General features: G+C 56.9%; 43 protein-coding genes and 8 pseudogenes (1 of these 51 running past the window's edge). 29 read left to right on the top strand and 22 right to left on the bottom strand.

What is annotated here, in order from left to right; genetic code table 11:
- The 5 genes and pseudogenes from AC04SH_RS30745 to AC04SH_RS30725 form a co-directional block, all read left to right on the top strand.
- A protein-coding gene (locus tag AC04SH_RS30745; protein ID WP_488481509.1) for a DUF4403 family protein crosses the window boundary here: on the top strand, positions 1-162 show its 3' portion. It extends 1,506 nt beyond the left edge of the window; only the last 162 of its 1,668 coding nucleotides appear in the window; its start codon lies off the left edge, out of view; its stop codon occupies positions 160-162.
- A 48-nt stretch (positions 163-210) separates the two neighbouring features.
- Positions 211-864 carry a hypothetical protein gene (locus AC04SH_RS30740; RefSeq protein WP_488481508.1) on the top strand — a complete coding sequence of 218 codons (654 nt, stop codon included), beginning with the start codon at positions 211-213 and terminating at the stop codon, positions 862-864.
- Positions 865-1,160: 296 nt separating this feature from the next.
- Positions 1,161-1,325, top strand: a pseudogene (locus AC04SH_RS30735) (ATP-binding cassette domain-containing protein); the annotation flags it as partial.
- A gap of 312 nt (positions 1,326-1,637) precedes the next feature.
- Positions 1,638-4,286, top strand: coding sequence for an AMP-binding protein (locus AC04SH_RS30730; protein WP_488481507.1), 2,649 nt, complete (start codon positions 1,638-1,640; stop codon positions 4,284-4,286).
- 43 nt (positions 4,287-4,329) lie between these two features.
- Positions 4,330-5,172 carry an aspartyl/asparaginyl beta-hydroxylase domain-containing protein gene (locus AC04SH_RS30725; RefSeq protein ID WP_488481506.1) on the top strand — a complete coding sequence of 281 codons (843 nt, stop codon included), beginning with the start codon at positions 4,330-4,332 and terminating at the stop codon, positions 5,170-5,172.
- 320 nt (positions 5,173-5,492) lie between these two features.
- Here the strand turns inward: AC04SH_RS30725 and AC04SH_RS30720 are convergent, their stop codons facing one another.
- Together AC04SH_RS30720 and AC04SH_RS30715 are read right to left on the bottom strand one after the other, a co-directional pair.
- On the bottom strand, positions 5,493-5,726 hold the full coding sequence (locus tag AC04SH_RS30720; RefSeq protein ID WP_488481505.1) for a hypothetical protein: 234 nt from the start codon (positions 5,724-5,726) through the stop codon (positions 5,493-5,495).
- Between the two features lie 552 nt (positions 5,727-6,278).
- Positions 6,279-7,532 (bottom strand): NAD(P)/FAD-dependent oxidoreductase, encoded by a 1,254-nt coding sequence (locus AC04SH_RS30715; RefSeq protein WP_488481504.1) that lies wholly within the window; start codon positions 7,530-7,532, stop codon positions 6,279-6,281.
- A gap of 148 nt (positions 7,533-7,680) precedes the next feature.
- Here AC04SH_RS30715 and AC04SH_RS30710 point away from each other — a divergent pair, with 148 nt between their 5' ends.
- From AC04SH_RS30710 to AC04SH_RS30690, 5 genes and pseudogenes are all read left to right on the top strand, one after another.
- Positions 7,681-8,697: a dipeptidase gene (locus AC04SH_RS30710; protein ID WP_488481503.1), complete on the top strand. Its 1,017-nt coding sequence runs from the start codon at positions 7,681-7,683 to the stop codon at positions 8,695-8,697.
- A 70-nt stretch (positions 8,698-8,767) separates the two neighbouring features.
- Positions 8,768-10,478 (top strand): annotated as a pseudogene (locus AC04SH_RS30705) (ABC transporter ATP-binding protein).
- Between the two features lie 36 nt (positions 10,479-10,514).
- Positions 10,515-12,110: an ABC transporter substrate-binding protein gene (locus AC04SH_RS30700; RefSeq protein WP_488577723.1), complete on the top strand. Its 1,596-nt coding sequence runs from the start codon at positions 10,515-10,517 to the stop codon at positions 12,108-12,110.
- Between the two features lie 29 nt (positions 12,111-12,139).
- On the top strand, positions 12,140-13,084 hold the full coding sequence (locus tag AC04SH_RS30695) for an ABC transporter permease (protein ID WP_488481501.1): 945 nt from the start codon (positions 12,140-12,142) through the stop codon (positions 13,082-13,084).
- Positions 13,085-13,097: 13 nt separating this feature from the next.
- A complete protein-coding gene (locus tag AC04SH_RS30690) occupies positions 13,098-13,940 on the top strand; it encodes an ABC transporter permease (RefSeq protein WP_488481500.1) in 843 nt (280 codons plus the stop codon).
- A gap of 45 nt (positions 13,941-13,985) precedes the next feature.
- Here the strand turns inward: AC04SH_RS30690 and AC04SH_RS30685 are convergent, their stop codons facing one another.
- Entirely contained in the window at positions 13,986-14,693 is a 708-nt protein-coding gene (locus AC04SH_RS30685; protein WP_488481499.1) for a GntR family transcriptional regulator, read from the bottom strand.
- Between the two features lie 163 nt (positions 14,694-14,856).
- On the opposite strand from AC04SH_RS30685, the gene AC04SH_RS30680 reads away from it, so the two are divergent.
- From AC04SH_RS30680 to AC04SH_RS30630, 11 genes and pseudogenes are all read left to right on the top strand, one after another.
- Positions 14,857-15,765, top strand: a complete 909-nt coding sequence (locus AC04SH_RS30680) for a dihydrodipicolinate synthase family protein (RefSeq protein WP_488481498.1) — start codon at positions 14,857-14,859, stop codon at positions 15,763-15,765.
- 232 nt (positions 15,766-15,997) lie between these two features.
- Positions 15,998-17,623, top strand: coding sequence for a M81 family metallopeptidase (locus AC04SH_RS30675; RefSeq protein WP_488577722.1), 1,626 nt, complete (start codon positions 15,998-16,000; stop codon positions 17,621-17,623).
- 656 nt (positions 17,624-18,279) lie between these two features.
- Positions 18,280-18,518 (top strand): annotated as a pseudogene (locus AC04SH_RS30670) (IS256 family transposase); the annotation flags it as partial.
- Positions 18,519-18,677: 159 nt separating this feature from the next.
- Positions 18,678-19,901, top strand: a complete 1,224-nt coding sequence (locus tag AC04SH_RS30665; protein ID WP_488577721.1) for an ATP-grasp domain-containing protein — start codon at positions 18,678-18,680, stop codon at positions 19,899-19,901.
- A 209-nt stretch (positions 19,902-20,110) separates the two neighbouring features.
- Positions 20,111-20,917: a glutamate 5-kinase gene (gene proB, locus AC04SH_RS30660; protein WP_488481495.1), complete on the top strand. Its 807-nt coding sequence runs from the start codon at positions 20,111-20,113 to the stop codon at positions 20,915-20,917.
- Between the two features lie 225 nt (positions 20,918-21,142).
- Positions 21,143-21,796: a GntR family transcriptional regulator gene (locus AC04SH_RS30655; RefSeq protein WP_488481494.1), complete on the top strand. Its 654-nt coding sequence runs from the start codon at positions 21,143-21,145 to the stop codon at positions 21,794-21,796.
- A gap of 814 nt (positions 21,797-22,610) precedes the next feature.
- On the top strand, positions 22,611-22,826 hold the full coding sequence (locus AC04SH_RS30650) for a helix-turn-helix domain-containing protein (RefSeq protein ID WP_488481493.1): 216 nt from the start codon (positions 22,611-22,613) through the stop codon (positions 22,824-22,826).
- Between the two features lie 429 nt (positions 22,827-23,255).
- Positions 23,256-24,164, top strand: a complete 909-nt coding sequence (locus tag AC04SH_RS30645) for a LysR substrate-binding domain-containing protein (protein ID WP_488481492.1) — start codon at positions 23,256-23,258, stop codon at positions 24,162-24,164.
- 163 nt (positions 24,165-24,327) lie between these two features.
- On the top strand, positions 24,328-25,743 hold the full coding sequence (locus AC04SH_RS30640) for an amidase (protein WP_488481491.1): 1,416 nt from the start codon (positions 24,328-24,330) through the stop codon (positions 25,741-25,743).
- A 73-nt stretch (positions 25,744-25,816) separates the two neighbouring features.
- On the top strand, positions 25,817-27,004 hold the full coding sequence (locus tag AC04SH_RS30635) for a M24 family metallopeptidase (RefSeq protein WP_488481490.1): 1,188 nt from the start codon (positions 25,817-25,819) through the stop codon (positions 27,002-27,004).
- A gap of 39 nt (positions 27,005-27,043) precedes the next feature.
- Positions 27,044-27,508, top strand: coding sequence for a class II aldolase/adducin family protein (locus AC04SH_RS30630; protein WP_488481489.1), 465 nt, complete (start codon positions 27,044-27,046; stop codon positions 27,506-27,508).
- An 82-nt stretch (positions 27,509-27,590) separates the two neighbouring features.
- Here the strand turns inward: AC04SH_RS30630 and AC04SH_RS30625 are convergent.
- From AC04SH_RS30625 to ehuB, 12 genes and pseudogenes are all read right to left on the bottom strand, one after another.
- A pseudogene (locus AC04SH_RS30625) lies at positions 27,591-27,877 on the bottom strand (acetoacetate--CoA ligase); the annotation flags it as partial.
- Positions 27,878-28,055: 178 nt separating this feature from the next.
- Positions 28,056-28,784, bottom strand: a pseudogene (gene istB / locus AC04SH_RS30620) (IS21-like element helper ATPase IstB).
- Positions 28,717-30,283: pseudogene (gene istA, locus AC04SH_RS30615) on the bottom strand (IS21 family transposase). The pseudogenes istB and istA overlap by 68 nt, the downstream one beginning before the upstream one ends.
- 269 nt (positions 30,284-30,552) lie before the next feature.
- Positions 30,553-30,878: pseudogene (locus AC04SH_RS30610) on the bottom strand (Lrp/AsnC family transcriptional regulator); the annotation flags it as partial.
- Positions 30,879-31,036: 158 nt separating this feature from the next.
- Positions 31,037-32,065, bottom strand: coding sequence for an NAD(P)-dependent oxidoreductase (locus tag AC04SH_RS30605; RefSeq protein WP_488481488.1), 1,029 nt, complete (start codon positions 32,063-32,065; stop codon positions 31,037-31,039).
- A 50-nt stretch (positions 32,066-32,115) separates the two neighbouring features.
- Positions 32,116-32,874 carry a maleate cis-trans isomerase family protein gene (locus AC04SH_RS30600; protein WP_488481487.1) on the bottom strand — a complete coding sequence of 253 codons (759 nt, stop codon included), beginning with the start codon at positions 32,872-32,874 and terminating at the stop codon, positions 32,116-32,118.
- Positions 32,871-34,103, bottom strand: coding sequence for a M20 metallopeptidase family protein (locus AC04SH_RS30595; protein ID WP_488481486.1), 1,233 nt, complete (start codon positions 34,101-34,103; stop codon positions 32,871-32,873). The genes AC04SH_RS30600 and AC04SH_RS30595 overlap by 4 nt, the downstream gene beginning before the upstream one ends.
- On the bottom strand, positions 34,100-35,284 hold the full coding sequence (locus tag AC04SH_RS30590) for a M24 family metallopeptidase (protein ID WP_488481485.1): 1,185 nt from the start codon (positions 35,282-35,284) through the stop codon (positions 34,100-34,102). The genes AC04SH_RS30595 and AC04SH_RS30590 overlap by 4 nt, the downstream gene beginning before the upstream one ends.
- Before the next feature lie 23 nt (positions 35,285-35,307).
- Positions 35,308-35,967 (bottom strand): ectoine/hydroxyectoine ABC transporter permease subunit EhuD, encoded by a 660-nt coding sequence (gene ehuD, locus AC04SH_RS30585; protein WP_488481484.1) that lies wholly within the window; start codon positions 35,965-35,967, stop codon positions 35,308-35,310.
- 8 nt (positions 35,968-35,975) lie between these two features.
- The gene (ehuC, locus tag AC04SH_RS30580) at positions 35,976-36,623 is read right to left on the bottom strand and encodes an ectoine/hydroxyectoine ABC transporter permease subunit EhuC (protein ID WP_488481522.1); all 648 of its coding nucleotides are present in this window, start codon (positions 36,621-36,623) and stop codon (positions 35,976-35,978) included.
- Positions 36,624-36,674: 51 nt separating this feature from the next.
- The gene (gene ehuA, locus AC04SH_RS30575) at positions 36,675-37,490 is read right to left on the bottom strand and encodes an ectoine/hydroxyectoine ABC transporter ATP-binding protein EhuA (protein ID WP_488481483.1); all 816 of its coding nucleotides are present in this window, start codon (positions 37,488-37,490) and stop codon (positions 36,675-36,677) included.
- A gap of 70 nt (positions 37,491-37,560) precedes the next feature.
- Positions 37,561-38,424, bottom strand: a complete 864-nt coding sequence (gene ehuB / locus AC04SH_RS30570; RefSeq protein WP_488481482.1) for an ectoine/hydroxyectoine ABC transporter substrate-binding protein EhuB — start codon at positions 38,422-38,424, stop codon at positions 37,561-37,563.
- Positions 38,425-38,739: 315 nt separating this feature from the next.
- Between ehuB and ehuR the strand changes: the two genes are divergently transcribed.
- The 4 genes from ehuR to AC04SH_RS30550 all read left to right on the top strand — a co-directional run bounded on the left by ehuR (position 38,740) and on the right by AC04SH_RS30550 (position 45,272).
- Positions 38,740-40,119, top strand: coding sequence for a MocR-like ectoine utilization transcription factor EhuR (gene ehuR / locus AC04SH_RS30565; protein WP_488481481.1), 1,380 nt, complete (start codon positions 38,740-38,742; stop codon positions 40,117-40,119).
- An 880-nt stretch (positions 40,120-40,999) separates the two neighbouring features.
- Entirely contained in the window at positions 41,000-42,181 is a 1,182-nt protein-coding gene (locus AC04SH_RS30560) for a M24 family metallopeptidase (protein ID WP_488481480.1), read from the top strand.
- A 628-nt stretch (positions 42,182-42,809) separates the two neighbouring features.
- Complete coding sequence (locus AC04SH_RS30555; protein WP_488481479.1) at positions 42,810-44,102, top strand: LLM class flavin-dependent oxidoreductase; 1,293 nt, start codon at positions 42,810-42,812, stop codon at positions 44,100-44,102.
- A 204-nt stretch (positions 44,103-44,306) separates the two neighbouring features.
- Positions 44,307-45,272 carry a D-2-hydroxyacid dehydrogenase gene (locus AC04SH_RS30550; RefSeq protein ID WP_488577720.1) on the top strand — a complete coding sequence of 322 codons (966 nt, stop codon included), beginning with the start codon at positions 44,307-44,309 and terminating at the stop codon, positions 45,270-45,272.
- A 617-nt stretch (positions 45,273-45,889) separates the two neighbouring features.
- Here AC04SH_RS30550 and AC04SH_RS30545 read toward each other — a convergent pair.
- The 4 genes from AC04SH_RS30545 to AC04SH_RS30530 form a co-directional block, all read right to left on the bottom strand.
- Positions 45,890-46,600, bottom strand: coding sequence for a hypothetical protein (locus tag AC04SH_RS30545; protein ID WP_488481477.1), 711 nt, complete (start codon positions 46,598-46,600; stop codon positions 45,890-45,892).
- Positions 46,601-46,982: 382 nt separating this feature from the next.
- Entirely contained in the window at positions 46,983-48,290 is a 1,308-nt protein-coding gene (gene ectB / locus AC04SH_RS30540; protein WP_488481476.1) for a diaminobutyrate--2-oxoglutarate transaminase, read from the bottom strand.
- 876 nt (positions 48,291-49,166) lie between these two features.
- Positions 49,167-50,666 (bottom strand): NAD-dependent succinate-semialdehyde dehydrogenase, encoded by a 1,500-nt coding sequence (locus tag AC04SH_RS30535; protein WP_488481475.1) that lies wholly within the window; start codon positions 50,664-50,666, stop codon positions 49,167-49,169.
- Positions 50,667-50,802: 136 nt separating this feature from the next.
- Positions 50,803-51,294 (bottom strand): Lrp/AsnC family transcriptional regulator, encoded by a 492-nt coding sequence (locus AC04SH_RS30530; protein WP_488481474.1) that lies wholly within the window; start codon positions 51,292-51,294, stop codon positions 50,803-50,805.
- An 804-nt stretch (positions 51,295-52,098) separates the two neighbouring features.
- Between AC04SH_RS30530 and AC04SH_RS30525 the strand changes: the two genes are divergently transcribed.
- Entirely contained in the window at positions 52,099-52,770 is a 672-nt protein-coding gene (locus AC04SH_RS30525; RefSeq protein ID WP_488481473.1) for an amino acid kinase family protein, read from the top strand.
- 539 nt (positions 52,771-53,309) lie between these two features.
- Positions 53,310-53,606 (top strand): protein-tyrosine phosphatase family protein, encoded by a 297-nt coding sequence (locus AC04SH_RS30520; RefSeq protein ID WP_488481472.1) that lies wholly within the window; start codon positions 53,310-53,312, stop codon positions 53,604-53,606.
- On the opposite strand, the gene AC04SH_RS30515 is transcribed toward AC04SH_RS30520, so the two are convergent.
- The 3 genes from AC04SH_RS30515 to AC04SH_RS30505 all read right to left on the bottom strand — a co-directional run bounded on the left by AC04SH_RS30515 (position 53,572) and on the right by AC04SH_RS30505 (position 55,403).
- On the bottom strand, positions 53,572-54,075 hold the full coding sequence (locus tag AC04SH_RS30515; protein WP_488481471.1) for a HEPN domain-containing protein: 504 nt from the start codon (positions 54,073-54,075) through the stop codon (positions 53,572-53,574). The genes AC04SH_RS30520 and AC04SH_RS30515 overlap by 35 nt on opposite strands.
- 711 nt (positions 54,076-54,786) lie before the next feature.
- Positions 54,787-55,005: a hypothetical protein gene (locus tag AC04SH_RS30510; protein ID WP_488481470.1), complete on the bottom strand. Its 219-nt coding sequence runs from the start codon at positions 55,003-55,005 to the stop codon at positions 54,787-54,789.
- Positions 55,006-55,016: 11 nt separating this feature from the next.
- Complete coding sequence (locus AC04SH_RS30505; RefSeq protein ID WP_488481469.1) at positions 55,017-55,403, bottom strand: hypothetical protein; 387 nt, start codon at positions 55,401-55,403, stop codon at positions 55,017-55,019.
- A gap of 1,025 nt (positions 55,404-56,428) precedes the next feature.
- Between AC04SH_RS30505 and AC04SH_RS30500 the strand changes: the two are divergent.
- Positions 56,429-57,068: pseudogene (locus tag AC04SH_RS30500) on the top strand (class I SAM-dependent methyltransferase); the annotation flags it as partial.
- A 160-nt stretch (positions 57,069-57,228) separates the two neighbouring features.
- On the top strand, positions 57,229-57,671 hold a 443-nt coding region (locus tag AC04SH_RS30495; RefSeq protein ID WP_488481468.1), incomplete at its 3' end, for a DUF6946 family protein.

The following is a 57,671-nucleotide window of genomic DNA, read 5'->3' as shown; positions in this document are numbered from 1 at the left end:
AAGGCCGTTCACAATACCAATGTTCCGGGATTGAAGATTTCCGCTGACACTCCGTCGATCGAACTCCTCGACATCACCGTCGGGCCAAAAAATCTGATTGCCAGTGCCCGGCTCAAAATGAATTTCGATATCGCGCTATCAGCTGATTCAGTAGGTCAGTAGCCCGCCTGCCATATGAGCCGTGACCACCCATACGAACAAGAGGTGCAAATGACGCAATCGCAGCTTAGCAAGGTTTGGTTTGTGGTCGGTGCGCTCCTTCTCTACTACGCCCTGAATTCTTGGGTGGTAGCGCAAGGCGGGGAAGAGATATTCGGTGCAAAGCTGGTCATGAAGGCGAGGGTGCCTGCAGTAATGACCGCAATCCCGATATGTTCGATTTTGCTCGCACTAACCTCACTCGTTGGACGCGTCTATGCCCTACGCGGCGGCCCGCACTGGCATGCGCGGATACCGGTTGTCGGCTTCGACGCAATCGAGACGGGCTCGCGAGAGGGTCGTATATATCAAGCTGTGATGGTTGTGGTCTTCTCCGTGCTGCCCGCGATCGCGCTGGTCTATTTCTGGTGTACGTTTATGTCCGCGACGGTAATGCTGAACGACGGCAAGAAGGACCCAGGCGCCAGCCTTTGGGATTGGTCGCAGCTGCGGACGCTGAACGATCCCGCTCGTGTCTGCACTGAATTTCACAAGGAACTGGCCGATCCGTGTATCGGTAATGCGGCCGTGCTGCCGGGCCTTGAGCCAACAATCTTTGGCGCGCTAACCCTGGCGGGCATTATTGCGCTCGCGCTGCACTGGCGTGCCGTGCCGGGGGGGGGCCAACGGCATGAGGCCCCACCGATAACGGCCCGCGGCAGGTAAGCGTCAGGCGAAATGCGACTGCCAGTCAGTTGCTGGCGTTCGGTACAAGCCATCCGCTACTAAGCGACGCGCCCAACCTACGCGCGAGCACGGCATCGGCATTAGGCAGTTGCCGCCACTGCGCACCGCTCCCGCCAATCACATCATAGCCTTGAAGTAACGGCGGTTGTCTTGCGCACGGCGGCAGCCCCTTTCGCTTCGGTCGCGCGAGCGCGGCAGGTCAACATTGATCGGTCGCTCCGAGCCGTCTTTCCCCTTTGGCAGATCAGCACTCTGTCGGCGAAGTGCGCCGTCACCTCAGCCCCCGCCTTGGGCACGAGTTCTCCGGTGGCCAGCGCCAGCGCATCTGCATCGCGCGCGCGCTCGCGCTTGAGCCGCAGCTCATTGTGGCAGACGAGGCCGTCTCGGCGCTCGATGTTTCGGTGAAGGCGCAAGTCGTCAACCTGATGCTGGATCTGCAGGGGTACCTGGTCGCGGAATCCTGACCGAAAGGGTCGGAAAACGTCGGTAATCCGACAACTGCTGTCGGGTACATCGAGGTCGCGACACGACAGCACTAGACCCGATGTCCTGCTGTACACCATTCAAGCCATTGAATGATTTGCGGATAATTTGTTCTGAGGCTCTCTCGACGCAGTTGGCACGATTGTTGAAGCTCCCAAGTCGCGACGCTCGACAAAATGAGATCGGCCACGCTCCCGCCGCCTGCCGCCCGGGCCTCTTCACCGCCAAGCGTCTCACCTAAACCGCAGACCGGTTGACGGAAAACTGCAATGGAGATGTCTACGATGCAGACTCTAATGCCGACGCTGTCCGGTCGGCGCCGGCCGTTACGTTTTGGCGACGACAACATATGCGATGTTATCGCCAAAACTTTGGAGAAATTTGCGTCCAACACGGCTGTGCGTACGAACGAGAGCGGCGACGTGAGCTATCGGGAGTTGGGCATGTCCGCGTCCAATCTTATGGGGCGCTTCGAGGCCATCGGCATCCGCCCTGGTGATGCGGTTATTGTCAAGCTCCCTCGATCTGTTGATCTTGTCACGGTCATTCTTGCTACCCAAATGCTGGGCGTTGCCTTCGTGCCCGTTGATCCCTCGGATTCCGACCACCGGTTGGACCAAATAATCCGCAACACGAACGCCAAAGCGATCGCTAGTTCGGATCCAAGGGGTTCGATACGCCTCGAGCGTCTTCCGACACGCGGAGGCATTAATCCGGCGTTCTCGGACATAGCCTATATTATGCACACCTCCGGGAGCACGGGGATCCCGAAAGGGGTACCGGTCTCCCAGGCAGCTCTCCTGAATTTGGTCGATTGGTATATCGACATGATCGATTTCTCAGAGGGCACCAGCATTTCGCAACTTACGCGACCAGCATTCGATGTTTCAATCCCGGAGTTCTTCGTACCCTTTGCGACCGGGGGCACAATTGTCTTGCCGACTACGCAACTGCAAGCACAGATCATTCAGACGATTGAGTTCCTGGCTCAAAGCGGCACGAACATCCTTCAGATGGTTCCAACACTGCTGCGACGCTTCCTTGGAACTCTTGAACGTCTCCCTTATGTGGCGGAGCGGTTCACGAGTCTCAAATATGTGGTCTGCAATGGTGAATCCTTGCCGGACTCGGTTAGGCGGCGATTTTACTCGATCCTTCCCAACGCTACGCTCGTAAACAGCTACGGTCCAACCGAGTGCTGTGTTGCCGTTAGCTACCACTATTGTCGTCGTGGCGAAGTAGAGCTCCCCATGTTCATCGGCAAACCGGCATGCAACGTCGATTTCTATATCCTTGACGAAAGCAACTCCAACGTTGGCTTTGAAGTCGATGGCGAACTCTGGGTGGGAGGCGTGCAAACGTCCCAACGCTACGTGGCGGACGAAGCACAGTCGAACCTTCGCTTCGTGCCATTCTTGACGGCTAACGGTAAACAAGTGCTGTACCGCACTGGGGACTATGTCGTGGCATCGGAAGAAAATGGATTGCGGTTTCTCGGAAGAAACGACGATCAGATAAAGTATCGAGGAACCCGACTGGAGAAAGGGGAGATTACCAGCGTCATTGATAAGACGCGCCTGTGCACGGATTCGGCGGTAGTTGTGGTGGATAAAGACGACGACAACGGACAAGATCTGGTCTGCATGGTGACGCCCGCGGACGCCGACGTGGTGAAAGTTCATCGGCGACTGTCGGATGTCCTGCCGAATGATCGTGTTCCGAGGGTCGTTGTCCCTCTTGTCGGGCTTCCTTTCACTGCCAATGGAAAACTCGACCAGCGGGCCCTTGAGAGAATTGCCAAAGAGGCGCTCAGGGCGAACATGCACCATCCCACACCTCAGACGGAACATTCGGCGGGGTCGCCGTTAGATCACTTGCTGGAAGCGGTACACGCCGCCAAGGGAAGATGGGTATTCCCCAGCCTAACAGCTCGGGAGTGCGACATAGATTCACTGAACTTCCTCGATATCCAACTCAAGTTGGCCGAAGCGGGCCTCATGTTTGGCGAGGACGTCTATAAAGAGCAAGACCTGTCGCTGGGGGAGTGGGCAAAGCGAATTCAACCGGTGGATCGCAGCGATTCTCAGGCGAGCACCACAGGCAAAAGCGGACAGGGTGCCGAATTTAGGGACGAGTTGGCGCAAATTGTTGAATACATTGAAAGTCAGGCCCCCAGCACGATTGTACTGCATTCATCCCTTGTAGCTTTAAGGAATGTGACTGCCAAGGAGGTAACGACCATTCTTCTTGAAGGGATAGAGCGCGTCTCCGCGTCGTCTACCGTTATTCTCCCTGCGTTCACTTTGAGCTACTGCAGTACGCAGCGTTTTCATTGGTCGGAGAGCAAGTCCGAAGCGGGCGTTTTGGCAGATATTGTGATGCGAGAGCTTCCTGCTGGCCGCACCAAACATCCCGCTTATTCGATGGTCGTGACCGGCCCGAGAACGCAGGAATTATGCAAAGCCGATTGGTGGAAATGCAGTCCGTTCGGTGACGACTCGATTTTTGGATTGATCAGCCGGCTCGGAGGCTTTGTCATGGGTCTCGGTACATCGGTTGCTACCCATGTGCACCGCTGCGAACTGTTGGCGCATGTGCCGTACATGAAGACGACCGATATCGAGGGTATCGTTGATTTCGGGACGGGGCAGCTTAACGCCTCATCACCGATCTATGTTCGCGATGTCGTGGGTAGGCCCGAGTATAGTTTTCTTGCGCGTGATGTCGCTCGCGACGATCATGAATTGAAGGGTGTCATGCGTGACTTCGCGCTGGGTGGAACCTACGCAAGACTCGTCAACGTGAAAGACATGGAGTCCATATTGGTCCGCGCCATGCGCAAGGAGCCATATGGTTTCCTTAGGGAAGAAGGCAGGAACGAAGCAAAACGCGCATATCCCATAGAGGAAGTCGCATAGAGAGCTGTCTAACTTGTTAGTGAGCTAATTCGGAGGCTAGAAAATGACAACGCGGATATTGGGTGTGGTCCAGCTCGACCAAAGGCGACTGGCAGACGATTTGGCCGTCTTGGCAAAGTCCAAGTTCTCGAGCGAATATTCGGATTTCGCGTGCGGGCGGTGGGAATTTTGCATGCTCCGCAATCGGTCGGGGCAGCAGGAGGAGCAGAGAGTGGTCGTCCACGAGACCCCAGCGGTGGCAACACCTCTGGGCCAATCGTTACCCTATCTCAATGAATTGTTGGAAAATCACTTTGATAGGGACTCTATACGTTACGCGCGGATCATCCGCATATCAGAAAACGCATGTATAATACCTCACCGCGATTACTTGGAGCTAGACGGGAAATTTGCCAGAGTGCACCTAGTTCTAGATACGAATGAGAGGTGTGCCAATACAGAAGAGAATCGTATATTCCACATGGGACTTGGTGAAATCTGGTTTCTTGACGCAAGCCTGCCGCATAGTGCGGGATGTTTCTCATCAACGCCACGGTTACATCTTGTGGTCGACATCGAGGGGACTCGTCTCGTGGATGAAATTGCACGCAATGTCCAACAGCCATCGGCAAGGAATGCTGTTGTCGATACCCGCAAGGAGTGGACCAATGAAGCGCTCGAGTCCGTTCTGGGATTTTCTGAGGTTATCAGCGAGGCCAATTATCGAGAGATCGTCGCGATTCTGGCGAAGCTCCACTTTTTCTACAAAGTTCACTGCGAGGATATGTATGGCTGGCTGACGGAAATCTGTCGACGTCGTGGCGACCCGGCACTCCTAGAAAAGGCCAACTCGCTCGAGCGATTTTATCTCATTGATCGTGCTGCTGGCGAAGTCATGACATATTGATCGGTGTGATTGAGTTAGCCCATCCTAGGCCAATGGTTCGTTTTCCCCAGAGAAGCATTCTATTCGTCAATAATGCGCACTTCTCAAAAGCATGGCCTTTGCGACCCTGAACGAATCATTTGGTGTTTTGTCAGGAAACCCGAGGAGGCGATTGGGCGTGACTCTGCATTACAAGTCTATCCTGGAGCCGGCCGGAGCGGTTTCGCCACCCGAATCGAGGAGGAGCGTTATCGCCGCCTACCCACAGCCGTGAGCTTGGCCGCCTGCCGCTATCAGCGCTTCCAACCACGGGCCAAGCCCGCTTGCCGCCCCGGCGCACATTAACCGATCACTGCGGTAGAGCCCGCCACCAGCACACGTCGTAACATTTCATCCCCGCCCTTGTGGTCACGCCGAGCCGGTTCTTGCCCGCCGTCGAACGGTTCTTCGGCGTCAGCCAAGCCAAGCGGCAAAATCCCGCCCCGATTGCAACCATGTGTATCCACCACCTTGATCGCCAGCAGCGTCGCCCCAAATGGAACGATGCTTGGAACGGCGGCCAGGCGTCGGTTCATTGAATTTTCCCCGGCGCGGCGGTGGCGACGTTCTGCTGATGTCGGGCTCTTGGTAGAGCGGGCGCCAGGACGTGCCCAGAGTTCACTTGCGTAGCCCGGCCCGAAGACCGACGCGCAGCCAACGGTTCTCGCCGTGGGCGTCTTGCAGGTCAATAGTTCCGACCATCTGCTCGCGCTTGCCCGGCGCGACAAGCATCGTGTCCGAACCGGTCGCTCGAACCTCGATGCCGAACTGCGAAACGGCGGGCGGATGTATAGCGGCGAGCCACTCCTCAGCAGGATAGTATCGCAGAAGAAAGATTCCATCGACGCCGTGATGTCGCGAGGCTAGGGCCCTCGGGGGGCGACTGGCGACGCCTGGTGGGGCTGCGCCGCAGAACCGTTGAGCCCACGCTCTTCGGGCTCGCTCTTCCCGGCCCGGGCCGCTGCTTGTAGGGCAGGGATTGCCACTGTGGACCGGACGAGAACAGTGGCTGATCGACGCGGAACGTCGCGCCGAGTAGGACCGTCGCCGAACTCTTGCGGGCCGCACGGGCCGCAAAAGTCCAGCAGTTATAGACGCTTCCTCTTTAGAGAGAAGCGGGCCACAGAAAAAGGCTCCATATTCAGGCATGGTTGTCGTCCGAACAGGAGGCCCCCGATGATTTTGCCAGTTGTTGGGCCCTGCGTCAGGCCAAGATGACCGTGACCGAACGCATAAATTATGTGCGGACTCGGACCAGAGCGGCCTATGACTGGAAGGCTATCTGGCGTGGCAGGGCGGTGACCGCTCCACTCCACGCCTCCCTCTTCCTTGAAACCCGGAAGATAGAGCTTGGCAAGCGTCAGGAGAGCTTTCGAGCGGTCGAAGTTCGGTGGAGCCTTCATTCCGCCGAACTCGGCTGCTCCGCCAATCCGCAAGCCGATCGAGAGCGGCGTCGCCACAAATTTCCGGTCTGCAAATATCACTTCGCGTTCAAGGGCGACGCCCGACGAGGCGATCGTGGTGTTGTATCCTCGCTCGCTCTCGAGAAGCACGCGGTCCCCCAGCTGCCTGGCAAGTTGTGCCGACCACACGCCCGCTGCGATGACGATCTTTTCTGCCCAAATGGTCCTGCCGCCGTCAAGCGTGATCGCCGCCCCAGCCAGTCCAGGAGTCAAACGGTCAACCTGGCCTCTGAAGATTTCCGCGCCGTTTGCGGCAAGCCAATTGCGCAAAACATCCACCACCTTCTTCGGATCCGAGACATGCGACCATTGAGGCATGAATACCCCATTTTTCACTATGGAACCGAGAGCCGGTTCCATGTCCCTGACCTGCGACGCCGACAGCTCTTGCGTCTCAACGCCGAGCGCACGCTTTGCATCCCATTCCGGCTTGTCGCGTTTCAGACCGTTCTCGCTCTCGTAGACCGTTAGCGCGCCCTTACAAAACAGATCGTTCGCAAGGCCTACCTTGTTGAAGAGCGGCACGAGATCGTCATAGACGCGGCTGTTGATCTCCGCGAGCACGCCGGAAATCCGTCGCACTTCGGATGCTGAGCCCGCTTTTGCGAACCGCCAAAGCCACGGGAATAACTGAGGCGTATGTCTGACCCGGACCGCTAGTGGGCCGAGCGGATCCAAAGCCCAGAAGGGCACTTTCTTCCACAATCCCGGGACAGACAGGGGTATCACTTCGGTCACGGCGATGCCGCCGGCGTTGCCGAATGACGCTTTGTCGCCCTCAGGGTCTCTGTCGATGATTGTGACCGCCGCTCCGCTCTGTAGCGCCTCGTAGGCAACACTCAGTCCGACAATGCCGGCGCCGACGACAATGACACTCATCCCAGCCAACTAATTTTCTCTCTTCTGAATACCCGATATGCATATTGGCAACTGTATCCAATCTACAACGCCTTGACAATTCTGGATCCAAGTGACATGGATTGATCTGCCTCGTTGGCCGGCTAGCAAACTTTCTGGGAGGAATGGCTTGGACGCCGAAAGAATCCACCGCGATGCGGTCATAATCGATGCTGTGGCCCCGCTTCTTGAGCAGAAGAAATATGTGGAGTCCTACAAAGCTGGCGGCGTTACTTGCGCAGCTCCGACTGTCAACGTAGGCGATGGTTCTCCTGTCACGGCGTTAAAGGAGATCGGCAGTTGGCTGCACTCTATACGCTCCAGAAAAGACCTAAGGCTGGTGCGAAAGGCATCTGACATCGAAGCGGCGAAGCGCGATGGCCAGATCGGAATCCTGTTCCATTTTCAGGGCACAGGGCCGTTCGAGACAGAGCTTAATCTGGTCGAGGCCTTTCACACGTTGGGCTTGCGGATGGTGCAACTGACCTACAACAGGAAAGATTACGTCGGAGACGGATGCGAAGAAGAGATCGACGGCGGGCTTAGCAGGTTCGGCAAGGCTCTTGTTCAGAGGCTGAATGAGAACAGGATTGTCGTCGACTGCACCCATACTGGCTACAAGACGACGATGGATGCCCTTTCGTTGACGACGAGACCTGCGGTCTTCTCTCATTCCAATTCTGCCGCGGTCTTTCCCAGCAAGAGAAACATCCGGAACGACCAAGCGAAGGCAGCAGCGGCCACAGGGGGGCTTGTCGGCATCACCGCTGTCCCGCAGTTCGTTGTGCCTGCCAACGGCGCCGCGGCGCGCCCGTCGCTTGACGACCTGATAGCGCATATCGATCATTTCGTCGCGCTCATAGGCATCGACCATGTCGGCCTGGGACTAGATTACTGGTGGGGAACTCTTCCGTTCTCCGACCTCGACACAGTGATCAGCCAGTGGGAGCAGGCTGTTCTCGGGGGGTCTTGGAACCCGGACGCCTACCCACGCCCACCTCATTACAACCCACCGGAAATTGAAACGCCCGAAATGTTCCTAGGAATGACGGAGGGGCTTATTCGCCGCGGGTACAAGGAAGACGACGTACGCAAGATCCTGGGATTGAACTGGCTGCGTGTCTTCCATGAAGTCTGGGGAGAGTGATCCTGTGGCTTTCAACCTGAAAGACCTCCGGAGGTCTGGACCTAAACTTCTTGGGGTGCCTAAACAGCAGATGACTCCTCCCATCCTTTCAGTTTCTCATTTGGTCACCTCCTTCCGAGTGGGAGGGCGCTGGAATCCTGTTGTGAATGACGTGTCGTTCGAGATCGGCGAGAGAGAGACTGTCGCCGTCGTCGGCGAATCCGGATCCGGCAAGAGCGTGACTGCGCTCTCGATCATGCGGCTCAACTCCGAGCGCTCAAGCGAGGTCAAAGGGTCAATTAAGCTCGAGGGCAAGGAACTGCTCAGCCTGCCGGATGCCGAGATGCGCCGTATCCGCGGTAACGAAATTGCCATGATCTTCCAGGAACCAATGACTTCACTGAATCCGGTGTTGACCATTGGCTTTCAAATTGCCGAAGCGCTGATCCTGCATCGCAGCTTATCACGGTCCGAGGCGGAGAGGGAGACCATTCGGCTCTTGGAGAAGGTGCGCATCCCCGGCGCGAAGGCGCGCTTGTACGAATATCCAGACCGCTTCTCTGGCGGCATGCGCCAACGCGTGATGATCGCGATGGCACTAGCCTGTCAGCCGAAGCTCCTGATCGCTGACGAGCCGACGACGGCGCTTGACGTGACAATTCAGGCGCAGATCCTGGAGTTGATCAAGGAGTTGCAGGAGGAGGAGGGCATGTCGGTCCTCTTCATTACGCACGATATGGGCGTCGTCGCCGAGATCGCCGACCGCACGGTGGTCATGTATAACGGCCAGGTGGTCGAGGCTGCGCCGACTGAGGACATCTTCGACAGTCCCGAACACCCCTATACGCGATCGCTGCTTGCGGCCGTTCCGAAACTCGGCTCGATGAAAGGCCGTAGGCGGCCGATGCGCTTCCCGGTTGTCGACCGCGCGACTGGCCAATCCGACGTGCCGGCCGAGGTGCCGGACACCATCAAGGAGACAGAGCGCCCCGTGCTAGAGGTCGCCGGGTTGACCAAACGCTTCGAAATCCGTTCGGGTCTGTTTTCTTCGATCAAGGGGAGGGTCTACGCGGTTGAGAATGTCTCGTTCAGCGTCAAGAGAGGCGAAACCTTGGCACTCGTCGGCGAGTCGGGTTGTGGCAAGTCGACGACCGGCCGCGCGGTGATGCGGTTGACCGAGCCCCTCTCAGGCTCGATTTTGCTCGACGGCGTCGATCTTCCTAATCTTAGCCAACACGAATTGCGCAAGCAGCGTAATCGCATGCAGATGATCTTCCAGGATCCGTTCGCATCGCTCGCACGAGTTCTCCGGTGGCCAGCGCCAGCGCATCTGCATCGCGCGCGCGCTCGCGCTTGAGCCGCAGCTCATTGTGGCAGACGAGGCCGTCTCGGCGCTCGATGTTTCGGTGAAGGCGCAAGTCGTCAACCTGATGCTGGATCTGCAGGCCCGCATGGGGCTCGCCTATCTCTTCATCTCGCATGACATGGCGGTGGTCGAGCGCGTCAGCCACCGCGTCGCTGTCATGTATCTCGGAGAGATCGTTGAGATCGGCCCGCGCGAAGCGATCTTCCAGAATCCGCAGCATCCATATACCAAACGGCTGCTCGCGGCAGTGCCGATCGCTGATCCAGCGCGGCGCCTGCAGAAGCGTCTGCTCACCAATGACGAGATTAAGAGCCCAATACGACCTGCGGACTATGTGCCGCCCGTGCGCCAGTATCGCGAGGTCTCGCCCGGCCACACCGTGATGATCTGGGACCCGGAATGGGACAAGAAGGAAGCGCCGGCCGTCGCTGCCTGACGTTGTTGTGAATGGCCAGAAAAAGGGGAAATGAAAATGAGGATAAGCGCTAACAGTAGCAAGAGCGTGGCTAAGAGGATAATGCTCTCGTCGTTATTTGCTGGGGCCTTTTTCGCCGGCACGGCAATGGCGGATACGCTTCGCGTAATTGCTGACACAGATCTCAAAACCGTAGACCCCATAGTGACGACGTCGGGCACGACCTTGGTTCATGCCTATCTGATCTACGACAAATTATTCGAGTTCGACAAAGACGGCATCGCCCGTCCCCAGTTGGCTGATAAAGTCGATACTAGTGCCGACAACAAGAGCTACACGATCACGCTTCGGAAAGGTCTGAAATTTTCCGATGGAGGTCCAATTACGACGGACGACGTACTTCAGTCCCTGAAGCGCTGGGCTTCCCGGGACCAGACCGGGCAGTTGTTGGCTGCCAGACTCAAGGAGATGTCAAAAGTCGATGATCTGACGTTTCGCATTGAGCTGAGCCAGCCGTTCGACGTTCCCGCTGCGCTTGCCGGCATCACCGGGAATCCTGCTTTCATCATGCCCAAGCGGGTTGCTTCCTTGCCGCCAACAGACCAGCTCACCGATACCACCGGCTCTGGACCTTATCAATTTGACTATTCGTCATGGAAGCCAGGGCAGACGCGCATCTATACCAAAAATCCCAATTACGTTCCGAGGAATGATCCGCCGAGCTTCTTTGCGGGCAAGAAAGAGGCAACTTTCGACAAGATCGAAATGTCTTACGTGCCGGATGCAAACACCGCGATGGCGGAGATGCTGACAGGGCAACAAGACATCTGGCCAGGTCCTCCAATGGATAATGCGCTTGCCTTGAAAGGCAATCCGGACCTCGTGGTAGCGAAAGGATTCTTCACGCAAGGCCTGTACGTCATAAACCACGTGGTGCCTCCGTTCGATAACGTCAAGGCGCGTGAGGCCCTTACCTATCTGATTGACCAAGCCGAGATCAATCGCGCAGCGGTGGGTGACCAGGAATTCTGGCATACCTGCTATGCGTTTCTGACCTGCGAAGGGACGTACGGCGACGAGTCCGCTTATAGTGGCCATAGAGGGGCAGCCGATTTCGAGAAGGCGAAAAAGCTCCTGGAAGAAGCCGGCTACGACGGAAAGCCGATCGTGGTTCTCGACCCGACAGATTGGTCTGAAGCCCATGCAAGGGCGCTGTACATGGCGCAGCAGCTGAGAAAGGCCGGTGCTCAGGTTGACCTGCAAGCGATGGATTGGTCGACCCTGACGTCGCGCCGTACGTCTAAGGCGCCGGCTTCGGAAGGCGGCTGGAACCTCTTCCCCAACATCATGGAAGGTCAGCCCGCCTCCTCTCCGCTGACACATCTCATGCTTGCCTCTAACTGTGACAAGGCCTGGTTCGGTTGGCCCTGCGACAAGAAGATCGAGGACTTCCGTGCAGCATTCATTAGCGCAGCCGACCATAATGAGAAGAAGAAGATCGCCAGTGAACTCCAGGCCCGTGCATCTACCTATCTGCCCTTCATCATGACCGGAGAGAACACTGCGGCCGTGGTCTACAGAGCTGATATTGAAGGATTCAACCCCGAAACAGCTGAGGTGTATTTTTGGAATATTCGGCGAAAGGGTAAGTAGCGCGCCACATCTGCGACCGTGAGGGTATTATGATCAGATATCTCATCACCAGAATGCTTTCCATCGTACCGGTGATGGGGGTCGTAACCGCCGTTGTATTCGGGCTGACTTATTTGAGCCCTGGGGATGCGGCGGTTGTGCTGGCGGGCGACTATGCGTCGCCCGCTCAGATCGCTGCTATCCGAGAGCGGCTTCACCTAGATGCTCCAATTGTACCCCAGTACTTTCATTGGCTGTGGAACGTCCTGCGGGGTGATCTCGGAAATTCGATCTTTTCTGAACAGCCGGTACTGAATCTCATTCTCTCGCGAGTCGAACCGACAGTCATTCTAGCAATCTCAGCAACTCTGGTCTCAGTTATTATTGCTGTGCCATTGGGACTGCTGGCTGCGCGAAAGAGGGGCGGCCTTGCCGATCAACTGGTATCGTTCTTCGGTATCGCTGGGACGGCGATACCGGCCTTCTTGATTGGGTATTTGCTGATCTTTACGTTCGGGGTGTATTTTGGATCAATGCCCATATCGGGTTTCCCAGGACTTGAAAGCGGGACATGGGAAGTCTTAAAGCACGTGGTTCTTCCGGCGACCATGTTGGGATTCGCGCAAACCGCGCTGATCACGCGGATCACGAGAGCGAGTGCGATCGAGATTCTAGACCAGGACTTCATTCGGGTCGCACGAGCGAAGGGCCTCGATGAGCGCACCATTATCATGCGGCACTGCCTTAGGCTCATCGCCGTGCCTCTCGTCACAATAGTTGGAATGTCATTTGCCTATATGCTCGGTGGCGTGGTGATAACGGAGACAGTGTTTGCAATCCCCGGGGTTGGACGTCTCCTGGTCGATGCCATCCAACACAAGGATGTGCCGGTGATCCAGGGTGTCTTGCTGATAAGCTCGTTTGTATATGTTCTTATAAATTTACTCGTCGACCTATCATATCTGTTTATCGACCCGCGAATTAAATATACCTAGGGAAGGTTTGGCGATGGCGTTTTCTCTCTCGTGGCGACATAAAAAGCGTATGCCAACTCCTTTGCTGGCGGCCTCAGTTTTTATGGTCGTGGTCGTATTGGTCTCTTTTTTAGCGCCGATCCTGACCAGCGTTAACCCCTTGTCCATGGCCGCGGATGCAAGGCTCAAGCCACCTAGCTACGGTCATTTACTGGGGACTGATATGTTCGGGCGAGATATTCTGGCGCGTGTGCTTTACGGGGGGCAGATTTCGCTCGTGATCGGATTGGCTACAGCGGCCCTGGCGACAATGATCGGAACGATACTGGGCCTCGTCGCGGGAGCCGGGCAACTCTCGGACAAGATCTTGATGAGGATCATGGACGGCATGATGGCTATACCTGGAATCCTGCTTGCGATTGCCTTGGCGACGATCTTTGGTGGCGGGGTCTTGACTGTGATCGTAGCTTTGGCGATCCCGGAAGTGCCGGGTGTCGCGCGACTGGCTCGGAGCTTAACGCTGACACTCCGTGAGCAAGTTTTCGTAGAGGCCGCTCGGTCCTACGGCGCTGGGCCTCTGCGTATTCTGTTCAAATACATCCTGCCGAACGCGTTGGCGCCGATCGCTGTGCAGGCCACATATATCTGCGGGGTGGCTATTCTCTATGAGGCTTACCTGAGCTTTGTGGGTGTTGGCGTTCCGCCCGAACATCCGAGTTGGGGCAACATTGTTGCCGAGGGGCGGTCCTTTGCCTTGATCGCCCCACATATGATCCTCTATCCAAGCGTGCTTATTGCGGTTGTCGTGCTCGCAATCAATTTGATAGGCGATGGGGCACGGGACATGCTCGATCCGCGATTCGCCTTGCCTGATTGAGCTTCTGGGGAGGGAGAGGGATGCCAACACCTCCGTGAGGCGCGATCAAACCGCAGTATCGCTCACTCGGCGCTTGTTGAGCGCATCCAGAAGGTTATGACCAGCCCGGATTATGTGCCCTCGCATAAACTCCACGACTTGTTGGTCGCGTTCTTTGCACATGCTCAGAATTTGGCGATGTTCGCGCTCTGCTTCTTCGAAGCCCGAAGTCAAAAGTAGCTGAATCCTTATATATCGATCAATCTGGACATTGATGCCTTGGAGAATGGCGAGTGTCTGGACGCGTCCCGCGGGTCGATAAAGACTGCGGTGAAACTCCCAGTTCAAAGCTCCTACCCGGGCAATGTCCCGCTTGTGATATGCCTCCTCAAGTCGCTTGAGGATTTGCGCGGAGTGAGCCAAGTCTTCGTCGGAGAGATGCTCTAGGGAGCGGCTCAGAATATCGCACTCCAGCGTTGCCCGAAGTTCGAACAATTCCATGATCTGTTCCGATGGCAATGTCGAAACAATTGCACCCTTGTGAATCTTGGAAACAATCAATCCGGCTGCTTCCAACTGACGAAATGCCTCGCGCACAGGCATTCGGCTGCATTCGTATTCCGCTGCGATCGCTTCTTGTATGAGCGGGTCGCCCTCTTTGAACTCGCCACTGAGAATTCGTTCCCGCAAAGACTCCGACAGCGCCTCTGGTAGGCTCTGCCTCTGAAGACGGTATTTCGAGCGCTGCTTCTTCTGTTCCAGCATCTTATCCATCGTTTTTTGGATCCCAAAACCCAAATTTGAAAAGCTGGCTTTTCGCCGATGCGAATGGTCGCCTGTAGCAAGGTAACCCAAAAAAGAGCAACATCAAAGGGTGGACACGTCATTTGTCATCATGTAGATTGGATCCAGTTAGAGCGCAGATGGATGGAGAACCATGGTAAAATGGGCTGGTGTATTCCCCGCAGTGACGACAAAGCTAACAAGGGATGGCGAGGTTGACCTTCGGGCGACGAACGACAGCCTTGACCGCCTCGTTAAAGCAGGCGTTTCCGGTGTCATTGTGCTACCTATGCTCGGCGAAAACGCTTCGATGTCGCTGAAGGATCGTGAAGACATTATCCGCGGAGCTGTTGAAGTGGTAGCCGGACGTGTTCCGGTTCTCTCCGGCCTTGCCGAAATCACACTCGATAACGCGAAGGCGAACGCGAAGCTCTACGAATCCTTCGGCGCCCAGGGCTTAATGGTGTTCCCAAGCCTCGGCTACAAGACCGACGATCGCGAAACGGTCGAGTGGTACAAGGGTGTCGCCAGTGCTTCGTCGCTGCCGATCATGATCTATAACAACCCTATCGCCTACGGCGTCGACTGCACGGTCCACGTTCTCAAGCATCTCGTCGACACTCCGGAAATCGTCTGCGTTAAGGAAGAAACCGGTGACATTCGTCGCGTCACCGATATGTATGTCGAGCTCGGCGACCGCTTCAGCGTCTTCTGCGGCGTTGACGATCTGATCGTCGAAAGCTGCGCGCTTGGCGTCACCGGTTGGGTTTCGGGCATGACCAACGTTTGGCCGTCAGAATGCGTCGAGCTCTTCAGCCTCTGCACCCAAAACAAGTACGAGGAGGCGCGCGCGCTTTACCGCATCCTGACGCCGTCCTTCCATCTCGACACCCACGTCAAGCTGGTTCAGTACATCAAGCTCGCCGAGAACCTGGTCTACGGGGCCCCTGAATGGACCAGGGCACCGCGCTTGCCGCTCGTCGGCGAAGAGCGTGACATCGTCATATCGACGATTCAGCTAGCTATCGAGACATTGGGCAAGCGGGTGAAGAAGGCCGCCTGATTTAGGATCGGCAGGAAACCGGTGCCGCCATGGCGCGATCGAGCATTAGGACTCGGGTTGTTCGCTTCGGGTCGGGAGGTTCGTGTGTGTAATCAATTGCCAGGAGCCTAGGGCAGCAGGAAATACTGTTCCCGGACGTTGCCGAGCAAGCCCCCATTCGTGATTAAACGAGGCAAGTCTCGTTCGGCATGCCGTTACCGGGGCACCAGTTAGAGGATCATGACGTCCGCTCGTGGCCGCTCGTTTGGAACACAGCAACTGGAAGTTCAAAGGTCAAGATATGGTTCAGTCAACGCCGACAACCTTCGCCAGCGCTAGATCGGGCCGCCTCCGCGTAGCCATCGCTGGTTTTCAACACGAAACCAATACGTTTGCTCCGTTCGGTGCCCCTTTTGACGATTTCGTTCGGGGCGGCGGCTGGCCTGCTCTGACTACCGGTGCGGCCATTCTCGATCTCTTTCCGCCGATTGAAATTCCCATCGGGGGGTTCATCAGCTCTGCGAAAGATACGTATGAGTTGATACCCTTGGTCTGGGCCGCTGCGGAACCAACTAGCTTCGTCTCAGATGACGCCTTTGAGCGTATTGCAGGAATGATCTGTGATGGGACCGCCCGCGCAGGTGTTCTCGACGCGATCTATCTAGACCTGCATGGCGCGATGGTCGTCGAATCTTATCAGGACGGGGAAGGGGAGTTGCTAAGGCGCGTGCGAGAAATCGCCGGGCAAGATATTCCAATCGTGATCAGTTTGGATTTTCATGCCAATGTTACCGATGCCATGGTCGACCTATGCGACGGCATTACTATTTTCCGCACTTACCCTCACATAGACCTGGCTGATACTGGCAGGCGCGCCTTCAATTTACTGGAGCAGCGCCTTCGCCACGGGAGACCCTTCTTCAAAGCGTTCCGGAAGACGCCATTCCTGATCCCGCTGCCTGCCCAGTGTACTGATCTAGAGCCATGCCTATCGCTCTATGCGGGGCTGCCGGAACGGGTCAGAGGAGCAGTTCTAAACGTCGACGTCGCGCTGGGCTTTCCGTTGGCTGATATTCGCGAGTGCGGGCCAGCAGTTGTCGCTTATGGAGTCGACGAGGCGGCAGTCGCAAAGGCGGCAGATATGCAACTGAACGATATCCTGGAGGCTGAAGAAAGGTTCCATATGTCCCTTCTGGATGTAAAGGAAGCTGTCGAACATGCTGCTCGCAACGGGCGCAAAGGTTCACTGATTGTCCTTGCCGATGTTCAGGACAACCCTGGCTGTGGAGGAACGTCGGATACGATCGGGCTTCTACAGGGTATGGTAGAGGGCGGCCTTAGAAATAGTGTGCTTGGCTTGCTTTGGGATTCAGAAACGGCTGAAAAAGCCCACACGGCAGGTCTGGGCGCTGAACTCAATGTTCGACTTGGTGGGCGCTATGACTACGATTCGGAACCATATCTGGCCAGGGTTCGTGTGGAAGCACTTTCCGACGGGGTGTTCACGGCTAATGGGCCATGCCTGGGCGGTGTGGAAGTAGATCTTGGGCGCATGGCACGCTTGCTCATCCTTGACCCTGGATCGAGCGTACAGGTCGTCGTAGCAAGTGTCCGCTTTCAGTGTCTCGATCAGGATCTGTTTAGGGCGGTTGGGATAGAGCCGAGCGAGCAGTCGGTTGTGGCAGTCAAAAGCGCAGTTCACTTCCGTGCCGACTTTGCACCAATCGCCGAAGAGATTCTTACGGTGGAATCCCCTGGAGCGCATTGGTGCCGGAATGACACTCTCGACTATAAGAACCTGCGCCACGACGTACGTAGGATGCCAATCTCGATGGCCAGTCAGCGGAGTGGGTTTCATGTTGCCGAGAGCCTGGAGTAACAACTTTGGATCCGGGCTCGCAAAATCAGTCTATTCCAGAGTAACCGACGAAACGGCGCTGTGGTCAGGCCGCAGCGTCGAACTCGCCCCATGCAGGGCGCTTTTCGAAAGCCCATGCAAACCTACACAGGGGCGCGCTTCTCGCCCTGCTTCTACAACAATGGATCCCACGCGCGATCCGCCGAAGCTGCCCATAGAGGGAGAGGTGCCGAGCCCGGCCAAATCCACCAATCCACCTGGTGGCTGCACCTTTCACCCACGCGGTCACGCGGTTGTCGCACCGAAGTTCCGCCGGCTATGTCCCATCAGGTAGTGTAGCCGCCCGCGAGCGCGCCGTTGGTGGCGAGTGAGCGGCGTGTCGTGAATATCGGCACTTTCCGTTGGGTTTGGTTTTTGAAGCCAACCCATTTCGGAAGGAGAGAACGAGAAGGCGCTGACCGCATTTCCAGGAAGCCTACGTGCAAGGCATCTCGATAAACGAGTAGGTTGACGACCTGGTCAAGGGTCACGGCCAAGGGGGGCATGAGCGGATCTCCAAGAGCCAGGTCTGTCGGCTGGCGAGGAGATCGACGTCTTCCTCGAGCGGTCGAGAGGGCTATTGGCCCACACCTGATGATCGACGCCACCTATCTGAAGGGCCGCCGCGGTTGTCGCCCGTCGGCGTCAATGCGGGCGCGAGGCCGAGCCGAACTGAGTTCATGCGCAAGGTGACACTTCGCGGCCTGCGCGACGTCAAGCCCAGGAAGGCATAGAGGCACTCGTTAGCAAAAGTGCAGTGCGCGACATGGCAGAGGGGCGGGTCCACTTGACGAGGAAGGTACCGGCCCATGCCGGCAAGAGCGGCCGCAGGGTTGTCTCAGCCATCATTGCCACCGTTTTCGCCCAGGATCCAGCACGCCGTATTAACTGCTGTTTACAATAAATTCACATAACTTCACGACCGCAAATCGCCGACGATGATATTTTCGCGACAGGTCTGAGACTAGGCGCGTCAAAAAGCCACGTCGACTCCGTTTTGGACTGAGGCACGGCATCCACACGGGATCAAAAGCTAATGGCCAAAAGAGTGCTTATCCTAGTTGAAGGCTCGAGGACAGGTCGGTTGTACATCCAGGCGGCCCAGCGTCTTGGCCTACATCCGATTACCCTGTCGGCTGATCCCGCTCAATACGACTATATTGCGGCGGAAGGGGCTGAGGCGATCCGTGTCGATACAGACGATCTCGATGCCTTGATCGGCGAATGTTCCCGGCTGGGTACGGCCAATGACGTTGCCGGAATTACGTGTGCCAAGGAGTCGGTCTATGCGACAGTTGGCAAGCTCTGCCGGTATTTCGATCTGCCGGGACCAAACCCTACATCGATTGAACGATGTTGCGACAAATTCACCCAACGTCAGCTCCTCGCGGAGGCCGGCGTTTCAATACCGTTTTATCGCTTGGCAACGAATGCGGTGGACATAGAAAGCTGTGCCGCTGAAATTGGGCTCCCGGTAATTCTTAAGCCAGCCGTAGGCGTCGGTAGCACCGGTGTCCGATTGTGCCGCAACGTCGATGAGTTGGCCGAACACACCACCTATCTGTTGGGCGGGAAGCACATTTGGCAATCTTCGCCGCGAATACTGGTCGAAGAATTCGCACAAGGCCCATACTATAGCACCGAGATAATGGGAGATGAGGTCATCGGGATTTGCGCCGGTGAGTTCGGCCCCGAACCGTATTTCGTGTTTCGTGAGTTCACCCTACCGGCCCTACTGACTGATGAAGAGCAAGAGCGGATAGTCGATGTCTCGCTGAGCTGTTTGCGGGCTCTCGGGCTTGGTTGGGGGCCAACCAGCATAGAATTCCGGTGGACGAAGCGTGGCCCGGTCGTCATTGAAGTTAATCCGCGTCTTGGTGGCGCGCCCGGTCCTCAGCTGGTTCAGCTGACTTACGGGCTCGATCTCGTCACCGAGCACATAAAGCTTGTCATAGGCGACCAATGGAGCCTGCGCAAAAGGCATTCGCAGGTTGCGGCTGCGCGAATCCTGGTTCCTGATCGCGATGGCACCCTTGATTGGATCGACGGCGACAATCGGGCAACTGCTGTACCAGGCGTCGCCGAGGTTGAATTCTATTTTGGACCCAATACGCCGATCGGCAGGAAAGGCGATCACCGGGACTGGATCGGACATGTTATCGCCGCCTCACCCAGCCGTGCTCTAACCGAAACGACACTTCAGCGTGCCGTTGATCTAATCGATTGGTCGATCGCACCATTTCCGACCCTTGGCGAATAGAAATAATCAGCCGCCCTCAACTTTCCGCACCAGGGGCAGGGCGGCGTCATATTGGTAAGTAATCGCCGTCCGAACGTTGATGCAATTGAGAACGAGAAAGACGTAAGTCGACGAGATGCCGGACTTTGTTCCTGACCGCTCGTGGAACTGAATGCTGTTAAATGCAAGAAGAGATTAGAGAGAAATGTCTTGCGACGAGGAGGGATCAATTGCTTTCAGCTCGTCGACTGATCGTGAAGATTGGCTCCGCAGTGGTTGCCGATATAGAGACCGGAGAGGTGCGCGGTCCTTGGCTTGAGACATTGATAAAGGATGTCGCACGACTTTTCGCACGCGGCCAACAGGTGATCATCGTCACCTCCGGTGCTGTCGCACTTGGATCATCCCACTTCAAGCAGTTGGATAGATCTTTGCGAATTGAGGAGAAGCAAGCAGCCGCTGCTATTGGTCAGATTCGACTGATGCTCGCTTATGAACAGAGTTTGAAACGCCATGGGTTTGGGCTGGGTCAAATTCTGTTGACCGGCGCAGATATAGACAACCGGCGTTGCCGCCTCAATGCGCGGTCGGCCCTTCAACAACTTCTCAAAGTTGGCGCCGTACCCGTCATCAACGAGAACGACGCGACCGCAACGGCCGAGATCTGTCTTGGCGACAATGATCGGCTGGCGGCACGGGTCGCGCAAATTGCGAAGGCCGACGTTCTCATTCTGCTTTCCGACGTAGATGGCCTCTTCACCGAAGACCCACACGACAACCCGTTGGCTCGTATCATCCCAGAGGTGCGGTGCATTACCCCGGAGATAGAAACCATGGCGGACCTTTCCCCCGGGCGCTACGGTTCTGGGGGCATGGTGACAAAGTTGATGGCAGCAAGGATACCCATGGACGCGGGCTGCAACGTGGTCATTGCGAAAGGAAACAAATCTTACCCGCTCGCCGCCATCGAGAACGGTGCGCCATCAACATGGTTTATTCCGCTCGGCAAGGAGACAGCAGCACGCGGAGGCCGTTGAAGAAACTCCCGCCGTTTGAATTGCTCGAGCGATCATCGTTTGGGAGAGCGCCTAGTGCTGAGAGGCAGCCATCTCCTGTAGTGACCACCGCCTTGGTGGCAATGGCCCAGTGGAGGTCGGTCCACTTGATACAACATGGAGTCAGGTCACCACTCATTTACACTTCAAACGATGTGATACCCATTCGAACTTCGAACGAAAGCATGCACGAAGAGGGACTGAGAGTTGGTAACTTCCATCAAGCCGAAAGCAAAAATTCCAATCAGACGACAAAGTGTACCTGAAATGCTCGTTGAGGCTTTGCGAGAGCGCATTCTTAGCGGTGAAATCCGGGACGGCGACTCCCTCGTGCAGGAGACTATTGCAGAAGATTATGAGGTGAGCCGAGTACCAGTTCGCGAGGCGCTCCGACAATTGGAGGCGCAAGGACTGGTCTCCTTCAGAACGCATAAAGGCGCCGTCGCCATTTCAGCGAAGCGCGAGACAGTTATCGAACTACTAGATCTCAGGATCCTTTTAGAGTGTGATATTCTATCACGTGCACTGTCACGTTATAAGAAATCAGACCTATCGGCCGCCTCGGAGGTTCTCGATGAAATTGAGCGGACTTGTCACGACAGCCCTAAACGCGGAGAGATGAATTGGAAGTTCCACAAATGCCTATACATTCCTTCTAACCGTTCTGAAACATTGTCGATTGTTGAGAAAATGCACCTACGCACTGGCCACCTCGTTCGAGTACCCGTAGTAGCGTCTGGTCGAATTCATGCTGACGACGAGCAGCATCGCGAGCTTCTACGACTGTGCGCTGAGCGCAATTCCGCCGCGGTAGACTATCTTCGTGGTCATATATATAGTGTTATCAAGTCGTTGGCCTAAACAACTATCGCCAGTCCACGGCACACGGCTCAGGTCCAACTTTGAACAGTTGGACGGGAACGAAGGCGAACGCTGTCCGTTAAGGTACTGAATTCACTTGCCTTGAATTTCCGGAGCGAAAATGTGTGGTAACAACATTTGTGCTGTTATTCCAATTTTATTTTATAGGATTTTACGGCATTTGTTCGCTAACTGGCATGTTTGTCGTTGAGAGAATCGCGCGCGGCCACTGCTATCTCTACCTTGTGGAAAGTGTCCGCGACGGGGGGCCAGCTCTCCTGGGTATTTTCGTTCTTCAATCTCCATTCATGCAATTAAAATGCCACGCAGAAGTTTTGGTAGAGAGCAAAACAATCTTATTCTTCGGCACTCTCCATCTCTCCATTTCTTGGCATCGCTCTGACAATCCCGACCCAGACCTGAACTGCGTCGGGGCGACCGCAGTGGTTCTCGACGGATGAGAAGGTCGCATGCCGCGCCTGGCTTGTCGTTGCCTCGCCGATCGGCGCCGGACGAGATCAGGTGAGCGTCTCCCTGCGGGCCGGGCTGCAGGACTTCGCTGAAGCCGGCCCGCGGTCGTCTTCACCCCTTCGGGCACGCATCCCTTCTGTAATCCGATCTTGCCCGTCAAGCACCATTATGCGGTTTCCCCTCACCGTCGGGCGCCTTTGGCACAAAAATTCTTTCTCTCCGCAGCGATGGCGCGAGGGGGAAAGCTGCCAATCTAGCCGTTGACGGTTCACGCTATTTCGCGACTGCAGAGCCTTTCTTGCCGGCAAATCGAGCGCCTCTTTGTTCGCGCAAGGCGACGCCGGTGCGATACTCTCTTTTGCTGAGAATGGCGCGGGCGCACGAATTAACCGATATGTCCGTGTTGCAGGTGGCAGTTGCTTGCGGTTTCGTCTCATCATCGCATTTTTCAAAATGTTTTCGTGACCACTTCGGTGAATCAACCAGCAGTCTGCGACGCGGCCAATTGGAATTAACTCGCCATTCGCGACCATACAATCGGGCGCTCGCAATTGATTGAGCGGTAAGGAAATCGAGATAGCTGCCTGTCGCTTGGTGATATCAGATGTGCGCTTTTTGTGCTTCCACAGTTGCGTAAAAAGGCAGTGTGGGACTGGATGCGGCAATCTTCGACAATCTTGGCAATGACCACACCTGGGTTCCAAAGCTCGGCAGCGCGCCTCGTCGCGCCACGCGCCATTCAAAGCGCACATCTCACTTCAGATCCGGGTGAGCCAAGGTGTTTCGTTGCCATAAGCTGCTTATTGAAGCCACAACCGTCTTTTCTGATCCTTTTTCATTAGAAGGCATCGTTAAAAGTCCTGCGAGTCTTCGGACGCAGAGACTTTGCTTTGTAGACCCGTCGGTCAGGTGGTCGGTTCCCTTAAATGATTGTATAAGTCTCATCATCGTCGTTAGGCGGGCGCGAATGTAGACTCGGTTCCGTTTCATGAAACACTATCCGTCCATTCAAGCGCTTCGCGTGCTCACCAGCTTCGCTCGGACAGGGTCAGTTGAAGAGACCGCGAACGAGCTTTTTCAAACGCGAAGCGCGGTGACTTACCAACTCCGCTTACTCGAGCGCGAGCTGAATTTTCCACTATTATCTAGGACCGGCACGCGTATGGCGTTGTCTGCGGAAGGCTTGGCCTATGCACATGATGTGCGCCAAGCGCTCAACACGATCTCGGGATCAGCGCAACGTTATGCTAACAAGAGCTTGAGCGGTAACCTCACCATTTGCAGCACCCCGGGTTTCGCTGGCGGATGGCTTTGCAGTCGCATAGCCAAGTTCAACGAAGCGTTCCCAGATGTAAAAATCATCCTTAAGACACAGACACTTCTGGAGAACGTCGCTAATGAGGACGTCGATGTATTTATCACCTTTGGAACCGGCCATTGGCCCGAGATGACCGTCTCCCACCTGGTCGACATCCGGATATCTCCGGTATGCAGCCCAGTTTTTCTCCATCAGCATGGAATGTTCAAAGATCCAAAGGATTTGAGCAGTGTGCCTCTATTAAATATCCTTGGCGATGAGACCGATTGGGAGATCTGGCTGACGGCAGCTGGGGTTGATCCGTTTCTGGCCCACAGGGGCATCACCTTCCACGACGGGAACCTCTGTTTCAACGCGGCTGTTTACTCACAGGGAGTGGCGCTCGGCGACCATTTCACATGCCGCGCCGCTTTGGAGAGTGGAATGCTCGTGATGCCCTTTGATCTCGTGCTTAGAGGCCGCCGATCTTATTATCTCGTTTCATCTCCGGCCAAGGCGGAAACGCCCACAGTGGCGGCGTTCAGTTCCTGGATCAAGGCTGAGATTATGGTCCGCTACACCGACGACCATGTAGCATGAGAGCTGATGTCGACAAAATTCTTTTGTCGAAAAGGCAAAAACTATGAATTTGACGAATGGCCTCCGTCGTTCCTAGGATCAAAAAAACGGGGAACGTCATACGGTAACTCGGCAATCCTTAAAGCCGCAAGACGCCGCTGACCCAACATAAGCGCGATATAAAATGAACGTAAGCAAAGGTTCGGGGACCTTTCGGACCCTGACGGCTCGCGATTGCCTCGAACTCTATAAAGCCGGCACGATCTCACCAGTAGAGGTCGTCCGGGATTGTCTTAACCGCATAGATGCGGTCAACGCCGATCTAAATGCATTTTGTCATATCGATGCCGATGGCGCCCTGACGGCAGCCCGGCGGTCTGAGGAGCGCTGGCACAAGGGGCGGCCGATCGGCGTGCTTGATGGCGTGCCAGCAACGATCAAAGACCTTACACTGACCCGCGGAATGCCGACCCGGCGAGGCTCCGCCGCAACCAGCGCGGTTGGACCGTGGGATCAGGATGCCCCCCTTGCTGCCCGCATGCGCGAAGCTGGAGCAATCATCCTCGGAAAAACAACGACACCGGAGTTTGGCTGGAAGGGAGCAACGGATAGTCCGCTGACCGGCATCACGCGCAACCCCTGGAATCCGAAGCTGACACCAGGGGGATCGTCCGGTGGTGCGGCCGTGGCAGCGGCTATGAATCTCGGCTTTCTTCACCAAGGTAGCGACGGCGGTGGCTCGATCCGAATCCCCGCGAGCTTTACCGGCATTTTTGGATTCAAGCCGACTTTCGGATACGTGCCTCAGTGGCCGCTCAGTGCCATGGGGGTTCTATCCCACATTGGACCGATGACACGTACGGTCGATGACGCGATGCTGATGATGGATGTTATTACCCGCCCCGACGCACGGGACGGCTATGGTGGCGTCATTTATAAGGCCGATGGTTCGGGCGACGCCGAGTTCCTGCAAGGAATTCGGATCGGGTATAGCCGTAATCTGGGCTACGCCGATGTAGCGCCGGACATACTGCGCGTCACCGATGCCGCTGTCGGACAGCTTCGAAGCCTTGGCGCAGATGTAGTGGAGATCGACCCTGGGTTTGCCAATCCTGTGGAGGTATTCGCCACGTTCTGGTTTGCAGGCGCCGCACGTCTGATTGCTCGCATGAGCGAAGCGCAGAAAAATCTGCTGGACCCCGGTTTTCTTGAATGTGCAATCCGGGGCGAGGGGATCACTCTCTGCGAATTCAAGGATGCCGAACAGGCGCGATTCGACTTGTCGGTAAAAATGGCCGATTTCCACGAGAGCTTTGACTTGCTCGTCACTCCGACTGTTGCGGTTCCACCTTTCCCGGTTGGCATGGACAAACCTGATGGGTTTAGCGGCTGGGTCGATTGGACGCCCTTCACGTTCCCTTTCAACCTGACGCAGCAGCCTGCGGCCTCGCTTCCAGCTGGGTTGGACGACGGCGGGCTCCCCGTGGGCCTTCAGCTCGTCGGACCTCGCTATCGCGACGCCAAGGTACTCGGCGCCGCCCGAGTGATTGAAAAGCGTTTGGGACGGCTAACGCCGCCAGCCGTGCAGATGACCAGCTGATAGACCCCCACAAGTTTCAACGTGCCATCTCACCATTTGGAGAGGTGCGTTCACCAACCAGGATTGAGGACCGATGTCCGCGCAAACGAACGACATGAAACAACATCCCAATGGCAAGGTCCTGACATTCGCACTGCGAGAGTTTGAAGACCGGATCAGCCGTCTTGACGCCATGCTACAGAAAGAAGAGGTCGATATCTATCTCGGTCATGCCCCAGAGAGCCTCAATTATTTCACAGGCTTCGATCCCCTCGGGATCTATTTGTATGAGTGCGTGTTTTTCCAGACTGGAGCGAAGGAGCCTTCGCTGCTCACTCATAAAGCTGAGAAAGAGCTCACCGTTTTCCAGTGCTGGATTTCGGAAGTTATCATCTGGACGCACGGTCACGATCCCGTCCAGCTGACAATCGACAAATTGCGCGCGCTTGGTGCAACAGCAGGCAAGAGGGTCGGCCTCGAAATGGCCAATTGGTATCTTCGGGCCGATCTCTACAAATCCCTGACAGTGGCATTTCCAGAAGTTGAATTCGTCGACGTGACGCAGAAGATCATGCAGCTGCGCACCATTAAATCACCGACCGAAATTGAATATATGCGGAAGGCAGCCGGGTTCTCCGACCTCGCTCTGGAGGCGATGGCCGAGATTCTTCGCCCGGCCATTAGCGAACTAGATGTGCTGGCAGCGGTACAGTCGAAATTGGCAGTTGCTGGCTCCGAATATCCCACGCTGCCTTTCATTATCGCTTCGGGGTGGCGTTCAGGCACATTCCACGCCGTCCCATCTTCGAAAATCATTGAAGCCGGTGATCCGATCCTCTTTGAGTTCACGGGATCCTGGAAACGCTACAATTCCAACCTCTGCCGAACCGTGGTGGCAGGTAAGGCGTCCGACCGGCTGCTCGACCTCTGGAAAATCAACTACGAATCGTTTTGGCGGCCTTTCGAGCTGATCCGGCCCGGCGCTTCGGCTTCGGACATCGACCGCCTGAGCAGAGAGATCAGGGGCGACTACGCCGATTATATCGTGGCCCGCGCCGGTTTTGGTATGGGCCTGTCTTACCCTCCGACCTTCGCGCAATTCCCGGATATTTTGGTGGGCGACGAAACCATTCTAGAGCCTGGGATGATCTTCTCCCTCGAGCCATCGATATCGCAGTTTGAAGGCGTCACCATCTCCTACGGATACAACATCTTGGTCACCGAGACCGGTGCTGAAATCCTGCATAACGCCCCTAAAGACCTTTTTGAAATCACTGCGTAGTCCGCGCCATGGCCATAGCGTCTCATGAAAGGACAACCGATGAACGCACACGAGACCGTCAGCTCGCATCCCTCCATGTCGGAAGCTCAGGGCGAAGCCCGGCGCGATCTTGCGGCCGCTCATCGCCTGGCAGTGAAGGACAACTTCATTGAAGGCATCGACAATCATTTCACACTCGCCGTGCCAGGCGAACTGGATCGGTTCTATCTCAACGCCTTTGGACTTCACTGGTCAGAGGTGAAGGCTTCGAACCTTATAGAAGTATCTTTCGATGGTGCTGTGGTCGCCGGCAACGGTATCGCGAACCTTTCTGCCGTTTGCATTCACGCGCCGATCCATCGCCGCGGTATCAAGTGCGTCCTGCACACGCACACGCACAAGCTTGCGGATGTGGTGCATTTTATCGCAGACGGAACCATCGTGGAATCCGGTCCCCCGGATCGCATATTTGACCATCCCGAAAGCAAGAGGCTCAGCGGATTTATCAAGTCGATTATCCGCTGATACGTTCACGACTGACACCAATCTCGGCCACCAACCACTGACGGTTCGGCCCCCTCCCATGCGCAGGAGATATCCTTGGAGAGGCATCGCACATGATGAACAGCTTCGGTTCAATCTGGCCAAAGGGGTCGAGCACGCCCTGCTCGCCGAAATCGGGCGAACAGGACGACCAGATGGCCTCTCGTGCTGGAGATGGTCTCCGGCATGCGCGCGTCATCGCCGAGATGCCGTCGCCTTTGCCGGTTTCCAAGGCGCGCAAGCCCTGCTGCGAGAGGGTGGAGGTGGGCCTCGTCCCAGATCCAAGCGGTAGCTCACCTTATCCTCGCCGCGGAACAACAATGCATTCTCGGGACCGTGCTCGGCCAGCAGAAATCCCAGACCGCCAATTAGACTAAATGTCAAACGGCTTCCAAAACTGACCCCCGATCGGCGTCTAATTTTGACCCCCTTATGTAATGCGCGGCGGTCAGCGTTCGCCCGGGCGGAGCTGGTCAGGGTTGCGCAGCCCGGGCGAGCGCGGACGACGCTTGGCAGCTTGATGGGGTTATCAGGCGCGGTTCTTGAAGCGCCAGGACTCGTTTCCGGTCTCGATGATCTCGCAATGATGGGTGAGACGGTCGAGGAGCGCTGTCGTCATCTTGGCGTCGCCGAAGACGGCGGGCCATTCTCCGAACGCCAGGTTCGTGGTGACGATGATCGAGGTCCGTTCGTAGAGCCTGCTGATCAGGTGGAAGGGCAATTGCCCGCCGGCCTGTGCGACGGGCAGCTAGTCGAGTTCATCGAGCACGACGAAGTCGAGCCGGGTGAGGTAGTCGGCGATACGGCCCTGTTTGCCGCTTCGGTGCTCGGTCTCGAGCCGGTTGACGAGATCGACGACGTTGAAGAAGCGGCCACGTGAGCCGTTGCGGATCAGGGCGCGGGCAATGGCGATTGCCAGATGCGACTTGCCGGTTCCGGTGCCGCCGATGAGCACGGCGTTGCGCTGGTCGGCGACGAAGGTGCCGTTGGCAAGGTCCCGGACCAGCACCTCATTGACCGGCGTGCCGTCGAAGTCGAACTCATCGATGTCCTTGGCGATCGGCAGCTTGGCGACGGTGAGCTGGTATTTGATGGAGCGGGCCTGCTTCTCGGCGATCTCGGCCGATAGCAGATCGCCGACGATCCTCGGCGGCTCGTGCTGGCGCTTGATGCCTGTCGCCATGACCTCGTCATAGGCGCCCCGCATCCCGTAGAGCTTCAGCGTGCCCATCAGTTCCAGAACCTGCGTGCGTTCCATCAGCTTGCCCTCCTGAGGCTGTCGTAGCGGGCGCAGTCGGCTTGCGGTTCGTGCTGCAGGCGAAGAGCGTCCGGGGTGAGAATGGTGACTGCCGGCGCCGGATCGCGCTGCCGCGCCAGGATGTTGATGATGACGGCGGATGAGCAGACATTCTGATCGAGCGCCTCCTGGCAGGCGGCTTCCACGGCATCGATGCCGTCGGTCAACACCGTGGCCAGGATCGACACCATCTGCCGATCGCCATCATGCGCCGCCTTCAATTTGCGTCGGATACGCTCCATGGCCGACGGCAGAACCCAGTCCTGGAACGGCGCGCCGTTACGCAGCGCTCCGGGCTTGCGGGCAAGCACAGGGACGTAATGCCAGGGATCGTAGACCGTCTCGTTCCGCCCGAAGGAGCGGGCATGTTCGGCGACGACCACGCCGTCCTGGCTGATGACGATCCTGTCGGCATAGGCATGGATCTCGACCGGGCGGCCGACGGCCGTCGACAGGACCGAGTATTTGTTGGTGTCGAAGCGAACCGTGCAGGTCTTCGACACCGAGGCCGGCACCGTGTGGAATCCGTCGAAGGGGCCGCGATACTCGACCAGTTTGCCGCGCTCTTCCTCGAACACGTTCCAGATTGTTCGTTCCGGTTGCTCGACGTGACGGTGCGCCTTGGCGTAGGCGACGCACTTGTCCTGCAGCCAGGCGTTCAGCTCCTCATAGGTCTTGAAGCGCAGCCTGGGCGTGAAGAACCGCTCGCGCACCAGCCCGACCTGGTTCTCGACCTGACCCTTCTCCCAGCCCGACGCTGGCGTGCAGGCGACCGGCTGCACCAGATAATGGCTACACATCTGCAGGAGGCGGCGATTGTATTGGCGGTCCTTGCCAACAAAGATCGTTTCCACCGCCGTCTTCATGTTGTCGTAGATGCCGCGCGTGCAGGCGCCGCCGAAGAAGGCAAAGGCCCTGTCATGGGCGTCGAACACCATCTCCTGCGTCTCGCGCGGATAGGCCCTGACGAACATCATCCGGCTGTGGCAGAGCCGGACATGGGCGACCTTCACGGTCACCGTCACGCCGTTGATCAGGACGATCTCGTGGCTCCAGTCGAACTGGTAGGCCTCGCCCGGCGCGAAGAACAGCGGCACATAGGCGTCCGCCGTCGCCGACCCCTGCGCCTTCGCCCAGCTCTTCGCGTAGCGGCGGACGGCGTCATAGCCACCCTCGTAACCGAGACTGCAAAGCTCTTCGTAAATCCGGATCAGTGTCAGTTGCTCGCGCGCCGCCTTGCCACGGTTGCCATTCAAGAACCCGTCAAGCTGATCCTGCCACGGACCGATCTTCGGCTTGGGCTGCCGCTCGCGTTCGTAGGAGAACGATGTCTCATTGGATCTGAGTATCTTGCGGACGGTGTTGCGCGACACATGCAGTTCGCGGCAAATCCGCTTGAGCGACCATCCCTGCACATGGAAGGCGCGCCGAACTCGGGCAATCGTATCCACCGACTTCATCCCCACACCATCCGCTCGCCACGACGAGCTGATGGTCGCAAATCAAAGCATCAGGGGGGTCAAAATTGGACGCCGATTCCCCGCCTTATGGGGTCAATTTTGCACGCCGATTCACAGACTAAAAGGGACCGGGACTGTCGTTCGACCATTGGTGGAAGGGGTCACGATTGGGCAGCGCTACCGCGTTCCTACCGCTCAAACGTTGCGAAAATTCGTTATGGTCGTTCTTCGATTCAAGGGGCGACGATATGTGGTCGCGGCATTTCATCTTTGATGACATAGTCCACGCCACCGCCGACGGACCAGCAGGATACAACCTCATCGAAGGCCTTGATTGCGCGATCAAACGGTCGAAATCCGCCTGGCGATGGTTGGAGAGGGTCACCTCCATCAGCACGGTTGCAACAGGGGCCATTCTCCTCAGATCGAGACGAGCATGGTAGCCAGTGATGATGCCGGCCCTTTCAAGCTTCTGCAGCCGCATCCAACAGGGTGTCGGCGACAGGCCAACCTTATCCGCGAGCGCGAGTTTGGTGATCCGGCCAACGCGCTGGATAGCATCAAGAATACCAAGATCGATAGCATCAAGCTTCACAACCATATCCGGCGAACCCCCGAACACGCTGAAGTTTTCCACATTTGCGCACCTTGGCTACGAGCTATGTCTCGCCGCCGTTCCAAGGTGCAGTTGCACCCTGCAAGGTCATTGTGTGACGGGATGTCCTTGCCCTTTAAAAGAACATCCACGCCGGCTCAGTACCCAAGATCGAGCCTCACTTCTCGCTTCATCAATGTGCCCGATACAAATTCAGCCAGATTCTGTGAGCCCCAGCGGATATTCCTCTCGAGCACGTCATCGGCATTTGCCGCCTGATCGTTCGATGTAATCACATTAGGCAATTTGTGGATTCCAAGGCGAGATCCCCAGCCAATCGGAAACGTTTGGCCGTAGTTGTACTGCCACCATACGTCGGTTGCGAAACCATGAAGGGTGCCCGAAGTGAGCGCTTCGAATAGTGGCTTCTCCTGGATCAACATGCCGCGCGAGATATTAATGAGAAACGCCGATCGTTTCATGGCGGCGAGTTGCGCGGCGCCGAAGAACTGATGCGTCTCTTTTGTGTCAGGCGTCGCCAGGACGACGTAGTCGCACTTCGGCAGAACATCGTGCAACTCGTCGACCCCGTGCACTGCATCGAAAAACTCGACCGGGGGGCCGCCTTTGCTTCGACGGACGCCGAGGGTCTCCATGTCGAACCCCTTGGCGTGTTTGGCGATTCGCCCGCCGATATTTCCAACTCCAATCACACCGATTGTGCGACCGTGTAGCATCCCCGACCGGTATTGGTCATCGTAAAGAGGGAATAGAAACCTGCCTTCTTCCGTCGCCCGGTGCTTGAGAAGAGTCTTTTTTGCAAGGGCTAGTACGAACATCATCGCTTGCTCCGCAACCGCAACCGCGTTCGCGCCGCGAATGTTTCCGAGCTTGACGCCACGCTGTTTGAAGAGATCCAGCGCGCCCATCAGGCCAAGATCGTCTACGCCTGAATGCAGCCAAGAGAACACCTTGAGCTTTTCCGCGATCTGTAGGATTCCTTCCGGAACGCTAAAAGCAATGATCGCATCGGCGTCGGGCGCCAGATGCTTCACGTCTGAGTAGTCGCAGTCGAAACGCGAGAGATATTCGCCTCTCGGTGCCACCACCTCGGTTCCCGGAGGCAGCACTTCTTTGATCAGGCTGATCTCAGCGTCCGTGGCGTACCACAAGCATAGAACTTTCATTCCTGGTCCTCCTGAATTCTGATAATGGGCCGATGCGCAAATAAGTCGCTTCAGACAGTGAGCAGCTTGCCGAATCCCGACAGTGGTTGTGTGTAGCCGGCAAGTCTCAGTGCATCCCAGAGCATCGCTTGGTGAGCGGTGATGACAGGCTTGCCAATGCGCGCTTCAAGGGGCTGTATGATTGTAGAGGTCCTCAGGCCAGTGCATGGTATGAACAAAGCTTCTGACCCATTGGAATTTAGTGCTTCGGCCGCCTCTATGATGCTCTCGGGCTTGATATTGATGATTTCATAATCGTTATCGATGTGAAATGAACCACACGAGACGACGGAAATGCCTTCCTCCTTCAAGCACTCGGTCATCGCCGACGTAACGTCGTCCGGATAGGGGGTCAAAAGATCGACCCTCCGAATCCCGAGCTTGCGAAAAGCCTTGTAGGCTCCTGTCATAGGCGATGTTAACTTCGCTCCTGGTGCAGTTCGATGCAGTTCTGCTTCCAGGGTCGTTTGCAGAATCAGCGCGGATCCAGACGTGCAGCCGTAGGCAAAGACATCCACCGACTCCCGGGGCACGAACAGCTCGGCGGCTTTGGCAATTTCATGCGCATGGCCGCGCAGATTTTCGATCGTAATTGGGTTTTTGGTCTCAATTCGGGTTGCTGAAATACTAACCCCATCCGTTGGAAGCATTCTCCGCAGCTCGTACTCAGTTACGACATCTGTCGAAAGAGCGATCAAGCCGATTACGACCTGGTTCGACATCCCTCCGTCCATGGCTGCTTCGAGATGTTTGATTGGTGACGTGATCATGCCGAGATGCCCGTGTTTGCTGAAACTTGAAGATTCCTCACAATTGCCCAGGCAGCTCGCGCCGCGCGCAACACGTCGTCATCGGAGACACCAAATTCCGCCGTGTGAACATGGGTAATGTTTCCAAGCGCTTCGTCGTAACAGCCAAACCAGAAATACACCGATGGGAGTTGTTCGGCGTAGAATCCGAAGTCGTCTGCCCCTGCGAGAGGTCTCGTCGGAACGAGGGCCTCGCTTCCATAGATTTCGGCAATCGCTTCGCGGGCCGTTTGACTGATGCCCGGGTCGTTTACGACGGCAGGCTCTCCCGGCACCAGCTCGAACTCTGCCTCTCCGCGATGCATCGCGGCAATCTGACGAGCCAGTTCTTGCAGACGGCGTCGAAGCCTTTGGCGGGCGTCTGGCGAACGTGTACGCAGCGTACCGTCGAGAACAACGCGATCGCAGATAATATTGGTTGCTTCCCCACCATGGAAGCGGCCTATTGAAATGACAGGAGCTTCATCGGTGTGGCTCTCGCGCGATACCAGCTTCTGCACCTCAGTGACGAATGTGGACGCAATCGTGATCGCATCAACCCCTAGCTCTGGCCACGCCGCGTGGCTCTTCTTGCCTTTGAACACTATCTGGAATTCATCGGATGACTTTGTTACCGGGCCCGTGAGGACCGCAAAAGTCCCGGAGGGTATTTCGGGGTTCACATGCATCCCAATCGCGCAGTCAAAACCGTCGAGCAGACCTTGTTCAGCGACAGACCGGCCGCCGAGGGGTTCTGCTTCCTCGGCCGGTTGAAACACAACGCGCACCGTTCCGGCGTAGTGCTGACGATGGGCAAGTGCCGCCAATACAACGCCCAATGCTGCAGATGCATGCGCATCATGGCCGCAAGCATGCATCTTTCCAGGGACACGGGACCTATATGGAATATCCGGGCGGGCCTCTTGGATGGGCAGCGCGTCGATGTCGCCACGAACCACCACGTTTATGGGAATTCCATTTCCCTCGCCGACAATGTCAACGAACAAGCCCGTGTGGTGAAAGATCTGAGGTGTTTGCAACCCCGCACCACCCATAAACTCCGCTATTTTTGCCCGGGTGTTGTGCTCCTCGTTTGATAGCTCCGGGTTCGCATGCATGTAGTGCCGAAGTGCAAGGATTTGCTCCTCGCATCCCGCTGGCAAATGGAATGCGTGACTGGCTCGTTTGAGGTCTATCTCGGATGCATTCATTGATCGATCACAATCAGCTGGCGTGGCGACTGTGCCAGGCACTCGGCCTGCTTGTCGGTGATAAGGATGCTTTCAGTGATTTCGATGCCCCAGTCGCCAAACCACAGGCCTGACATAAAGTGAAACGTCATTCCTGGCCGCAGTTCGGTGCGGTCCCCTGTGCGAAAGCTTGCGGAGTGCTCACCCCAATCCGGCGGATAAGCGAGACCGATCGAGTAGCCGCAACGGCTTGGCTTTTTCAGCCCATGACGCTCTATGGCAGTGTAGTAGGCTTGCGCGACGTCTTCGCAGGAATTTCCCGGGACCGCTTTCTCCAGGCCGGCCGCCATTCCCTCGAGCACGGCCTTCTCTGCGTCGACAAACTTTTGATCCGGCTTACCTAGATAAAATGTCCTTGAGAGAGGGCAATGATAGCGTTTGTGGACGCCGGCCAGTTCAAAAAAGATGCTTTCGCCAGAGCGAAGCTCACGATCTGACCAAGTCAGATGAGGCGCAGAGGCGTCGATGCCCGCCCCGATCATCGGAACGGCCGCTGGGTAGTCGCCCCAGAAGCCATCAACCCCACGAGTGGCGGTGTGGTAAATTTCCGCCACAATGTCCGATTGCTTGATGCCGGGTTTCAACACTTCGGCCACGCGCTGATGCATGGCCGTGACGATCTTGCCCGCGCCCCGCATATACTCGATTTCGCGGGGCGACTTGATGATCCGCAGCCATTTCACCAGCCTTGTCGTATCTTTGAAGCTTGCGTTCGGCAGCGTGGAGGACAATGCTTCAAACGCCGCGTGCGTAAAGTAGTAATTATCCTTTTCGATCCCGATCGAACCGGTGGACCAGCCGAGGTCCGTAACCAATTGGCCAAGCGCAGTCATTGGATGATGTTGGGAGGATTGGACGTAGTGATCCGCGTAGGACTTGATACGGCTCTCATCCATATAAATGGTTCGGCGAGCACCGTTGCCGTCCATTTCACGACCGAACCAGACCGGGTCTTCGTCCCCGTGAATGAGGACGCACTGGTGAACGTAGAAGGACCAGCCGTCATAACCGGTAAGCCAGGCCATGTTCGCGGGGTCTGTGACGATTAGAAGATCAATGCCTTCCTGCTGCATTGCTTTGTGGGTGCCCTCGAGCCGGGCTTTGTACTCGGAAATTTCAAAGCGTAGTGTCGGTGCAGTCATGGTTGAGTCCTCAGTTCGGCTGCTCAGGCAGTCCGAAGTTTCAGATAGTTTTCCAAAAGCCGAATAAGGGCCGCGGAGCAAAGGCTGACGAACAGGAAGCCCAGGGCGACGAGAGTGATTGGTTCGAGATAGCGGTAGCTGAAGTTGGCCTTGGCTAGCGCTTCGCCCATAAGGTCGAGGACGGTAATCGCTGATAGTATTGGCGTCTCCTTGAACATCGCGATCACATAATTCCCCAAGGGTGGGATCATCGGGGGGATGGCTTGCGGCAGCACGATTTCCGTCCACGTCTGCCTTTTTGTCAGGTTACAAGCCCGCGCAGCTTCCCATTGCCCGGCTGGAACATTGATGATCCCGGCGCGATAGACCTCTGACACGTAAGTGCCGTAGTGGAGACCGAGGCCAATCGTCCCGGCGACCATGGGAGACAGAACAATTCCGATGTCTGGCAGGACATAGAATAGAAAGTACAGCTGAACCAACAACGGCGTTCTTCTAATGGCCTCTGTCACAAGGACCGCAGAACGGCTAACGAGATTGTTTGAAGACATCTTGGCGATGGCGAAGCATAGACCGATGCTCAAAGCCACAACCGACGAGATCAATGTTATCTTGACTGTGACCACGAGCCCTTTGAGCAAATCGGGCGTGATCTCAGAGACAAATTCCCAACTCCAGATCATGTCCGACCTCAGGTGCTTACGCTTGTGATGCCACGGCCAAAGCGTCTTTCAAGCCACCGCACGAAGCTCGTCAGTACAGACGCGATTAGAAGATAAGTGACCATGATGAGTAGAAAGGGCATGGCGGTGTCGCCCGTTTGGCCTCGTACCACCTGCGCCTGGAACGTCAGCTCCGAGACGGTTATAAGGGACGCAACCGCAGTGCCTTTCATGAGCTCGATTGCAAGATTTCCAAAGCTCGGCAGCATGAACACGACCGCCTGGGGAAGGATCACCCACCAGAGCGCCTGCCACCGCGTCAGGTTTAACGCGACAGTTGCCTCCCGCTGATCGCGACCGACGGCGTTGAGTGCTGCTCGAACGACTTCAGCGCCATAAGCGCCCCCATTTAATCCCAGCGCCAGGACACCGGACTGCAATGGAGATAGAGAAACGCCCACAAATGGCAGAACGAAATAGGCCGCGAACAGTTGGACAAACACCGAGGTGCCGCGGAAGATCTCCACATAGGTTCGCGTCACGGCACGCACGAAGATATTGTCCGCAGTAAGAGCAATACCGGCTAGCATTGCCAGCATCAAAGCGAGCAGGCAGCTCAAGAGCGTAAGTTCGACGGTAGCGAGAGCCCCCGTGAGTACGAACCAACTGTATCCTATTGCAGATTCAAAACTATTCACTTGATGACCTACTTGCCTTGACCGACCGACTTAAACGCGATGGCCTGCGGCGATTATCTTGCGAAGGAAGCTTTTCGTGCGCTCGTGGTGAGGCGACTGAAAGATTTCCGACGGCGGCCCTTCTTCAACGATCTTGCCGCGCTCGAAGAACAGCACTCGATCGGCAAAATCCTTGGCGAAACCCATCTCGTGGGTAACGAGGAGCATCGTCATGTCGGTCTCGTTTCGGAGATTTGTGATGACGTTTAGGACCTCTTCCACCAGTTCCGGATCGAGGGCGGAGGTGATCTCGTCGAGAAGCAGAATCTTTGGCTGCAAAGCCAGAGCACGAGCAATCGCGACACGTTGTTTTTGGCCGCCAGATAATCGTGACGGATACTCATTCGCTTTGTCGACGAGCCCGACGTTTTCCAACATTTGCAGCGCACGTTCTTTGGCTGCCGCCTTCGATAGGCTTCCAGTCAGCACCGGGGCGAGGGCGACGTTCTGAAGAGCGGTTTTATGCGGAAAGAGGTTGAAATGTTGGAATACCATTCCGAAGGCAGCACGCATTTTGCGTAGATGCGCCTCCGACGAAGGCATTTGTTTACCGCCTCTTTGCTCGTGGTTTAGGCAAACGCCATTGACGATCACATCTCCAGCCGTAACCGACTCGAGCGTCATCAAAATTCTAAGGATCGTCGTTTTCCCCGAACCCGATGGACCAATCAGCGCAAGATGCTCACCAGCATTCACTGAGAACGAGAGTTGTTCCAGCACCTTGAGAGAACCATAGCTCTTCTCAACATCCCGGAATTCGATGATGGGCGGGCAATCTGGGGCCTTCGATGCGACATGCAATCCCATTGCGCTGTCTCCTTTCGTGCGATGGCAGCCCAGCAGCACTTTGCTGCTGGGCGTCATCACCTGGAGTGAATTACGGATTGCACATCTCAGCTGCTGACTTGGCATTAGCCAGAATCTTGTAGTTCGTTTGAAGACCATATTTCGCCATGATCTTCTCGAACTCGCCACTGTCCTTCAGCTTTTTCAGGCCTACATTGTAGGCGTCGCGCAGCGCCTTATCCTCTTTATTGAAGGCTGCGGCGGCACAATCGATAGGAGTGTTGGCGATCGGTATGATGGTCTGCAAAGTATCATCACCCGACCGTGCCTTCATATCTATGACACCCGCATCATTGAGGGCGATGGCATCGACGCGCTTGTCTTGCAGCATCTTCACCGCACTGGTGTTGTCGGGATAGGGAACCAGGTTCTCCTGTTTCACTCCGGCTGAGAGCGCATCCCGGGCCTGCAAAGTTCCGGCGCCCACCGCCAGCTTGAGGCCCAGGTCGGCAATTTCCTTATAGCTTTTGAACTTGCCACTCATGTCGGAGCGGATCAGGAAAGCTTGCGCAGTGCAGATGGCCGGTTCAGCGAAATCAACCACGGCGCACCGTTCGGGGCGAATGTTGAGAGAGCCGGCTGAGAGAATTCTTACGCGTTTTGCCTGCAGGGCGGGTATCATAGCCCCGTACTGTATCAGCTCGCCTTTGAAGTTCTTGAACCCGGAAAGCGCCAAGGCGCCTCGATCGATGTCGGGGCCAGCGCCACTCAATGTACCGTCGGGCTTCAACTCCGTATAGGGCGGCTCACCGCCGATGGCGATCGAAATCTCTTGGTTGACGTCGAGATCCTCCGCGATCGCAGCGCTCCCCGCTGTGATTGCCAGGATTGCGGTCAGCACAGTTGCGAGCCCGCGAGGAGCAAAAGAAGACCGCCGTTTTATGTTTGATGCCATTGTTGTTCCCTTTCTGATGGCTCTTCTAGATCGCCGCGCCAGGACATCGATCGGAATTTCCCGCTCCGATGCTCGCTGCTCTTGCCACATACCTAGGAGCGATCCAGCAGGTACATGACGAGAGCTTCGTCTCGACCTAGGGCAGACTGCTGTTTTCGCCGCTGCCGGTAACAAACATGACAATCGGGCAATGTGAAGTCAATTGACTAAATTGTACAATGACATTACGTTCCATCATCTGCTTCCTCTGGTTGCGCCATTCGAAATGGTACAATTTTTGCACATCAAAGGGAGTCGACAACAGGAAGCCAGGGCATGACAATATGGACGCCACTCAACGAACGTCTCACGCCGCCGTATTTTCTCTCGATTGCGGATCGGATCGCCGGAGCCGTCTCTTCTGGGGCTTTGAAGCCAGGCGAGCAGCTTCCGCCGCAAAGGCAGCTTGCCTATAAGCTCGGGGTCTCGTTACCTACTGTGTCTCGAGCGTATGAAGAACTCGCTCGTCGCGGTCTCGTCGCTGGGGAAATTGGACGCGGCACATTTATCAAAGGTCCTAGCGTCAATTCTGAAGCTGTCACGCCATACGCCCCCCTGCGCACTTCCGGATTGATTGACCTGTCGATACTGAAGCCCGTCTCTGACATTCTGCACCTCGAACGTATGAAGGAGACACTTGGGGCGTTAGCTGTCGACTTGCCGCCAAGCACTGTGTTCGGCTCTCGCCCAGGAACTCTTTTCGCGCGTCATCGCTCGATTGCAACTGAATGGCTGAAATATTGCGGTGTCGTTACACATGAGAGGACAGTACATTTGACGAATGGCGGAACGCCCGCCTTGACAGTAGCTTTCATGTCCACCTGTCAGCCCGGCATGACGATCGCTACCGAGGCGACAGGGCTCCACGTGATGCTGCCATTGGCTTCGTATCTTGGTCTAAAGGTTCAGGGTGTCCCCATTGACGAGGAGGGATTGATCCCCGATGCGCTCGAAAGCGTCTGCCAGCAACACGTCATTCGCGCGCTCTTCATGATGCCCAATGCTCTTGGTCCAACCGCATTCATTATGGGCGAACGGCGGCGCAATGCGATTGTGGAGATCGCTCGAAAATATGACTTGCAGATCATTGAGGATGACGCTTTGGGGCCGCTCGTAGACAACAGGCCGCCAACTTTTCAGGCTCTGGCGCCCGAGCGGACCATTTATATCACAAGCTTCACGAAACCCATCATGTCCGGCCTGCGCACGGGTTATCTCGTCGCGCCGGAACGCCTCCTCCCTGCAGTCGAAAATCGTCAAAACGTCACCAGTTGGAGCGCCACACCGCTGATCGCTGAAATCGCAGCAAGGTGGGTCGAGGATGGAACCTGCCAACAATTCGTGGAATGGCAACGCGCAACACTTCTTGAGCGGCACGAGCTGGTTGCCTCTGTTCTCAAAGGTGTTCGGTACAATTCTAACCATGCAAGTCTCCACATATGGCTCCCCCTCGGTGACCGGTTTCCAGAAGATGAGTTTGTCTCACACGCTCGCATGCAGGGCGTGGTCTTGGCGCGCGGCTCAGCATTTGCGATTTCGGAAAATCATCCGGCTGTCCGCGTTTCAGTCGGGTCGACCACGAAAGAGGAACTTCACCGCGGATTGGACGTCATTCATAATTTGCTACACAGCGAACCTGAACCAGTTCTGCTCTGAACTATGTCAAGCCGGTTCTGATGGAATCTGGTCGGCCTGCGTCAGGGTTTACCTGCGAAGCCAATTACAAGGCGACAACAGCGAGACTGTGCCTTGGTGATGGCGCGGTCTGAGTCCGTGATCCTGACAGCAGGCCTCCGCCCGCATCACTCGCGCATTGGGCGCAGGAGGTGCAGGAAATCCCACCCGCCCCGATCTGTGAGGGCGAAAGCCGAATGGCCGAGCTATTCGACCACGACCAAGGTAGCAGGCCCGCGCCAACAGCACCTGGGCGACGTCGGCTGGATAAACATCGCGAAGGAATCATCCGACTTCCCCGGGTGACATCGAAAACCGACACAGCTGTCGGGTTATCAAGATTCCGACACGACCGCGTTATATTAGAAGGGATCCTGCTGTGCGAAAACTTAACCTGAAAGATTGCCAAAATATTTGCTCTGACGTTTCTGTCGGTGCAGTTGGCACGATTGTTGAAGGTCAAAGTCACGACCTGCCTCAGTTTAGCGTGGGAGCAGACGGCAAAAATGGACGCCCATTTGGACGACCAGAGGTTACCGTCGTCGGCTAGAGGTTTTGGAAGGCCCAAGGGCGTCGGACACGATCAGTGGCCGAGAGCCGGATCGGGGGACCGGTGGCGGCGGTCGCTCGCAAGCACGGCGCGAGCGCCTGGCAGGTCTGCGATTGGCGCCGGCGCCTTCGTCAGGGCCAACTGGCGTGCCGGAAAGCATGGCGTTGCTGCCGTTGATGATGGAGGAAAGATCTGCGCGCCCGCGGCGAAGGCTTCGAAACCGGTGCCTGGAGCGGCCACAAGGACAGTGGCCGCTCATCCGTGCAGGGGGTAGCTGCATCTGTCTGACCGAGCGTATTCAAAGGAAAAAATATGACTGTCGCTCCACTACGTTTTGAGGTCTCCGAGTATAAGAGCCGGCTTAAGGCGACCAGAAAGGCAATGGAGCACGAGGGCGTTGATCTTCTTATCGTCACAGATCCCGCAAATATGGCGTGGCTGACCGGTTACGACGGCTGGTCGTTCTATGTGCACCAGTGTGTGCTCGTCCGTCAGGACGAAGATCCCCTCTGGTTCGGGCGGGAGATGGACGCCAACGGCGCCCGTCGTACCATCTACATGGATGAGAGCCGAATAAGATCGTATGCTGATCACTACGTACAATCTTCTCAATATCACCCAATGACCGCACTTGGCTCGCTGATCAAGGATCAGGGTTGGTCCACTGGCGTCATCGGGATTGAAAAGGACAACTACTATTTCACCCATGCAGCCTTCGAGGCGCTTTCTTCGGTGCTTCCGAACGCCGCATTCAAGGACACTACCCGTCTGGTCAGATGGCAGCGGATCGTCAAGTCGGCGCGAGAGATCGAGTACATGCAGACAGCGGGCAAGATCGTAACGGCGATGCACCAACGCGTGGCCGAAGTGCTCCGGCCTGGCGTCAAGCAGTCTGACGTGGTTGCTGAGATCTACGGCACCGCCACTCGTGGCGTTGATGGCTTCTGGGGCGACTACCCAGCGGCAGTTCCAATGATCGGCGCCGGCGTCGACGCCTCCGCACCGCATCTGACCTGGTCCGACCGCACTCTTCGCTCTGGTGAAAGCATTTTCTTCGAACTAGCAGGTGTCCATAAGCGCTACCATTGCCCTCTCTCAAGAACGTTTTACCTTGGAAAGCCGGACCAGAAGTTCGTCGACGCTGAAAAGGCCGTGCTCGAGGGAATGGCGGCCGGCCTTGAGAAGGCCGAACCGGGCAATACCTGTGAAGATGTTGCGGAGGCCTATTACCGCATTGTCGAACGCTATGGATTTAAGAAGCCGAGCCGTACGGGCTACTCGATTGGTCTTGCTTACCCTCCCGACTGGGGTGAACATTCGGCAAGCTTCCGCTTTGGTGACCATACCCAACTGCGCCCTGGAATGACTTTCCACTTCATGTCAGGCCTTTGGTTTGGTGACTGGGGGATAGAGATCACTGAAAGCATTCTGGTCACCGACAAACTGGCGGAATGCTTGGCAAGCTATCCGCGTCAACTGATAGTGATCGAATGATGGGCACACCCATGGGCACGAGCCGCGCCTCGGCAATATTGACCTGCCGGCAGGAAGCGACGATGGGGAGCTCTTCGCTCTCCGCCATGTCCGCCGCTCCGCTAAACACGGGGGCTGCGCGGCGGACACGCCAACGTCACCGCTGAATGCAACGCCATTTTTTGCAGAACTTGACGCACGCAACTCACCCGACCGGCTGTGGCTCGGTCCAACAGAAATCGAAGACCGTCGAGATGCACTGTTTTTTTCGCGGTTGGAAGGCAAGACACGGACTGCTGAGCCAGTCATCGAGCATTGTACGCCGATAGGGGAACCACACCTGTGGATTGTCAGCGTTCGGCAGAGGGAAATTGAATCGAGACCGTGTTAGTCGGCTGACCCCAAGCCTGCAAGATAACCCGCCTTCATTGGTTCGGTCGCCATGTCTGACTATGAACAGATCACCATGTCCCGAATCTGCCATCAGATCCAGAATCTTGTGCGCTTTGCGAGAATATTTGGTTCTTACTTCACGAATTGAGGACAGTATTTTGGCAAATCAATCACTTAGCCCAACGACTTCGTCGGTTGGCACATCCCTTGCGGCGATGTGAACATATACGTCAAAACTCAATCGGAGGAGCCCATAATGTCGCGTCAGATGAAGTTCGTAGCGTTTCTCATGGCGGGGCCCACTTCCCATCACCATGCCATGTGGCGCCATCCGCAAACAGAGAACAGGTTTCTCGACCCAGCGTTCTGGGAAACACTGGCGCGAACGCTCGAGGCCGGCAGATTTGATGCATTCTTCTTCGCCGATGTTCTGTCTTTTTATAACGAAACCGTCATGGCGCGGGGCGGTCAGATGTCGCTGCTCGATCCTGTCCCGCTTGTCGCGGTGATGGCACGGGCAACGTCGCGCATCGGACTCGGTGTGACAATATCGACAAGTTTCCACGAACCCTATGCGATAGCCCGGGTGCTTTCCTCGCTCGATGTCCTCAGCGGCGGTCGCATCGCTTGGAATATCGTGACTTCCGCAATCGAAAGGGAGGCGCACATTCTTGGCAAGGACGCGCTCCTGCCGCGTAGTGAACGCTACGACCGTGCCGAGGAGGTCCTGAAAGCCTGTCTCGACTTGTGGACGGGGTGGCCCGACGGTGCGCTCGTCCTCGACAAGGAAAGCGGCGACTTTATTGATGAGGTAAAGATGCGCCGCACCGAAATCACCGGGAAATATGTCGGGGCAAGGGGCGTGTTCACCGTCCCGCCGAGCCCTCAGGGCTACCCGGTCATTATGCAGGCCGGATCGTCACCGCGCGGCCGCGATTTTGCCGCGAGCCACGCCGAGCTTGTCTTTACGCTTCAACATTCGTTGCCGGACATGCAGGAATTCTATGCCGACCTGAAGGGTCGCGTCGATAAGGCGGGGCGGAATCCCGACGATTGCGCCATTCTCGTTTCGGTAGATCCGATCATCGGCGAAACAGAATCCATTGCCCGCGAGAAACAAGCTTATGTGAATGACTTGGTCGACCCTCGCCTCGGCATCCCTTTCATGTCGACCCATACCGGGCTCGATTTGTCGCAGTATCCGATTGACAAGCCGATTAGCGATATCCCGGCAGAAGCCGGCTCTCGCGGCTCCTTCGATGTCATCCTTCAAGGCACCAAAGCCAGCAATCTCACGCTCGGCGAAGCGGCAAAGCGTTTTGCCACAAGCGAACTTTGCCCGCAAGTCATCGGCACGCCCGAGAACGTGGCCGATCAGCTCCAAGAATTCTTCGACAATAACGGCTGCGATGGCTTCATCGTGACGCCCACAGAAATGCCGGGCTCCTTCGAGGCCTTCACGCGATCGGTCGTGCCAATCCTTCAGAAGCGCGGTTTGTTTCGTAAGGAGTATCCGGGCTCAAGTCTGCGGGAAACGATCAAGGCATAATCAGTGCGGTATCTTTCTTTCACACCAAAGCTGGGGATGAATCCGAACACCCCGCTCATCATCGAACCGCTTGTTGCAGCCCGCGACCACCCGATATCATTTTCGCTCGACCGAGAGCAACGCCTATGCGCGTCATATGCGATGAATACCGACTGCCCCAAAGCGGCCTGAGCTAGTTTCTTTTCAACTTTCGAGGGGATTCAAATGCGCCGACGAAAAATAGTAGCTCTACTACCGGTGGCATTTGACCAGAGTTCTACATTCTTGAGCGAGGCTGATAACTTCGCAGATGTAGTCATCACTCAAAGTGCGAACGAAGCAATACGAGAGTTACAGGATGCTGAAGGATTCTTGCTCTGGGACATTTTTAACCCAGTAATCCGCAACAATCCATTACCTCCAAAACTCAAATGGATCCATATCGCTGGCGTGGGGGTTGATGCCGCCCTGTCGAGTGATCTAGCGTCTGCGGAGATCGTGGTAACCAATACGCGCGGGGTTTTTGAATATCCGATAGCAGAATATGTTCTTGGATTACTGCTGATGGGGGCAAAAGATTTTCGAAACACCATAAAATTTCAGCATGCCAAGGAATGGAAAAGGAGAGAGGCCCTGCCGCTTCGAGGGCAAACTGTGGTCTTGATCGGGCCAGGCGCGATTGGCTTGGAAATTTTTAACCTACTAAGCGCGGTAGGGGTGAATGTAATTGCGGTCGGGCGTCGCCAAGTGATGAATGACCCTCTCTTCGGGCGCAGGCACTCCATGGAGGAACTAGAATATCTCCTTCCTGAAGCAGACGCGGTCATTCTATCTTTGCCGCTAACTTCGGAGACTGCGGGAGTTATGAGCACGACGCGGTTTTCACAAATGAAGCCCGGCTCCTCTTTCATTAACATCGGCCGTGGCGGCTTGGTGGACGAGGACGCATTGCTTGACGCACTCAAAGATGGTCGGATAAGGAGCGCTTTGCTTGATGTCTTTGCCGTGGAACCGCTACCCAAGGGTCATCCTTTCTGGAGTATGGATCAGGTGTTTGTGTCACCTCATATGTCGGCGGACCTCCGTGGCTGGCGAGTCCATGTCGTAGCAAAGTTCATCGAAAATCTTGAGCGCTGGGTGGCAGGACAGCCGCTGGAGAATGTGAACGACAAAACTAGTCGCTTTAGCTGAATAGCAATTGTCCACTCCTATTACTACTGCGGAGTGCTGGTGCCTGTTTCAAATTGTGCGATTCTAAGCAGTGTTCTTCAATCCAAGAAGTCGGGCATATATGGTGACGATGTACAGAACTTACCCCCGATCATGGGCGTGGCAAGGTCATCCCTTATTGATGCTGCGGTAGCCGAAATGACTGTTTTGCGTTTTGTCCTCGCATTGCAAACAGCGTCCGTGGCTGGATTGGCCCTGCTGTCCCCGCTCCTGTGGTCAAACGCGGTAGTCCGTCGGTAGAGCTAAATAATTTGCGCCTGCGCGCGACTGACGGCCGACAAGGCCATTGCCGAACTAATCAACCGGGCAGGAAAGCGAACAGGTCGAGCGGATGGATGGTCGCAGTCACGTGTGCGAGGCTTCCGCAACACGCACGGCATCGCGATCTACAGGGATGGCGAATGGGCCGAGCGCGGCGAAGTCACGTTGGCTGAAGCCGCCTCAATCCGAGCTCCGCGACGGTCCATCGCTGGCTTGCCGCCGTCTGTCATTCCTGCCGAGCAGTAGTGCGAATTGACTTCCATGACCGCAATCAAAGAAGGCACTCAGAAAGGCTAAACTCGACAGTAAAACTGCGCTCAAGAAATCCGCTCGACCGTTTCAGTCGCCGAGCATTTGATTAGCTGGGATAACTCGCCTCGAGTTAGCCAAATGAGCCAGTCATCATCTTCGATGTCTCGATCAGGTAAAGTCAAGACGGACCCATGTGCTTCTTTGTGAAGATAGCCGTATTGATCGGCGATTCCCTTTTGGATAAGCCAAGTAGGCACAAGAGCATAGATGAAATCGGGGGACCATTTCGCCCATGCCAGCCCAAAAGCGACTCCTGCAAGCGTGGGTGCTAAGCCCAGCCCTCTAAGGTCACGCCGGAGCCATAAATCACCGTGATACGCTACGATCCCGCTTATGATCCGAGCAGTCGGCGCGACACAAACACACGACGAACCCGGGCCGGCATGCCTTGCAGGATCCACATAGCAGGCTTTCAGTGACTCGAGATGGTCCGCCAAGTTCGTAGGCGTCAGATCATCCACACGAAGCGCCTGGACGTGCGCTACTTTCCCGAATTTATCTTCTCCAACGACCCAAAACGCCTGGCCGGGCCTATGCTGTGAACAATCCGGGCGGAAGTTCGGAAAGGTAGGATATTTCCCGGCAAGCTTACTTGTAATTGAAAGGTACTCCTCAAAATCTTCCCCCATCCTGAATTGCACGCCCGCTTTGCGGGCCTTTCGGTCAAGCGAACAGAGATATGTTGATACCTCAAGGGTCGTTGCGTCGTCATGCATTGCAGGTACTCTTACCGTTGGATTGATAATGCACTGAACATCAGGGCCAATTGTCGCGAGCTTCTCGTTTCGCAATGTCGTAGACATGCGAGCCACCGGACAGCCAGCCACGGGAGATCCATCGAATGACGGGCCGCCATACCTTTCTGGTTGCGGCTGGGCTCCTGTAGGGTCAGTGTAATGCGGCTAGAATGGTGACCGACGGCGGAGGCGAAGGACCCGTATCTCGCTGCCGACGTAGATTGAGCACCCTGGAGCGACTTGAGGTCGCCGGTCGCATCATGCACCTCGCGCCCCCCAACTGCACGCTTTCCCCGTCGTCTGAACCCGCCGGGCTGTCAGATTCTCCTTATTGAAATCCCTTACAATCATGATTCACCTCTTATGCTGCCGTGGCCGCTGTGTGGCCGATCACGCTGTCGATAGCGTCCTCAAGGATGTCGAGACCTTGGCTAAGTTGATCCTTCCCAATGACGAGAGGTGGCAGACACTTCACGACCTCGTCTTTCGGACCAGCGGTCTCGACAATGAGGCCATTCTGAAAGGCAGTGCTGATGACCTGACTGGCAACCTCGCCAAACTTCAGATCAATGCCTCGCATCATGCCACGACCCTTGGCTGACGCTCGGCCTGGGTCGTACTTCTGCGCGATCTGCTCGAGTCGGCTTTTCAGCAGATTGCCTTTCTCCTCGACCGACGTCGCAAAGCTGTCTGTCCGCCAGAAGTGCTCAAGGGCCGCCCGGGCGGTCACGAAAGCATGGCAATTGCCGCGGAATGTGCCGTTGTGCTCTCCCGGCCCCCACCTGTCGAGTTGTCGGTCGATAAGAACGAGAGCCATAGGCAGGCCATAGCCCGATATCGATTTGGCCATCGTGACAATGTCCGGGCGGAGACCGGCCGCCTCGAAGCTGAAGAACGCATCGGTCCGGCCAACGCCGACCTGGATGTCATCGACGATCAGCAGAGCTCCGTGCTTGCGCGCAATGGCCGCCACCTTGCGCAGCCACTCCGTACCGGCGACATTCAGGCCGCCTTCGCCCTGAACTGTCTCGACAATCACCGCCGCCGGCGTGTCCACGCCGCTGGAGGGATCCGAAAGCAGGTGATCAAGGTAATCGGCGGTGTCTACAGCGGACCCAAGATAGCCGTCATAGGGTAGCCGCGTGACGCCGCCGAGCAGCTGGCCGGCGGCAGCCCGGTGGTATCGGTTGCCGGTGCAGGAGAGAGCGCCAAGGCTCACACCATGAAAGCCGTTGGTGAAGGCTATAATGTTGGACCGACCAGTGATCTTGCGCGCCAGCTTGAGCGCAGCCTCGACCGCGTTAGCGCCGGTTGGACCGGGAAACTGAACGACGTAGTCCAGTTGCCGGGGCTTGAGGATCGTCTCGTGGAATTCTCGCAGAAAAGATCCCTTGGCTTCGTTATACAGATCGAGGCCATGGGTGATGCCGTCGCCCGCAATGTAGTCTACGAGCGCGGACTTCAGCTCGGGGGGATTGTGCCCATAGTTTAGACTCGAGCAGCCCATGAGAAAGTCGAGATAGGCTGTCCCATCGCGCGCAAACAGCTGAGCCCCTCGCGCCGTCGCGAAAACGACGGGAAAGCTGCGGGCGTAGCTGCGCACTTCGGACTCGAGATGGTTGAAGATCGCAAATTCCTGCTCGCCATCTGGTGGACTTCGGTCAGTCATCGTTGCCTCCTTATTTAAGTATTGGCTTGGCAGGTCGGCGGGAATGCCTAGTTCGCGGTCGAACCAGGGAGCTTGCCGGATTGGTGCACCCAGGTCCTGAGCCACAGCTGCGAAGAACAACTTAGACGAACACAAGTGCCGCGCCTCGCGTCGCGTTTCACGAAGAGGACTTCTCAAGAGTCATGCCAATTGCCGAGGGAGCGTTAGAAATATTTTTCTGAGTTGTTGTTCAATGATTTGACCCCGAGTGCAGCAGGCAACCGGGGCGAAAACAATGTGTCGCGGGTTCGACAAACACGACAGTAGGTGTCGGTCGCCCGGCGTTTTCTCAGGAATGACGTTTAAAAAGCGGGACCGGTAGCGGATCATCTTGCGACTGAGAACGGAGCAGGTCCGCCGCTCCGACAGGCGTTCAGCTTTATCGTCGATCAGCGGGCCGCGCCGACGAGCTTCACCGCGGACATTGACGAAAACGGCAAGGGACGATGCTCTGGCCAATCGCCGGCAAAAAAAGATCGGATGGTTGGGGCTCCGGCGGCCTGCCTGCATGGGAGTAGCGGGAGGTCGGTCTTCCAGGCAGGCTCCAACGGTTCAACCGGTCAGGAGGTCTGCCATGGGCCTGTTCGTCGGTCTTGATGTTTCCGTTCGCGCCACCAGCGTCTGCGTAATGGACACGGGTGGCAAACTCATTCGAGAGAGCAAGGTGGAGACCGAGCCGGAGGCGATCGGCGCCCTGCTTCGCGCGATTGGCGGCCCCTACAAGCGCGTCGGCCTTGAGGCCGGTCCACTCTCGCAATGGCTCTACAGTGGCCTGTCGGCCGCAGGCTATCCGGTGATCTGCGTCGAGACGCGGCACATAAAGGCCGCGCTCTCGGCTCAGGGTCTGGCTACATCCAGGCAGAGATATTTGAGGTCCGTAAAGGCTTCGAGCCCGTGGCGCGAGCCCTCGCGGCCGATGCCGGACTGCTTGACGCCGCCGAAGGGTATCGGTGCGCCGGTGATCTTGACGCGGTTGATGGCGACCATGCCGTAGTCCAGCGCGCGGCCCATGCGCTGCTGGCGGGCGCCGTTCTCGGTCACGACATAGGCGACGAGGCCATATTCAGTGGCATTGGCACGGGCGATGACCTCGTCCTCGCTGTCGAACGGCGTCACCGCGGCGACCGGCCCAAAAGTCTCCTCGCGCATGATCAGCGCCTCATCGGGCACATCGACAAGCAGCGTCGGCTGGTAGAACAGCGATCCTGCCGCGTGAAGTCTTCCGCCGACAAGGCAGCGCGCGCCATGGCTCTGCGCGTCAGCAACCTGTTCCTCAACCTTTTTGACGGCTCGCTCGTGCATCAGCGGTCCGATGTCAGTTTCGTCGGCAAGCCCGTTGCCGACGCGCAAGGTCTCTACGCGACGCGCGAAAGCGGCGCAGAACCGATCATAGATTGGCCGCTGAACGTAGATGCGGTTGGCGGCGAGGCAGTCCTGGCCGGAAGTGGCGAATTTGGCGTCGATGGCGATGCTCACGGCCTTGTCGAGGTCGGCGTCGGCAAAGACGATCAGCGGCGCGTGGCCGCCGAGCTCCATCACTAGGCGCTTCATCGTCGGCGCGCTCTGCGCCGCGATCAATCGGCCGATCTCCGTCGAGCCGGTGAAGCTCATGGCGCGTAGGCGCGGGTCCTCGCACATCCGTGCGACAATGATAGATGCGTTTCCAGTGACGACGTTGAAGACGCCGGCCGGCAGTCCCGCGCGCTCGCCGAGCTCGGCCAGCGCCAGTGCCGACAGTGGCGTTTCCGAAGACGGGTGGGCGACGATGGTGCACCCGGCCGCTAGTGCGGCAGCCGCCTTGCGGGTCAGCATCGCCGAGGGAAAGTTCCACGGCGTGACGACGCCGACGACGCCGAGCGGCTCGCGCAGCACCATCATTCCCGCGTTCGGCAGATGGCTGGTGACGCTTTCGGCGTTGAGGCGTTTGGCTTCCTCGGCGTACCACTCGACAAAGGACGCGGCGTAGTCGATTTCGCCCAGCGATTCCTTGAGCGGCTTGCCCTGCTCGAGTGTCATCAGTAGCGCCAAATCGTCCCTGGCGGTGATGATCAGCTCGAACCATTTTCGCAATATCCTCGAGCGCTCTTGCGGCAGCAGAGCTCGCCAGACCGGAAAGGCGCGCGAGGCGGCCTCGATCGCCTTTGTTGTCTGTCCGGCATCGAGCGCCGCGACAAAGGCGACAGTCGCACCGCTGGCCGGATCGGTGACTTCAAAACTTTCGGCGGCCTCGCTCGCCGTCCACTGGCCATCGACATAAGCGAGCTCGCGCAGCAGCCGGCGGTCGCAGAGGCGGTCGAGCGCGTCATGGCGGATCGTGCGAGCAAAGTGCGCGGACATTGTCGAAGCCTCCCGGGTCGGGCTGATACGGGAAGATTATTCGACATGGGCAGACAGAGAGGCTGTTTGGATGGCTGCCCGTAGAGAGATTCTCTCTATTGTACGTTATCGCAGGAGGATATCTCTGGAGGTCCGGCTACCATTGCGCGGGCAGCAAGTCGGCCAAGGGCAAGACGGTCTCATCCTTGACCGTCTTGGTAACAATGTAGGTGAAGTAACGATCGATGCCGATCTCGCGCTCGAGCAAGCTATCGACCAGCCGCTGATAGGCGTCGATGTCGCGCGCTATTACCTTAAGCACATAGTCCACACCGCCGCCCACGGACCAGCAGGCCACGATCTCACAGATGTCGCGGATGACGCGCTCGAAGCGATCGAAATCGGTCTGGCGGTGGTTGGCCAGCGTCACCTCCATCAGCACGGTGGCGACAGGCGCGACCACGCGCATGGCGATACGGGCGTGATAGCCAGAGACGATGCCGGCCTTTTCCAGCTTGCGCAGTCGCATCCAGCAAGGGGTCGGCGACAGACCGACCTTGTCGGCCAGCGCCAGCTTGGTGATGCGCCCGTCGCGCTGTATGGCGTCGAGGATTTTGAGATCGATCGGATCGAGTTTAAGGAACGTCATGCTAAGTATCCATTCGGCGCACTTATATCAGTTCAATTTCCGGCCTGTAGCATGCTTCGTCGTCAGCGCCGATCGGAATGTGATGCGCTCCAGTCGCGCGTTGTTAAACTCCTTCTCCATTCTTAAGAAAACACCGGGCAACCGACACCTACTGTCGTGTTTGTTGGATCCGCGACACATTGTTTCGCCTTGGTTGCCTGCGGCACTCGGGTCAAATCTTTGAACAAACCTCAGTAAACTATTTCTAAGGCGCCTTCGGCGCAATTGGCATGACTTTTGAGACGTCCTCTTCGTGAAACGCTATGCCGGGCGGCACCGATGTTCGTCCAAGTTGAGCTGTGGCTCGGACCAGCGCCAATCCGGCAAGCTCCCTGGTTCGACCGCGAACTAGGCATCCCCGCCGGTCTATACCCAAATAGGGAGGCAACGATGACTGACAAAAGTAAACCGGATCGCGAGTAGGAATTTGCGATCTTCCACCATCTGGAGTCCGAAGTGCGCAGCTATGGATGGCCGCTGGTGCTGCGAGTTGAGACAACTCACCGAAAGGATTTTGAGGTGAAAACTCTTGCCTAACCGCGAGCCTAGCGCCCACACTGTCGAGAAGATCGGAGGCACGTCGATCTCCAACACCGCTGCCGTACTCAAGAACGTCCTAATCGGAGGACGCAAGGGGAGCGCACTCTACAACCGGATATTCGTCGTATCCGCTTATAGTGGAATGACCGATCTGCTCCTCGTGCACAAGAAAACTGGCAAGCCCGGCGCCTATGCGCGTTTGCGGGCGACAGATCGAGATCGGCTTTGGTCGAAGCGATCGCAGAGGTCCATCGTGAGATGAGGAGGATCAATGCGGAAGTCTTCGGCCGCTCGCCGGAAAGGCACGTCGCCGATGATTTCGTTCGCGACCGCATCGAAGGAGTGCGCGGCTGCCTGTTGGATCTGCAGCGGCTTTGCTCAAATGGCCCCTTCAGGCTCGAAGAGCACTTGAATACCGTGCGCGAGGTTCTCGCCGCGCAGGGCGAAGCCCACAGTTCCCACAACACGGCACTCCTCCTCAGGACACTTGGCGTGGAGGCGGTCTTCGTGGACATGACGGGCTGGCGTGACGAAACCGAGACAAGCCTTGACGAGCGCATCGAGACGGCGCTATCCGCGATCGACCTCGGCAAGCAGCTGCCGATCATCACGGGCTACAGCCGATGCCCAGCTGGTCTGGTGCAGCTCTATGGCCGTGGCTACACCGAGTTTACATTCGCCCGGATCGCCGTACTCACAGGCGCCAAGGAGGCAATAATCCACAAGGAGTACCCTCTTTCGACAGCCGACCCCAAGATTGTCGGCATTGAACGGGTCCGCACCATCGGAGCGTGGAGCGCTAAGGCTGAGCCGATGATTGACTTGCACAGCGTCACCACCGGCATCGTGGAACCTCGAGCATGTCGCAGACTCCCGGTTGCGCGAAAATCGCCGTGACGGCTGGTAAAACATCGGCCCTGGTCGATCGCGGGATCGTCGTTTCCTAAGAGACCGTCTGGAGGGGCCTTGATGCGGCACCGGCTGAAAGCGCGGCCGAGCAGCCTCATAAACGGACCCGACGCCTTGGCGGCTGCCCAAGCAAAGCGGTGAAGCGTTCGTCCCTCCCGGCTCCATCACTGGTCGAACCTACCGTTGGCCGTTCGCTCTACGCTTGGAAAATTATTTTCAGAGTTTCGCTATTTGTGCAAATGGAAAAAAATGTTTGGCATTGCGGTACTGCGTCGGCGGATCGAAGGCGAGGGAGTGGGTTCCTTTCGTAGATGTCGACTGCCTAGTCGATCCGAGCCGATTCATGAATGCCTGCGGGTGGTCTCCAGCGGCACCGCTGGAGCAACGTTCGGTGACGTTTTATAGACGCTCGAGAGCCGTGGCGCACTGGGCAGAAGACGGCTGGAAACCTCTGACCTCGCATCGACCTTGAGGAAACCCTTCCCTGGAATTGGATACCTGTCAGCTCACCTAACCGAGGCCGCTTTATGGCGACAATAACCCACGTTTTCACGATCGACTACGTTTCCCAGATGATTGAGGAGGATCTCGAACTCCTTCAAGCGATCGTCAGCAACGATGACAATCTCAGCTATGGCAGCATCATCAGTGTCCATGACGGTAGGGAGGAGGCGATAACCGCTCTCACCGACGACGGCATTGACGAGCTAAGACAGATGCTTGCCGATGCTCGCCGTTCGGCCGAAAAGTGGAACGACTTCCTTGATGACTGCGTCCTAGGATCCGGCATCATCGCGCGCATCCAGGCGAAGTCTCGGGCGTAAGGCCGACCGGCTGCGGCATAGTTGAGGACAAGCCGATCAGTATGGTTACCTTTGCCGCCACCTCGTCCAGAGTAGCGGTAAGCCGGTTTATCTGCGAGGCGGTTGCAGCCAGCTCCGGGCCGTAACGGGTCACGAGATATTCCCGGTTCTGGCTAAGGGAGTGAAGATGTTTGGCGGTTTTTGCGCGAAGGCGCAGCCCCGCTTCCAAGGCGAGCCCCGTGCGCGCCGACAGGTCATGCTGCATTTTGCGGATCTGATTGGGGCTGTGCCCACGGTGAAGCAATAGCGCGGTCAAATAGAGTTCGATCGCATGGATCGCCGACAACCTGAACGGCGCTCGAGTGAGCGGTTTGCCTGGCCGGCCGAGCTGAAGCAGCATGGTTGCCGCCTTGCGGTACTCTTCCGCAAGTTCGTGGACCTGCAGCGAGGAGGCCAGCTCTCCTGGGTATTTTCGTTCTTCAATCTCCATTCATGCAATCTCCATTCATGCAATTAAAATGCCACACAGAAATTTTGGTAAAGAGCAAAACAATCTTATTCTTCGGCACTCTCCATTTCTTGGCGTCGCTATCGTAATCCGAGCAAGACCCGCCGCGGTGTGGTCTGGGATCGAGGCGACCGTAGTGGTTCTCGACGGATGAAAGGGCACATGCCTCGCATGGCTTGTCGTTGCCTCGCCGATCGGCGCCGGAAGAGATCAGGCAAATGGCCGATGGCATCATCGCTCGCGTTTTCCTCTTGAAGGGTCATCGCGCCGACAACACATTGTGCGACGATTGGCGGGGTCGATGGGGCCCCGCCTTACGTGAACTGACGGTTCAGCAGGTCGGGAGGAACAAATGAAGGCCGAGGCTTTCGACAGCCCCATTTTCGTGAAGCGCTCCAACTACATCGTACAAGAGATTGCAAGTCTTGGGCGGCGAAAACTCCCGACCGACTCTTCGCCCGTCCCGCAGGCGCTCCCGCTCGAAATTGCGGGCCATCGCAGAAGGCCGCCCGATCATGACGGCGACCGTCGCGAACAGCACGACCGAGCGTGCGCACGTTGGGCTCGGAGCCAAAGCTTGTTCTTTGGTCACGCGCTGGCCTGGCAACCGAAGCGTTACGGTCGACTTCGAGGGCGGCCAGTTGGCGGCGACAAGGCAGCTGCGGAAGCCGGTTTTGGGTCGGTCCAGCAACCCTAACGCTTCAGCCGCAATTCTCGCCTGATCATGACCGCTATCGTGGTGGACGTAGCAAAGGCATAGACGACCAACTGCACCGCTGTACCGACGCCAGTTCCTAACAGCCAAGCCAAGGCCATTACCAGAACACTTATCGCGCCTGCCGAAGTCAAGAAAATCACGAACGCCTCGATGATCGGTGCGAGATAGTCGAGGAAGGTATCGTTCCGGTCCATGACCTGCCCTTTCACCGGATGCCTTGGCTCTTGCAATAGGAAATGATGGCGGCGCCGTCGGTTTCCGCGCCGGCTATTTCTCTAAGAACAAACTCGGCCTGCGCTGTCTGCCTATAAGTGGCCAGAACGCCCACAAACGGCGTCTCGCCGGCGTAACCGCCGAAACCGTTCTTCGCGTTGACCAAGCCGCAAGCCAGAACAACTCCCTCCTGGACACCGGGATAAGGAACCGCTTTGATTGGCCCAAACTTCGCGCTGTCGGGGTCTTTCAGTTGGACGCTCACGCTGCGTTTGATCGCGGCCAGCTCAATCTCGTTCAGCTCATAGGCTTCTTGAGCCACTGCCGCCGATGCAAAGGCAACGGAAGCGGCGAAGACCGCGGCTTTGAAAGTGATCATGAGATTGCCCCCGTGGTAAAGGAAGATGCCGTGTTTCTGGACCCGGCGCAATGCTTATGCGCACCGGGCTCAGTGGTTCTCCTTCGAGTATTTCGATGGTATCGTCGCCGCCTTTGAATTGATGGGGGAAGCATCGCATGCGCTATGGCTGGGTTCTGGTGGCAATGCTCATCGTCACCGGGTGTAACAGCAGTTCGGACCAGTGGAAGGCGACGTCACCGTCTTTCCAAAATCGGTTCGAGCAGGCGAAGGCAATCTGCAGGGGAAGATCAGCAAACAACTTCGCCAGCGCAAATGGGGGCCTCTTGACCCGGGCAATTACCTCGGACGAGGTGTTTCGGGGCTGTATGGCCGAACAGGGTTTTGTCTCTAAATAGACTTCATCGAACCGAGTCCGAGGGCAGCGCGCCTGACCGATAATTCGCGCAGGCATCGGCCGGACAATCGCGTACCTTCCTCAGCCGCGATCAGAAGGCGGCGGCACCAGAGGCTCTCGCCGTTACCATCGCCGCACGAAGCCGCTGGCAGCTGTGGATGGCATCGACGGTGACGTTTCCACTGGCCAAGAAATGTATCGCATCGTTTATCACGACATGATTGGCCCGGCCTGACCAGTCCTGACAGACAATAAGATCAAAGCCAGAACAGCGGCGCTTGTGGCATAGCAGAACAGGGATCGTGCCGGAACATGGCGGGAACATTTTTGGCCCAGCGCATTAGCGTTCCCGTGCGCGATGTCGCCACGATGTTAATCGGGTGCAAAGCCGTTAACGGGGTCATCCGGAGCACGAGGGAATCCTGGGCGAAAACATTGATTTCGTCGTTCCGCGAGCCCGATCCAGGCGGGCGGACAGATCGAGCATAGGAAGGATATTCCGAAGGTCGACAATTGAAGACGGCTCAGAGAGCCGTTGATCAAAGCCGCCATGTCACAGCTGATGGCCGGTCGATTTGAGGGAAACTATCTATTGCATCAGAACTCGATAAACCCTGATCTTCGATAATGGTTATGTGGCTGGGACAACATGGCTGAGAATGACTATGACACGTTTGCAGCGGCTTATGAGGTTGATAACGAGAACAACGCTTGGAATGCATACTACGAACGGCCGGCCATCCTTTCGATGGTGGGTAACGTCGAGGGGCTTCGGGTGCTCGATGCTGGATGCGGCGGCGGTGCCCATGCCAAGGCACTTGTCGACCGAGGGGCAATCCTGACCGGTATCGACTCGAGTACGGGTTTGCTCGAAATCGCCCACCGTCGCCTTGAGAGCCGGGCACGTTTGTTGGTCGCTGATCTGAACGAACCGCTGCCCTTCGACGACGGTGCCTTCGATTTGATCCTCGCCTCGCTCGTCATGCACTATTTGCCTGACTGGTCACGACCGCTTTCGGAATTCAACCGTTTGCTGCCCCCAAGGCGGCCGGCTGTTTTGTCCACACACCATCCTTTCATTGATCACCAGCTGGCGGGTCGCGAGAACTATTTCGAGACCTATAGCTTCACCGAAACCTGGCAGCGCGGCGGCAAGCCGATGACGATGCGCTTCTGACATCGCCCACTTCACGTCATGTTCGAATCCTGAGGCCCGCTCATGCTTTCCGGCGGCATATCAGGACCTCACGACCAAGCCGCGATTTCTCTTCTTCTCGGCGGCGAAAGCATGGGTGCCGCTGCGTTCGATGGCAGCTCAGGTTCCCCCTAACGGGGTCGTCAACCGGCATGCACCATACATATCGAGACTTTTAAACCGAGGTTCACTAATGATCCGCTAGGATATGGCGTGAGCAGCAGGGGCGAACGTGCTGCTAGCGGGGTCATCCATTGGGCATTCTGCAAAATGCACGTCGGACGCGGGTTTATATTCCCAGCGAAGGTCCGACGAGTTGGCAAGCATTCCTCGCCGAACCTGAGAGGCAATGGCGAACCGGCTACTCGGCAAAGACGCTTGCTCATTGTTGGGAAAGTGCTGACGGCTTGCCGGCTGAAGTCGCGCAGATGTTCGATGGCCCGGCCGAGCTACTGCTGGCCTTGCCCGAGCACAGGGTGCCACTCGAGGGCGGCAACCGTGACAGCCACAAACAGATGGGCGATGCTTGCGAGATGATCGTTGCCGCGGAGCTCACGCTCGCCGGCATCCCTGCTTTGAAAGTTCCCGACAACTGGCCCGGTTACGATGTGATCGCGCAGCCATTCGACCGGCCAGCGCAACGCGTTTCGGTAAAGTCGCGGACATTCAAGCGCGGTGCCGCCTATGTCGGCTACAA

It is taken from the genome of Mesorhizobium sp. CNPSo 4688 (genome assembly GCF_057784295.1).
Note: the sequence above shows the minus strand (reverse complement) of the source record. Positions and strands in the feature narration are given on the sequence as shown.

Bases quoted from the DNA above. Each gene is read 5' to 3' on its own strand.
- ehuB (WP_488481482.1), bottom strand. From the start codon at position 38,424: ATGGCATCAAACATAAAACGGCGGTCTTCTTTTGCTCCTCGCGGGCTC.
- AC04SH_RS30605 (WP_488481488.1), bottom strand. From the start codon at position 32,065: ATGAAAGTTCTATGCTTGTGGTACGCCACGGACGCTGAGATCAGCCTG.
- AC04SH_RS30630 (WP_488481489.1), top strand. From the start codon at position 27,044: ATGAACGCACACGAGACCGTCAGCTCGCATCCCTCCATGTCGGAAGCT.
- AC04SH_RS30720 (WP_488481505.1), bottom strand. From the start codon at position 5,726: ATGAACCGACGCCTGGCCGCCGTTCCAAGCATCGTTCCATTTGGGGCG.
- ectB (WP_488481476.1), bottom strand. From the start codon at position 48,290: ATGACTGACCGAAGTCCACCAGATGGCGAGCAGGAATTTGCGATCTTC.
- ehuA (WP_488481483.1), bottom strand. From the start codon at position 37,490: ATGGGATTGCATGTCGCATCGAAGGCCCCAGATTGCCCGCCCATCATC.
- ehuR (WP_488481481.1), top strand. From the start codon at position 38,740: ATGACAATATGGACGCCACTCAACGAACGTCTCACGCCGCCGTATTTT.
- AC04SH_RS30695 (WP_488481501.1), top strand. From the start codon at position 12,140: ATGATCAGATATCTCATCACCAGAATGCTTTCCATCGTACCGGTGATG.
- AC04SH_RS30665 (WP_488577721.1), top strand. From the start codon at position 18,678: ATGGCCAAAAGAGTGCTTATCCTAGTTGAAGGCTCGAGGACAGGTCGG.
- AC04SH_RS30595 (WP_488481486.1), bottom strand. From the start codon at position 34,103: ATGAATGCATCCGAGATAGACCTCAAACGAGCCAGTCACGCATTCCAT.
- AC04SH_RS30730 (WP_488481507.1), top strand. From the start codon at position 1,638: ATGGAGATGTCTACGATGCAGACTCTAATGCCGACGCTGTCCGGTCGG.
- AC04SH_RS30555 (WP_488481479.1), top strand. From the start codon at position 42,810: ATGTCGCGTCAGATGAAGTTCGTAGCGTTTCTCATGGCGGGGCCCACT.
- AC04SH_RS30505 (WP_488481469.1), bottom strand. From the start codon at position 55,403: ATGATCACTTTCAAAGCCGCGGTCTTCGCCGCTTCCGTTGCCTTTGCA.
- AC04SH_RS30535 (WP_488481475.1), bottom strand. From the start codon at position 50,666: ATGTCCGCGCACTTTGCTCGCACGATCCGCCATGACGCGCTCGACCGC.
- AC04SH_RS30550 (WP_488577720.1), top strand. From the start codon at position 44,307: ATGCGCCGACGAAAAATAGTAGCTCTACTACCGGTGGCATTTGACCAG.
- AC04SH_RS30530 (WP_488481474.1), bottom strand. From the start codon at position 51,294: ATGACGTTCCTTAAACTCGATCCGATCGATCTCAAAATCCTCGACGCC.
- AC04SH_RS30645 (WP_488481492.1), top strand. From the start codon at position 23,256: ATGAAACACTATCCGTCCATTCAAGCGCTTCGCGTGCTCACCAGCTTC.
- AC04SH_RS30520 (WP_488481472.1), top strand. From the start codon at position 53,310: ATGGCGACAATAACCCACGTTTTCACGATCGACTACGTTTCCCAGATG.
- AC04SH_RS30640 (WP_488481491.1), top strand. From the start codon at position 24,328: ATGAACGTAAGCAAAGGTTCGGGGACCTTTCGGACCCTGACGGCTCGC.
- ehuD (WP_488481484.1), bottom strand. From the start codon at position 35,967: ATGATCTGGAGTTGGGAATTTGTCTCTGAGATCACGCCCGATTTGCTC.
- AC04SH_RS30690 (WP_488481500.1), top strand. From the start codon at position 13,098: ATGGCGTTTTCTCTCTCGTGGCGACATAAAAAGCGTATGCCAACTCCT.
- AC04SH_RS30740 (WP_488481508.1), top strand. From the start codon at position 211: ATGACGCAATCGCAGCTTAGCAAGGTTTGGTTTGTGGTCGGTGCGCTC.
- AC04SH_RS30560 (WP_488481480.1), top strand. From the start codon at position 41,000: ATGACTGTCGCTCCACTACGTTTTGAGGTCTCCGAGTATAAGAGCCGG.
- AC04SH_RS30685 (WP_488481499.1), bottom strand. From the start codon at position 14,693: ATGGATAAGATGCTGGAACAGAAGAAGCAGCGCTCGAAATACCGTCTT.
- AC04SH_RS30680 (WP_488481498.1), top strand. From the start codon at position 14,857: ATGGTAAAATGGGCTGGTGTATTCCCCGCAGTGACGACAAAGCTAACA.
- AC04SH_RS30515 (WP_488481471.1), bottom strand. From the start codon at position 54,075: ATGGAGATTGAAGAACGAAAATACCCAGGAGAGCTGGCCTCCTCGCTG.
- AC04SH_RS30725 (WP_488481506.1), top strand. From the start codon at position 4,330: ATGACAACGCGGATATTGGGTGTGGTCCAGCTCGACCAAAGGCGACTG.
- AC04SH_RS30600 (WP_488481487.1), bottom strand. From the start codon at position 32,874: ATGATCACGTCACCAATCAAACATCTCGAAGCAGCCATGGACGGAGGG.
- AC04SH_RS30635 (WP_488481490.1), top strand. From the start codon at position 25,817: ATGTCCGCGCAAACGAACGACATGAAACAACATCCCAATGGCAAGGTC.
- AC04SH_RS30510 (WP_488481470.1), bottom strand. From the start codon at position 55,005: ATGGACCGGAACGATACCTTCCTCGACTATCTCGCACCGATCATCGAG.
- AC04SH_RS30590 (WP_488481485.1), bottom strand. From the start codon at position 35,284: ATGACTGCACCGACACTACGCTTTGAAATTTCCGAGTACAAAGCCCGG.
- AC04SH_RS30715 (WP_488481504.1), bottom strand. From the start codon at position 7,532: ATGAGTGTCATTGTCGTCGGCGCCGGCATTGTCGGACTGAGTGTTGCC.
- AC04SH_RS30545 (WP_488481477.1), bottom strand. From the start codon at position 46,600: ATGCATGACGACGCAACGACCCTTGAGGTATCAACATATCTCTGTTCG.
- AC04SH_RS30700 (WP_488577723.1), top strand. From the start codon at position 10,515: ATGAGGATAAGCGCTAACAGTAGCAAGAGCGTGGCTAAGAGGATAATG.